The sequence below is a fragment of the Neobacillus citreus genome, from assembly GCF_018343545.2.
Classification (GTDB): Bacteria; Bacillota; Bacilli; order Bacillales; family Cytobacillaceae; genus Neobacillus; species Neobacillus citreus.
In genome coordinates, this window is record NZ_JAGYPE020000027.1 from 1 (window position 1) to 57,671 (window position 57,671).

The window sequence follows — 57,671 nt, forward strand, 5'->3', positions numbered from 1 at the left end:
GCGGAAGTAGTTCAGTGGTAGAACACCACCTTGCCAAGGTGGGGGTCGCGGGTTCGAATCCCGTCTTCCGCTCCAAACGTGCCGGGGTGGCGGAACTGGCAGACGCACAGGACTTAAAATCCTGCGGTAGGTGACTACCGTACCGGTTCGATTCCGGTCCTCGGCACCATTATTTCTCTCACGGGAAATAGCTTTAGCTTGATTGAGTACTACGTTCGGGACGAAGGGTCGCTCACTTAAGATTCTGTTTTCCTGATTATTATATGTATGGGGCCTTAGCTCAGCTGGGAGAGCGCCTGCTTTGCACGCAGGAGGTCAGCGGTTCGATCCCGCTAGGCTCCACCATTTTTATATTATACTTTTGGCGGTGTAGCTCAGCTGGCTAGAGCGTACGGTTCATACCCGTAAGGTCGGGGGTTCGATCCCCTCCGCCGCTATTATTTTTTTGCAATTTTATAATGGAGGGGTAGCGAAGTGGCTAAACGCGGCGGACTGTAAATCCGCTCCCTCAGGGTTCGGCGGTTCGAATCCGTCCCCCTCCACCATTTATAGGGGCATAGTTTAAAGGTAGAACTAAGGTCTCCAAAACCTTCAGTGTGGGTTCGATTCCTACTGCCCCTGTTTCAATTACATCATGGGCCTATAGCTCAGCTGGTTAGAGCGCACGCCTGATAAGCGTGAGGTCGATGGTTCAAGTCCATTTAGGCCCACTTCAATAGAGTAACTGTTTAAAACCGAGTCGATATGATTCGGTTTTTTTATTTGATTTTACCCGTTTTGGAAAGCATAAAGGAAAAGAGTTTTGGAGGAAGACATTATGCCTGAACTGCCGGAAATGGAAAACTATAAGATTCATTTAAGTCAAATGATTGCAGGTAAAACCATTACCGATGTCCAAGTTAACCGTGAAAAATCAATAAATGTGAATCCCGAACTTTTTAAAAGGACCGTACTTAATCAAAAAATAACCACCATCAATCGAAGGGGTAAACACCTTCTTTTTCACCTCCAAAATGGGCAGGTTCTGTTATTGCATCTAATGCTCGGGGGATGGATGTTTTATGGACAGGAAGCAGATAAACCTAAACGAACCATACAGGTTCAGCTTTCTTTCGGAAATGAACATTTATACTTTATTGGTCTGCGTCTGGGGTATCTTCATTTATATTCCCAACAGGAAGCAGAAGAAAAACTATCCCATCTAGGGCCGGAACCACTGAACAGCAGTTTTACATTGGAGGAATTTATTAAACGAATTGGCAGCAAGCATGGGCGTTTGAAGACCACACTTTTGGATCAGGAGTTTATTTCAGGAATTGGCAATTGCTATTCTGCTGAAATCTGCTTTGATGCAGAAATTTTACCAACGAAAGACATTGATGACATTAATCCACCTAGCCGTTCTCAATTGTTTCAATCGATGAAAAAAATTCTCCAAGTGGCCATTCAAAATGGAGGTTACATGGAAAATCCGATTTTCAAGGGTGATAAAAAAACGGGCGGTTTTAATCCACTATGCCAAGTATACGATCGCGAGGGAGAGAAATGCCGACGTTGCGGGGCAACAATCAAAATGGAAACAATCTCTTCCCGAAAAACTTTTTATTGTCCAGTATGTCAAAAGTAGAACTGTATCCTGCCGATTTCCGGCGGGTTTTTTTATTAAAAGAAAAAATTAGCCAATTTGTCAAAATTATTGTTTCCGAATTCGTTTAAATGTACTATACTATATACAAATAAGTATAGCACATTTGAATATATATAACATATTTATTGTGAATAAGGTGGTGCTAATGATTAAACTCACCAAGCGTCAGGATGAAATTCTGCAGATTGTAAAGGAAAATGGCCCGATAACCGGTAAAGAAATTGCAGAGAAACTTTCTGTTACTAGAGCGGCATTAAGACCAGACCTTGCAATCTTGACCATGTCCGGCAGTCTGGATGCCAGACCGCGTGTAGGCTATTTTTTTAATGACAAATTAGAAGTAAAACGGCAGGCGAAGAAGTTTATTCAGCAAAAGGTATCCGATTTTAAGGCTCATCCAATCGTGGTTGAAAAATCAACTTCTGTTTATAATGCGATTGTCCAGTTGTTTCTCGAGGATGTTGGAACACTTTATGCGGTGGATACAGAAGGAAATTTGGCAGGAGTGATTTCCCGAAAGGATTTGCTCAGGGCTGCACTTGGGAACAAAAATCTGCAGGAATTGCCCGTAAGTGTCATTATGACAAGAATGCCTAATATTATCACGATTAATTCAGAGGAAACCTTGCTCGAAGCGGCCAAAAAAATGATTAATTTTCATATTGACTCCTTACCGGTAGTAAAGGAAGTCAATCATAAAAATAATACATATTTGTTGTTAGGGAGAATTACCAAAACGACAATAACAAAGTCCTATTTAGAATTTATGGAAGAAAAATAGATTAAGGGGAGTTGCTGCGATTTTGGTACAAAAGGAAGTTGTCTACGTAGTATCTGACTCGGTTGGTGAAACGGCTGAGTTTGTTGTTAAAGCGGTGGCAACACAGTTTAATGGTGGACAGGTAGAAATTCGCCGAAACTCATATGTAGACGACATTGAAGACATTGAAGATGTGATTATTTTGGCAAGAAAGGACCATTCCATCATTGCCTATACCATCGTCATTCCAGAATTAAAAGATTATTTAGATAAGCGTGCCAAGGAAGAGGGGATAATGGCAGTTGACCTCCTCAACCCATTAATGAATGCATTTACAACAAGGTTTAATAAACAGCCCCACCACCAGCCTGGCCTAATGAGAAAATTAGACGAAGAATATTTCCGCAAAATCGAGGCGATTGAATTTGCCGTGAAATATGATGATGGACGTGACCCAAGAGGCATTATGAAGGCCGATATTGTTTTAATCGGTGTGTCCCGGACTTCAAAAACGCCGCTGTCTATGTACCTTGCCCATAAGCGTTTTAAAGTGGCCAATGTGCCGTTAGTTCCAGAAGTGCCTCCACCAGATGAACTTTTTAAAATACCGAGAAAAAATTGTATTGGTTTAATTATTTCACCAGATAAATTGAACGAAATTCGCACTGAGCGCCTAAAAGCACTTGGACTGGGCTCAAAGGCGAATTATGCAAGCTTCCAGAGAATTCTCGACGAACTAGATTATGCCGAAAAAATTATGAAACGTGTAGGCTGTCCAATCATAAATGTTTCGAATAAAGCGATTGAAGAAACTGCAGGATTAATTTTAGACGTTTTGAAAAAAGAGAGGAGCTTTTAAATCATGGGAAAATTCGTTTATTTATTTAATGAAGGCCATGGCAACATGCGAGATTTACTTGGGGGAAAGGGAGCGAATCTAGCAGAAATGACAAGAATCGGCCTGCCGGTTCCTTATGGTTTTACCATTACAACGCAAGCTTGTAATGCTTACTATGAATCTGATAAAACCATTCCAGCTTTAGTAGAATCACAGACATTAGAGGCGTTAAGACTTTTGGAAGAAAAAATGGACAAAAAACTCGGTGACCCGCAGAATCCTTTACTTGTTTCTGTTCGATCCGGTTCCGTTTTTTCTATGCCTGGGATGATGGATACCATTTTAAATCTAGGGATGAATGACGAAACTGTTGTGGGTTTGGCAGCATTAACGAATAATCCACGATTTGCTTACGACTCTTATCGCCGTTTCATTCAAATGTTCAGCAACGTGGTCCTTGAGATTGATACGTATTATTTTGAACAATATTTAGAAGAGACTCGCGAACACAAGGGGTATACCTCTGACCCTGATATGACTGCTGAAGACTGGAAGGAAGTCATTGTTGGCTATAAGGAAATTGTCAAAAAGCATACGCGTAAGGACTTCCCGCAAAATCCGAAAGAGCAGCTTTTCCTTGCCATCAATGCGGTATTCAATTCTTGGAATAATCAACGGGCGATTGTTTACCGCCGCTTAAATAAGATTCCCGATCATCTGGGTACAGCTGTAAATATTCAAAGCATGGTGTTTGGTAATATGGGGAACGACTCAGGTACAGGTGTTGCATTTACAAGAAATCCTTCCACCGGTGAGCATGTTCTTTATGGGGAATACTTAATAAACGCTCAAGGTGAAGATGTTGTTGCCGGTATCCGTACCCCACAGCCAATTGCCACCCTTAAGGACGAAATGCCAGGCGTTTACCAGCAGTTTTCGGACACATGCCATAGCCTTGAGCAGCATTACAAGGAAATGCAGGACATTGAATTCACAGTGGAACGCGGGAAGCTGTTCATCCTTCAAACACGGAACGGAAAACGTACCGCCCAAGCAGCTATCCGCATAGCGGTTGAGATGGTGGAGGAAGGAATTATCGATAAAAAGACAGCGCTGCTTCGTGTTGATCCTGACCAATTAAACCAACTGCTGCACCGCCGAATCGATGACAAAGCTGAAAGAAGAATATTAGCTAAAGGCTTGCCGGCATCACCAGGCGCTGCTACCGGCCGGGTTGTTTTTGATGCCGATGAAGCGGAGCAATTAGGAAATGAAGGTAAAAAAGTTATCCTTGTTTCTCCTGAAACCACTCCAGATGACATCCATGGTATGGTTGCAGCACAAGCTATTTTAACTAGCCGCGGTGGAATGACAAGCCACGCTGCCGTGGTTGCCCGCGGTATGGGGAAAGCTTGTATTTGCGGCTGTGAAGCCTTAAAGATTGACATGAAAGCAAAACAATTCAGTGTGGGTGACACGGTTGTTAAACATGGCGATATTATCACGGTTGATGGTTCAACAGGTGAAATTATGCTTGGTGAAATCCCAATGATCGACCCTGAATTATCTGAAGAGTTCCAGCAGCTTCTTGCTTGGGCAGATCAAGAACGCAAAATAGGTGTTCGTGCCAATGCCGATAATCCAGAGGATGCCAAGAAATCATTTGAATTCGGTGCAGGCGGAATTGGATTATGCCGGACAGAGCATATGTTTATGGATTTAAAGAGGATTCCAATCGTTCAAAAAATGATTTTAGCAGAAACCTATAGTGAGAGAATGGAAGCACTTGAAGAACTTTTACCGATGCAGCAAGGTGACTTTGAGGGGATTTTCGAAGCAATGCAAGGACTACCTGTAACGATTCGTTTATTGGATCCACCGCTTCATGAATTCTTACCAAATAAAGAAGAACTTTTAGTAGAAGTAACAAAGCTGCAAATTCTCAATCCGGATTCTGAAGAGTTAAAGCAAAAAGAACTGCTGCTGAAAAAGGTTCGCCAGTTGGATGAGTTCAATCCAATGTTGGGCCACCGCGGCTGCCGTCTTGGCATGATACATCCGGAAATTTATGATATGCAGGCAAAGGCGATTTTCTACGCTGCTGCTAGAGTAGCGGAAAAGGGCTTGGTAGTCCAGCCTGAAATCATGATTCCACTTGTTGGCCACGTCAATGAATTGAAGCAAATGCGCCAGTTGGTTGTCGATGCTGCTGTACGTGTCCAGGAAGAAACGGGCAAGGTCATTAACTACACGATTGGTACGATGATTGAGATTCCACGGGCTGCGCTTACTGCAGACCAAATAGCCGAGGAGGCTGATTTCTTCTCCTTCGGAACCAATGACTTAACGCAAACAACATTCGGCTACAGCCGTGATGATGCAGAAGGGAAATTCCTGCAGGCATACATTGAAAACAAGGTACTGCCAGAGAATCCGTTTGCTGTTCTTGACCAGGATGGTGTTGGTAAGCTTGTGGAAACCGGCGTTAAGCTTGGCCGAGCAACAAAACCTTCTTTAAAAACAGGCATTTGTGGGGAACATGGCGGAGAGAAAAGCTCAATAGATTTCTGTTACCGGACTGGTTTGGATTATGTCAGCTGCTCGCCATACCGGGTACCGCTAGCACGTTTGGCTGCTGCACAGGCCACCATTCGCCATGAGGCAAATCGGGAGGAAGTTTATACAACTGCATAGGTTGAGTGAGAGGGCGGCACTGTTTAAGGTGCCGTTCTTTTTTGTCCCTTATCCGTTTTGTTTTGATTCGCTGATATAACGCTTAAATTCGCCGATAGAAGTCCAGAATTCGCCGATAGAACCTTGAAATTCGCTGATAGACCTGTAATATTCGCCGATAGCAGGTTTGCGCGTAGACAAAAATTCTTTAAACCAAAAAATTTATCCAAAGAACACAATCTTTTTAAACGAAACTTGGTTTTTATAAGGGTTTACCGTTATATTTTTTGCAAATACTATGAAAAAACTTTAAAGGGGCCATAAAAATGGGGGCAATTGAACGCAGCGGCTTTCGGTTTGTGCCGGAATACAGTGTAATCCAGCAAAATGGAGCGATTCACGTCTACAGTAAGGATGAGTTTATTGAGGAAATCCAATTTCAGTTTGCTGGGAAGTTTCCGGAATTGGACCAAATTGAAGAATTAGTGGATAAGTATTGCGAGTTACATAATATTTAGGGAACGCTTGTTCGTTTTGGTTTTTAATGGTATAATCTAAATTGCAATAGAATAGGACTTCTCAAGGGTGGACGGCACATCTCCGAATGAAAGGGGGTGATGCTGTTTGACAGTATTTCAGGCCTTGATGTTAGCTGTCTCGTTTGCCAGCCTGATTATTACAATTCTGTCTTTTCACCAAAAAAAATAATCCACCCTTGAGCCGGCAAGCATAAGCGGTGGATTTTTGCCCTTCTTTTGCCGAATCCCGATGGGAACCAGCTATTGCATGGCCGAGCGAGTACCTGTCGTCATGCTCGGTCTTTTTTACTATATGCACTTCTTACTGAACATTATACATAACATTTTTGCAAAAAGAAAGAAAATATCTATATTAAAGAAGGGATTTATATGAGCAAGCTCGAAGCTATTTACCCTCAAGCAATTGAACATACGAAACAAAAAGTATTGCAGGATATGGAACGTTATTTTGAATACAGTGAAACGCTGCCTTCTTTTGAGCAATACCTGGCAGACAGAGGCCAGTACATTGGACAAATTTGGATCAATGTGTGGCTAAACAAAGTAACGAATGATGTCTCGAAAAATGAAAAGAAGCAATTTTTGAGTGAAAAAGAATATGAGGTCCAGGGTGTTGACCGAAAGCTGATTAACAAGCTTTTTCGTGATGAAATGAGGTTGTATCAGCCTTTCGATACGCTTACCTGGGTTATTGAAAACTTTAAAGGACATGAGGAAGATTGGCAAACACGCTTTGAGCAGGCAAAAGAAAACTTCCTTATTAGGGAGCAAGAAAGGCTGCTTGAAGAAGAAAAAGCAGAATTTCGTGAAGCAATAGAAGACGAAGCAGCTGCCATAGTCGAAGAACAATATACTCGTTTTTACTTATATGTACGCCAATTCACAGCAAAGCAATTGGCAGCCGATTTTGAATCGAGTGCAAAATTTCAGTCTATAGATCGTGCAGCTCTGGAGGAGAAATTAGTCTCAGAAGGTTCGTTTAATTCGTTTTCATATCAAACGGTTGCTGATTTTTTCGAGGAATTGACCGGTGATATCCATAAACCTCCTCACGAGTGGGGGCGAAGCTATTTTGAATATGAGACCTACTACTATGTATATGAAAGCTTGATTTCGGATTATCTTTCAGAATTACTGCCTAATAAAGTATTACAGGCATTGCCTGCGGATTTGAAAGATAGGTATCATGAGACTTTTACTAAGCCGCTCACGGCAGCATTTGTTAAAGAATGTATGATTAATGTGATTTATGATGTAATTGGTTATTATTTAGAGGACATCCAAGAAGAATACGTTGCCGACTTATTGAAGCTTGTCGATATCCCATTTGATGAGGAAGTTCACCAGAAGCTGCTTGATCAAGATTTAGAGGAAAGAGAAAGAAAACGGGCAGAAGAGCTGGCAGAGCTGGACAGGAAAAGGGCCGAGGAAGAACGGATCATGAGGGATATTTTCGGTACGGAATATGACCCTTCCCTTAACTTACGTCACATCCGCTATGTCCTGCATATTGGCGAAACAAACACAGGCAAAACACATCATGCCTTAGAGCGGATGAAACAGGCCGAGAGTGGCCTCTATTTAGCTCCACTAAGACTTCTGGCACTTGAGGTATTTGATAAATTGAATGCTGAAGGCACACCGTGTAACCTGAAAACAGGAGAAGAAGAGAAGGTTGTCCTTGGTGCTGGCCATATTTCCTGTACGGTTGAAATGTTTCATGAAAAGGAATATTACGAAGTCGTCGTGATTGATGAGGCTCAGATGATAACCGATAAGGACCGCGGCTTTTCTTGGTATAAGGCCATCACCAAAGCAAATGCGGAGGAAGTCCATATCATTGGCAGCCGCAATTCGAAGGAAATGCTGCTTGAGCTTTTAGGTGATTCCGATATCACGATTAATGAATATAGCCGAGATACCCCTCTTGAGGTGGAATCGAAGGAATTTCATATTAAACATATTAAAAAAGGGGACGCTCTTATTTGTTTTTCAAGAAGACGGGTATTGGAAATGGCATCTCGGCTGCAAAATGACGGCCATTCGGTCAGCATGATATATGGCAGCATGCCCCCGGAAACAAGGAAAAAACAAATTCACCTTTTTAATGAAGGAAAAACAAAGGTGATTGTCGCGACGGATGCCATCGGGATGGGCTTGAACCTGCCGATTCGACGGATTGTTTTTCTCGAAAATGAAAAATTTGATGGAACGAGAAGGCGGCTTTTAAATTCTCAGGAAGTGAAACAAATAGCTGGCCGTGCCGGACGGAAGGGGATTTATGATGTCGGTAAGGTGGCCTTTACTAATGATATTAAAAAAATGAAGAATTTACTCTTGCAGGAGGATCGTCCGGTCCAGACGTTTGCTATCGCTCCCACGTCGTCCGTCTTTGAACGTTTCCAACGCTATTATCATGATTTGGATACATTCTTTGTACTGTGGGAAAAATTTGAAAGCCCAAAAGGGACGAAGAAGGCTTCCTTGTCAGAGGAAAGGTCACTATACAGAAAAATTGCTGGGAGTGAAATCGAAGCGCGATTGACACTGACAGACTTGTACGGCTTTTTGCATCTGCCGTTTTCCAAAAATGAACAAGCTCTTGTGAAGCAGTGGGAAGATACCATGTATGCAATTGTTCAGGGGAAGGAGCTTCCGGAACCAATTGTAAAGGAAGGCAGTCTAGAGGAACTGGAATTAAGCTATAAAGCAATCGGTCTCCATTTATTATTTTTATACCGGTTGGGTGAGCGGACCGAAGCTAGCTATTGGGAACGTCTGCGTGAGGAAATCAGTGACAAGGTCCAGGAAAGGTTGAAAACCGACATCAAGAAATTTGTTAAAAAGTGCAAGAACTGCGGCAAAAAGCTTGCCTGGGACCATCCATTTCCAACCTGTGATGCTTGTTACCGTGCTCGGTTTAAAAAATATTGGCATGATGAGGATGAGTTTTAATTTTAAAAGGCCTGTTTTGGGGGCCTTTTTTATTTTGCCCGAGGAGGAAGAGGCAAGGATGTTAGCAGTAAAAATAGGGCGTTTATTTTGCCGATATTAGTATTTTAAGCTAAATTGCCCATATGATGTTAAAAAGGAGGGGGATTTATGACTGTTCATGTGGTTCAAACCGGAGAAGATTTATGGGCTATTTCAAACAAGTATAGTGTTCCAATTGAATCCATTCTCAATCTTAATGGGCTGGTAGCCGCATCTGTCGTTGTTCCAGGCCTTGCCCTCTACCTTCCAGATAACCTTCCTCATATTAGATTCTATCGAATTAAAGCGGGTGACCAAATTGGGAATTTGGCTTTTCAATTTCATACGGTTCCCTCCTCTATTTTAGCTGCAAACCCAGGTATTCAACCAGATCAACTTCATATTGGTCAAATCGTTAATATTCCATCTCCACTTAAATTACAAATGGCTGCCCTCGGATTTATTTTGCCATCTTCTGAAAGCGCTAATATAATTACCTTGAATTCGATTGCCGGTCAGCTAAGCTATCTTGCTGTTGTAGCATATTCTTTTACTGACGATGGATTTGCCTATAGGGAAATAGAGGATGCAGTACTTGTCGCAAGATGTAAACAATTAAAAATAAAACCGCTATTAATGATCCGAAATTTTACAGGTGCCGGCTTTAGTGCGGATTTAGCAGGCAGGGTCCTTGAAAACATCACATTTCGGCGAAATTTAGTAGCTAGCATTCTAAACCTTGTTAAGCAGCGGGGATATGAAGGGGTGAGTATTGATTTTGAATTTATTCCTCCGGCAAGAAGGAGGGATTTTATTTCTTTTTTAACAGAATTAAAAAGGGGTTTAGATGGCCTTTTTCTCCACGTGAATGTTCATGCAAAAACAGAGGATATCCCAACTAATCGAATTATTGGGGCTTATGACTATGCGGCAATCGGACAGGTGGCCGATATGGTTGCAGTTATGACAATTGATTATGGATATCCCGGCGGCCCGCCGGCTCCTATTGCCCCTATAACATGGATGGAGCAGGTCATTCAGTATTCCATCACTCAAATACCCCCAAAGAAACTGCAAGTGGCCATGGCCTTGTATGGATATGATAAAGCAATCAGGACGAATGCCACAAAAGCTATGTCCGTTCTTTCCGCCCAGAATCAGGCAATCTCAACTGGTTCTTCTATTCAAATTGACCTTTCTGCCAAATCGCCATGGTACCGCTATTGGCATGGAGTGGAAGAACGGATTGTCTGGTTTGAAGATATCAGGAGCTTGATTGAAAAGTATCGATTGCTTGATATTTATCAATTAGCTGGAACGACATTTTGGCAAATCACCCTCCCATTTCCACAAAATTGGGCTTATATAAGGGACCATATAGCTGTTATAAAAACTTAATAGATTTGTCCAGTTTACCTATGTACAATTATTTTTAAGAGGTTTTGGACAAACTCTAAGGAAAAAAGAAAGGATGGAAATTTATTGCTCATAAGATTTCATTTTTCCTTCTTGATATTATTTTCCGCTATTAATTACATAGATCAAGACAGGGTTATTGCGGAAAGTAAGTCTGTAGTAATAGAAAGTCAGATTAAGGAGCTAATGAGTAATTCCCTTACAATGCAAGGGGCAATTGCTGGAATTAGTATCAGGTCAGCAGCAGATGGGAAAATGATTTATGAATATAATGGAGATGTGCGTCTCCGCCCTGCCTCCAATATGAAGCTGCTAACAGCCGCTGCTGCACTGAAAGTTTTAGGAGAGGACTATACCTTTCCAACCGAAATACATATCGATGGTCCCGTTAAAAAGAAGACACTTGCTGGGAATCTTTATATAAAGGGAAAAGGTGACCCCACCTTGACGAAAGAGGATTTTGACAACCTGGCTAAAGAAATTCGGAAGCATGGCATTACAAAGATAAAAGGAAACCTGATAGGTGATGATTCCCACTTCGATGATGTCCGGTACCCCCTTGACCTGCCATGGAGTGATGAAACGACTTATTACGGGGCACAGATTTCAGCACTGACAGCATCACCAACTACAGACTACGATTCAGGGTCAGTAGAAGTGATCGTGACACCAAGCTCCAAAGAAGGAGAAAAGCCGAAGGTAAAAATTACTCCGGAAACCAGCTATGTAAAAATAGTCAATCATGCTGTAACAGTTGGAGAAAATGAGAAAAAAGAAATTACCATCAAACGGAAACATGCAAAAAATACGATAACCATTGAAGGCACCGTCCCCATAAAAACAAAAGCAGTCAAAGAATGGGTGGGCGTTTGGGAACCTACGAGGTATGCATTGACGCTTTTTAAACAATCATTGGCAGAACAAGGTATTAAGGTTTACGGGAAAATCAAAACAGGTACGGTGCCTGATACTGCCATACTCATGACAACTCACAAGTCGATGCCATTGTCAGAACTTCTTGTCCCATTTATGAAGCTTAGCAACAATGTTCATGCTGAGGTGTTGGTAAAGGAAATGGGAAAGGTTGTTCTCGGTGAAGGCTCTTGGGAAAAGGGGCTTGAGGTTTTGGAGTCGGAAATGGTGAAGTTCGGGTTAAATCCGAAAACGATGGTCATCCGTGACGGTTCAGGCGTCTCTCATGTTGATTTAATTCCAGCAAACGAAATTTCCAAACTGCTATTTGCCGTCCAAAAGGAAACGTGGTTCTCTTCTTATTTAATTTCATTACCGGTAAGTGGTGTTCCTGAAAAAATGGCTGGCGGGTCGCTTCGCTATCGGTTGAAAACCGCAGATGTTCGAGGAAGGGTAATAGCAAAGACTGGGACTCTTTCCACTGTCAGTTCTTTATCCGGCTATGTAACAACAAAAAACGGTCAAATATTGATTTTTTCAATCATTTTAAACAACCTGATGGATGAAGATAAAGGGAAGAAGCTGGAAGATGAGTTTGTTAAAATATTGGCGAATCAGTAATGAACAGGCAGTGAAACTGTGGATTCACTGCCTTTTTATATCACTTCTTAATCGTAGTTTTGCTTAAATGCTCTTCCCGAAATTTATCTAAACACTTTTTGCAGATGCAATCTTTTCTTATACTTTCGGCAGGAACTAATTCAAGAATTTCGTTGGGAAATACCTCGGCATCACACCAGCAATTGCCATGTTCTCCCGCACCCGACATACATCCGTTAGCTTCACCGCAAATTGGGCAATATTTATTAGCCAATTTTAAACTCTCCTCTCTATATGTCTTTTATTTAATTTATATCATTTTGGTTTATGAAAATGTTATTTTAATTCTTTTTTTAATGCTTCAATCGCCGTTAATACCTTTCGCTTGTTCTCTTCGTCATTCATATTGTTCCGGGCATGAAGCAGCACCGGTCTCACGGACTCGACCGAACGGCCAAAATCATACATCCACTCATAGCGGGGTACTAGCCAGGTATGGAAATGGTGGGTAGTGTCCTCGTTGTAAAAGTAATAAACATACTCAATACCAAGCGTAGCTCTTTGGGCTTTTCTGATTTTTGTTAGTAGATTAATATAATCGAGTTTTTCTGCATCTGTCAGTTCATCAAAGCATTTAATATGTCGCTTCGAAGCCAAGATAACCAAGCCTTCAATGGGATAGGCGACATCCTGATGGGCATGAAAATGTTCGGTTTCAATAATGACCCCGCCATCCGGATGGATCAGCCCGCTCGTTAAGGCACAGCTTAAGCATTCTACTTCTACTGTTTGACCATTTGAAAGAGTAATAGTTCGCATATCGGCTCCTTAGAAAAGTAGTATCCAACCAATATTACACTAAACATGGAAAAAAGAATAGATTTTTCCAACTGTGTGCCATCTAACATAAAGCGTGGGGGAGTTACTAACAAGTATTTTCTATTGATTTCCCACCTGCGAAAGAATGTATAATAGAGAAAAAAGCATTCACACGGGAGAGAACAATGAAACCGGCAAATAAACAGGATCAGCTTCTTTCCGAGCGCTTCGAGGTTGCCTTTAATCAGGTTCATAATGCGCTTCGGGATATTGTCCAGATTAATGATGAAAGATTTGTTGTTTTAGTGAAGGTAGGAGCAAAAAAGTATCAAGTCATAGAAACTTTTAAAAAGGATTTGGAGCAATATGCCAGACTTCGGAATGCGATTGTTCACGAAAAGATGGAGGTTGGCTTCTATATTGCAGAACCCAATGCTAAAGTGGTCCATCATATTGAAAAAATTGCTAATATCTTAAGCAGGCCGAATTACGCCCTTACGATTGCAACCAAGAACGTTGTTTTCTTTGATGAAAACGATAGTATTTTAAAGGTAACGGCTGCCATTAAACAGTATGGATATTCGAAGTTTCCGATTTATAAAAATCAAAAATGCATAGGCCTTTTGACCGCTGGTTCGATTATGAAATGGATGGCACAGCGTATGGAAAGCGGCATCGTCAATCTGGCGGATGTTCGGATTGCAGATATTATGATGGTTGAAAAGAAACAGTCAATAGAGTTCATTTCAAAAGAAATTAATTTATTCCAGGTGGAAAACATTTTTGAAAAGGCTCATAAAAAGAAGAATAAATTAGAAGCAGTCGTGATCACGGAAAATGGAAATGCGGGTGAAAAGCCGCTTGGCATTATTACACCATGGGATTTAATTCAGATTGATTATACGGTTGATTAATAAAGGGTGCTCTAAAAAAGCACCCTTTTCCGATATTTTAAAAATCAAATTCGCTTAACTGGTCCATATGACTGGCAATCATCGCAATGATGGTGCTCGCCTCTTCTTTGCTAAAAATAAAATGCGATTCATCCTTGATTAACTCGTCCTCGGTTGTCCAAATTCGGTTTACCCGCTTCAGTACACCGTCACCGGTTTCCTGAACCACGCCAAACTGATAAGTTACTTCCACTTCATCCTCATGTTTGAAGGCTGTTACCTCTGGGGTGGACCATTCGACGTCAATTTCTTCAAAAATTTCATCCCGGTTTATTTGTGCGCCTTCAAAATACTCCTCGTCATCATCCGCCATTTCAAATTCATCTTCTTCACAATATTCATCATCTGATTGAAGATAAACCCCATCATCGGTAAAATGGTCCTCGCCGTTTATGTAATCATGGAGACTTTCATGTACCTCATCGACAATCTCCTCAATGTCTGAAAGAATGATTTTTGCAGTATGACCACTGTCAACATCGAAACTGTCAATATAAAATTCTTCGTTTTGCGGGTCAAAAAACAGCGTACAAAAGTAATCTCGGTCCAGTTCCTCAGTATCAACATCTGCGGTCTCCACAAAAAACTCAACCCTAGGATGCTTGGCAGCTCTCTCAATCTTCATGTGGCCAGCTTGATCGTATTCTTCACAAATCGATTCAAGATGATCCTGTAATTCACTGCAAACTCGGTCAAACCATTCTAACGACATCAAACATCCCATCCCTTCAAGTTTAATCGAGGTTATTATGTCCGAGTTTCCAAAATATATTTCATGAAGGTAAAATGAGTACTAACGTAGAATTCTGGTAGAAGGAATTTTTTAATAGAAAGGTGATCTAGATGGCTAAGCCTCCAAGCGGAGAGCGTCTGCTTAAGTTGCGGGAAATTTTATTTAATGAAACAGATGAAACGAATGAGCTTTCAATGGGAGAAATCATTGAAAGACTTCGTCAGGAGTTTGGGACGGGTTTTGAATTTGAACAGCGTGCCATTCTTCGTGACGTCGAGGATTTAACTAACCAGCGTTTCGAAATATTTGTTACCAGGGGTGCTGCTGGGAAGAAATATTACAGTCATAAAAATAAGCGTTTCGAGCAGTACGAATTGAGACTTTTAATTAACGCTATCCTTTCAGCACGTTTTATTACAAAAAAAGAGGCAGAACAGTTGATTGAGAAGGTGAAGGGTCTGACCAGCAAGCATCTTGCAGCCAAGCTTCCGAATCCGACACATTATGAAAGTTCGATTCGCAGTACCTACCAGCAGCTGCGGTACGAAATTGACCAAATTCAAATTGCAATTAATGAAAATTTAAAAATTAAGTTTCAATATGGCAAATACGATATTGATAAAAATTTTGTCCTCCAGCGCAATGGTGAATTTTATGAGGTCAGTCCGCACGCACTCATTTGGAAAAATGATTATTACTATTTGATAGGGATCTTAAACGGTGAGGAGAAGTTCCGCCATTTCCGGGTAGACCGAATGCGGAATGTCCAATGCACGGAGGATTTTTTCCTTAAGGCTGATATCAATATCTCTGATTACATTAACAAATCCTTTAATATGTACGCTGGCAAAGAACAGTGGATTACACTGAAGTTTAAACAGTCCTTGGTGAATGTCATGATCGATTACTTTGGGCTTGGTGCCGATATGAAAAAAATTGATGAAGAATTTGGCTGGCTTAGGGTAAAAGCAAACAGAAGCGAGGGTCTTGTCCGCTGGCTCCTTAACTGGGGAAGTGATGTAAAGGTGCTTGAGCCTCAGGATTTAGTGGAAGAAATAAAAGCGGAAATTCAAAAAATGAATCAAACCTATGAATAGAGGATGGTCTTAAAGCCCGCCTCTTTTTTAGGTTCACCAAAAATGGTAAACCATTTGGAAGGAAATGTGAGATAATAAAATGTAACTAATTGTAAATTGATACAAGGAGATTTTTTTATGGAATCTTTAGTAAAAGAACTTAATGAAATTTGTATGAGAGATCCCTTTCGCGAGAAAATTGTCATTGTCGATTCTCATACAATTGGCGAACAAATAAACGAAGCCTTCATAAAAAAAGACTTCCAGGCGGTTAATCTTAAATATCGGACGGTTTTGGATCTGGCCAGGAGCCTAGTGGAACTGAATGCAGACCAGCCTGCGGAAATGCTTGACCAGACGGTGGGGGTACATTTTACGTATACACTGCTCAAAAGATTAAAGGAACAGGGGGCTCTCCATTATTTTTCAGGAATGGAGATTACCCCGTCCTTCAGCCATGCCATTTTCTCGGCAATTCAAACATTGCGGCTCTCGGGTTATACCAAAGAGACTTTGAATTTGAACGCATTTGTGGCACCAGCCAAAGCCGAGGACATGGCTGAAATTCTTGCCGGATATGAAGAGCTTTTGCAAGCCAGTACATTCATCGACAGAGCTGCCCTGTTAACTAAAGCAATGGAATATGCCCTAATTGATGAAAAGAAATTGTTTATTCTGCAGTCTAATTTACAGTTGTCACAACTCGAAGAACATTTTCTTGAAAAAATTCTGCCAGAAAACACCGCTAAACTGCCACTGGCACCCGTTTTCGGGCTCGATTTACCTGAGCGGACAAGCTTGAGTTCTGTTCGCTGGGGTGAGCCCTCACCACTTAGCTATCTTTATCAACAGGATAAGGCAGGCGGTAAGCCCGATTTGCATATTTTCACTGCCAAAACGGAAGAACTGGAATTGAAACAAATTCTGGAGCAGATCAAAAAGTCCAAATCTTCGCTTGATGAAAATGTCATCTACTATACGAGCGCTGATTCCTATGTTACCCTTTTTTATCATTTGTCCCAGCGAATAGACCTTCCGGTTACTTACGGGGAAGGGCTGCCGATTTCCTTCAGCCGTCCCGGCCGTCTGGTTTCAGGCCTGCTTGGGTGGATTCAGTCGAACTATAGTGTAAAAGCATTTCTTGATTTATTAAATGAAGGGCTCCTCGAATTGGATGATGAGGCCCCGTCAAAAACAAGAATGGCCAGGATTTTAAGGGATTTACAGATTGGTTGGTCAGAGGAGAGGTATGGGGCATGTCTAGCTGCGGAAATCGAAAATTTAAACTCTGAAAGCCCATACTATGAAACTCGATTAAAGGAATTTTCATGGTTAAAGCAGTGGTTCTCTTCCATTTTCAGAAAGCTGCCGGCCTTTGATTTAACAATCAACTATAAAAAATGCTTAACAGGTATTGCTCATATTTTAAAAAATTTCAGCAAAACCAGCTCAGGTTTAGATGAGATTAGTAAAACTGCATTGCTGGAGGAGATTGAAAAAATTATTCCATACGCAGACGAAGCCTTGCCTAAATATGACGTAATTGAAAAAGTGAAGGATTTGCTGCTGTCGATACGTGTTCAGCAATCAAGACCGAAACCGGGGCATCTACATGTAACCTCCTATAAAAATGGAACTTACAATAATCGCGCTAACGTGTTTTTTGTGGGTCTCGATAATAAAAAGTTTCCAGGTAATGCCGGTGAGGACCCGCTGCTCTTAGATTTGGAACGGAGAAAACTTAGCAGGAGCCTGCCACTGCGGAGCGAAAAGGGCCAGGTCAATTTATATACCTTATTGCAGGTAATGGCACAATCTGCTGGAACCGTAACAGTCAGCTATTGTCATTTTAATATCAATGATAACCGTGTCACGAATCCGGCATTTGTGGTGCTGCAATGTTACCGCCTTATGACTGGAGATCAAAATACAGACTTTAAAGCATTAAAATTACTTCCAACCTCCATCATTGCAGGCGATATTTTGGATGATAAAGATTACTGGAATGAAAAATTAGCCAGCAATCAGCCTGTCCGATTAACAGGTGGAATTCTTGGGTGTTTTTCCAATGTTGAGCAGGGGATAGCGGCGGAAATCAAGCGGAATTCAAGTGGATATTCGGAATTTGACGGCCTTGTACAGCTTGACGCGAATGAGGATGACCCGCTCCTTAATCAGAAGAAAACGATGAGCGCCGGAAAACTTGAAACGCTTGCCAAGTGTCCATATTCTTATTTCTTAAAAGAAGTGCTGCGCGTCAAACCAATTGAGGAAATTTCGTTTAATGCCAACAAATGGCTGGATCCTGCCTCAAGGGGAAGTCTCCTGCACAGCATCTTTGAAAATTTTTATAAGCAGTTAAAAAAGGAAAATGTGAAGCCTTCATATGCGCTTCATTTAGACAAGCTTATAGCGTTAGCAACTAGTTTAATTGAGCAGCAAAAGGAAATGCTGACGCCGCCGAATGAACGCATTTTTTTAAGGGAAATGAATGATATTCTGGAATGCTGCAAAATTTTTCTTAAGGAAGAGGAGCGCCATAGCGAAGACTATGAGGCGATTGACTTTGAATATTCCTTTGGAATAGGCGGGAAAGAACCTGCAGTCATCAAGCTTCCTTCAGGAAAATTGAGGATTTCCGGTATCATTGACCGTGTGGATAAGTCAAGTGACGGAACCTACCACATTATTGACTACAAAACAGGAAGCACCTACGGATATAAGAAAAATGGCGCATTTAAAGGCGGCCGTCAGCTTCAGCATATGATTTATGCTTTGGCGATTGAGCAGCATCTTCAGCTTGGTGAGGGGGCCGTCGAAGAAAGCTCCTATTATTTCCCAACCGTAAAGGGGATGGCCGAGCGATTTACCAGGAAACAGGATGCCACCCTCAGAACCAATGGGTTAGATATTTTGGAAAAATTAATTGATGTAATTAAACATGGACATTTTGAAATGACGGATGACGTAGAGGATTGCAAGTACTGTGAATTTAAGCTTGTCTGCCGCCGCCATTTTTACAATCAAGATACCCTTGAAATGAAACAATCTAACCAGAAGCTAAAGGGGGTGCGGGCCTATGACTAAGGTGGTATTTGACCAAGCTGCCCGCGAAAAAATTAAGCATGAACTTGGAACGAATTTTTTGGTGGAAGCAGGCGCCGGTTCAGGGAAAACGACAAGCCTTGTGGACCGGATGGTCAACCTTATCTATACCGGAAGTGCTGCGATTCACCAGATTGTCGCCATTACCTTTACCAGGAAAGCTGCAGATGAGCTGAAGGTCCGCTTTCAAGCTAAATTAGAAGAGACTTGGAATAAGGAAACGGACCTTGATGCGGAATTCCGTTTGGGAGAGGCCTTGAAAAATATCGAACGCTGCTTTCTTGGCACTGTTCATTCCTTTTGCGCCAAGCTGCTAAGGGAGCGGCCAATTGAGGCAAAATTGGACTTAACCTTTAAGGAACTTGAGGAGTCGGATGATGCCGATGTTTTGGAGGAAGCATGGCAAAAGCATCTCCAAGATTTGATGGATTACGACTCCGGTCCGCTTGAAGAAATGGAACGATTAGGTATCTCAACGGATAACCTGTTTCCGTGGCTAAAGGATGTAAAGGAATATTCTGATGTAGAGTGGGTCTCAGAATCTGTACCGAAACCAGAGATGCTCGCGGACTACCAATCTTTTATGAATATCATTAGAGAAGCACGGAAAAGCGTACCGGAACAGGAGCCGGAAAAGGGCTATGATACCCTGCAAAAGACGATTTTGCTAGCCGTGCAAAGGGAAAGGTTTTTGGATTCTCCGAAGGAACCGGACATCATTGGTATTTTTAGCTTATTCGATAAGAATTTAAAGCCAACCTATAACCGCTGGCCGTCCAAGGAAGATGCCAAATTTTACGAAGAGAAAATTTCATCCGAATTCGCGGTGAAAATCAAGCCTCTAATTCAAGCCTGGAAGGAATATTGCCATCCTAAGATTATTGCCTTTCTCAAGGGTGCGGTTCAGACATACGAACAGCTAAAAAAAGAACGCTCCTTGTTAAATTTTCAGGACCTAATGATGCATACATCCAGGCTGCTGAAGGAAAACACTGAGGTCCGCAGTTATTTTCAAGGAAAGTACCGTTACCTGCTCGTCGATGAATTTCAGGATACCGATCCCCTGCAGGCAGAGATTATGTTCTATCTAACCGGTGAGGACCCGCATGAGAAAAACTGGACAAGCTGCAAACCAAAACCGGGCTCGCTTTTTGTCGTCGGGGACCCAAAGCAGGCCATCTATCGTTTCCGCCGGGCCGATATTGACACGTATAATCGAGTCAAACAATTAATTGAGGAGCATGGCGGGGAAGTGCTGCAGCTGACGACGAACTTTCGTACCTTAGATTCGGTGACAACCGAATTAAATACGGTTTTTGAACGTCATCTGCCAGAAGTGGAAACCAATTACCAAGCGGCATACCGTCCATTGATCTCTTATCACGTAGATTCGGGAAACGAATTTTCAGGCGTAAAGCGGTTGACCGTTCCGGCAGATTTTTCTAAGAAAGAGGAAGTCATCCATAAGGATGCCGAAAATATTGCGCTTTCGATTCGGAATCTTATCGAGCAAGGACATCGGGCACGGGATTTTATGGTGCTGACCAGATACAATGACGGGGTTGCTGTTTATGCGAAAGTTTTAGAGGAGTCCGGCATTCCTGTCAGTATCAGCGGCGAGGTTATTCTTGGTGAAACGAGAGAGTTTCAGGATCTATGGATTCTCTTAAAATCCTTCCTCGACCCAACGGATGAGGTAAGCTTTGTTGCCGTCCTCCGGGGGATTTTCTTTGGAATCAGTGATGATGAATTGTATCAATGGAAGCGGGCCAAAGGGCGGTTTTCACTGTATACGGATATTCCAGCAGATTTGTCTCCAGATGTTAAGGATAAATTTGAAACTGCCATTATGAAGCTGCTATCTTATCAAAAGATGATTCGCAATCTGCCGCCAACAGCTGCGATTGAAATAATTATCGAGGATGTCGGTTTCTACCCCTTGCTATTAATGAATGAACGTGACAAACGAACCTATAAAAGCCTGCTGCAAATGCTTGAGGCCTTGAGAAAACAGGAGGCGGGAGGAAAGACAACCTATAAGCAGGTGATAGAAACCCTTACTGAAATGATTTTTGAAAAATCGGTTGTCGCCAATTTGGAAGAAGAAGCAGATGCCGTGCGCATCATGAATGTCCATAAGGCAAAGGGACTTGAGGCACCGATTGTCTTTTTAGCCCATCCTGCCAAGTCGGTTAGCCCAGAATCGTTTTTATCAAAGCACATTAAACGCGAGGACCTGATTTCAAAAGGGTACTTCATGTTTAATGTGGATAACGGCTACCAGTCCCGGGAGGCGGCGATTCCCAAGGAGTGGGAGATTCATAAAGCGGAGGAGCTAAAATACCTTACGGAGGAAGAGCTTCGGATCATTTATGTGGCCGCCACCCGTGCGGAGAAAGCTCTGATTATCAGCTCAAACGGGAATAACAAGAAAAACCCATGGAATATTCTGTTTGCGATGGAAGCGATCGAGGAACTCGAGGTTCCTGAAATAGATGTCTGGGACAATAGGACTGTACCAAAGGAAATCACCCTCAGTGAATTCCAAGCAAAAACTTCAAGTAAGCTTGCTTGGCTTGAACCAAGCAAAATGAAGTCCTACGATCATTGGACGCCAACAAAGGACAAGGATTATTCAGAACTGACGATTAAGCGAGAATCCGGCGGCGGCAAGGAATGGGGCACGGTTGTTCATGATGTTTTTGAAAAAGCGGTCCAGGGCCATGATGGTACGGATTATATTAAAATTGCGTTAACCAAACATGGATTGGCTGAAGAAAAAGAGACGGAAGTCACGGCCTATTTAGACCAATTTAAAAATTCCTCCCTTTGGGACGAGCTGCGGACGGCAGATGAGGTTCTTACGGAAGTGCCATTTACCTTTAAAGTGGTTAAAGGCCACCCGCTTTATTCACAGATTACCGAGGGTCCCAAGGACGAGCATCCTTTCTATGTAAAAGGGGTCATTGACCTAATTTATAAAAAGAATGACAAATGGACCATTGTCGATTATAAGACGGACCGGGCTGTCCGTGAGGAGGATTATGAGAAGCTTCGTGACTTTTATAGCAGCCAGCTCGCCTTTTATAAGGGAGCATGGGAGGAACTGACTAGAGAAGCGGTTGGCCAGCAATGTCTTTATTTCCTTGCACCGAATCGGATATTTTTCAAAAAATAGTATGATTCAAAGTAAAAAGCGGCCGCTTAAAAGACGGCCGCCTTTTTTGTGTATACTAGTTATTTAACTCAATCATTACTGGGTCAATAAGCCGTTCTCGAATTCTTCAATTCGGCTGCGGACTAGAGCCGGCACTGGCCGGGTTGTTTTTGTTTTAGCATCATAGCTGACGTAAATAATTTCGGCTAAAAGAATTGGGTCTGTTTCACCATCTCTAGTAATCATGCAGTTTAAGGTCAAACTTGTGTTACCGATCTTGGACATTTTACACCAAATGTTCAGCCAGTCATTCAATTCTGCTGACTTTTTAAACTCCAAAGTAGATTTTGCCAGAACAAAATCAAAATCGGCCTCTTCAAAGTCTAACTTCAATCCCTCATGGAAATATTCAGTAACAGCAACATCTATATAAGTCATATAGTGAGCGTTAAAAACAATCTTCTGACCGTCAATTTCAGAATAGCGGACCTTCAGGCGATGTGAAAAACGAAAATCATTAACCATTGTAAACCACCTTTTTTAAATTTTGATAAGGATGATTCCCTCAAATCTATTTATTCTGTTAATTCCTTTCATTTCCTTTTTTTGAAGGTCTTTTTATATATCAAATGATCGAGGAAATTCTAAATTAGGAATTTTTGCATAAATTGAAATAAGAATAATAGGATGTAGTAACCTAGCAAAATTGAATAGAGATTGGCATCGGTGCCTTAGATGAAGTGTCATACTGCCATCAGGGCACCCTTTTTGCTAATAGGGAGTGGAACTCATGAGGCTACAACGATTACCTGCCCAAGCCTTGGCAAGTCAGCTGATACCAAATGTTGATGAAGGGTTAAGAGAGGCATTGAAGGTTCCGGACCACGTCAAAAGCTTGGGGCTGGTTACCAGCACAAGTGATGATGTCGGCTATACTGCGATTGATGAGGCCACCAAAATGGCCGCGGTGGAAGTCGTCTATGCAAAGTCTTTTTATGCCGGGGCCGCACATGCTTCCGGTCCATTATCGGGAGAGTTTATTGGGATTTTAGGCGGGGCTACACCGTCTGAAGTAAAGAGCGGCTTGGAGGTCGCTGTAAGGATGATCAATGAGGGTCCGGCTTTTTATGCGGTGGACGAGGCTGGGAATCACGCTTACTATGCCCATACAATTTCTCGAACTGGTTCGTTTTTATCGAGTTTAGCCGGGATTGAAACGGGGGAGCCGCTCGCATATTTAATTGCTCCTCCTCTTGAGGCGATGGTGGGGCTGGACGCAGCGTTAAAGGCGGCAGACGTAAGGCTTTGTGTTTTTTATGGACCGCCGACAGAAACCAACTTTGGCGGGGGGCTTCTGACAGGAAGCCAATCCTCCTGTAAAGCAGCAGCGGAGGCCTTTGCGGACACGATTCAAAAAATAGCTCAGTCTCCCCATAAGATGTTTTAGGATAGATGGTAAAAAAAATGAAGGAGGTTCCAAAAATGGGACGAGAAACGTCGGCATTAGGAATGATTGAAACAAAGGGATTAGTGGGAGCAGTTGAGGCTGCGGATGCGATGGTGAAAGCCGCGGATGTTAGTCTGGTAGGGAAGGTTCAGGTAGGGGGCGGGCTTGTAACGGTATTGGTCCGCGGTGATGTTGGTGCTGTCAAGGCTGCTACAGATGCAGGGGCAGCCGCAGCGTCGAAGGTGGGAGAACTCATTTCCGTCCATGTAATACCAAGGCCGCACTCCGATATTGAACTGATCCTCCCGAAGCTGGAAGGGCAAAGCATAACGTAAATGGCGGTTGGGAGTGTTAAAAATGGATAAAGGGCAGCTGCAGAAATTGGTAGAACGGATTGCCCGTGAACTTATCGAACAAGAGACTCCTAGAATAAAAGTCCTGTTTGTATTTTGTGACAGCTCAGCGCACGAGCCCTTTGTTGACCAATTGATGGTTCTAAAAAAACATCCAATAGATTATGATTTCCTGTCGCTTGACGGTGAGACGTCAGGATGGCTTGGGGGCAGCTATATCCAAGCTACCGGGGCAGGGCAAGTAATAGCAGCGGACGAGTATGCCAAAGCACCGATTGAGCTGCCGAAGGATTATGATGCCATTGTCATCCCGGAAATCGACTTGGATAACGCCGCCCGTGTCTGCCAAGGATTAAAGGGTTCTGTGAAATCGGAAATCATCTTTGCGGCCCTCGTTCTTCAGAAACCGGTCATGGTTGGCGGTGATTCTTCTGGTATCAAGCGGGCCGATCGCCGGACCTTAAAAACACTGGATTTACCGCTCCCACTAAAGAAACGATTTGAGTCCTATAAACAGGAGCTCACCAACCTTGGTATTCGTTTTTTCAAGCAATCCTATATGCATAAAGAAATTATTAGTTTGTTTTTCCAAGAAAAAAAGGACCAACAATCCGGGGAGACCTTTATAGGAAAGGTGTTAACAGTGGAATGGCTTACTGGGAATCTGGGAATCTCGAAGACTTTGATGATCAGGCAAGGGACGATCCTGACGCCGCTGGCAAAGGATTTTCTGAAGGAAAAAGGGGTAAAAGTCATTGAAGAGGGGGCGGATGGATGATTCTTGGGAAGGTCATGGGCAGCATTTGGGCTACTCAAAAGGAGGATGGCATGAGCCAACTGAAGCTGCTGATCATTGAGCCCATCAACTGGAAAGGGGAGCCGGCAGGGGCTCCAATTATTGCTGCTGATCGAATTGGGGCCGGCCGCGGTGAGCGTGTAATTGTTTCACGTGGCAGTCCGGCAAGGACTATTTTTTCAAAAAATGCCCCGATCGATGCAGTGGTGGTTGGAATTGTCGATTCCCTCGAGGTAGGCGAAGGGGAAGAATAGCGTTTAAAGGTGTGAAGAATGGATGGAGAAAAAGCAGCGCGTCATTCAGGAATATGTACCGGGGAAGCAGCTGACATTGGCACACATTATAGCCAATCCTGATGAAGCCTTATATACGAAGCTTGGAATTGGTCAAGCGGGGGCGATTGGAATTTTGACATTGACACCAACAGAGACCGCCATAATTGCAGCTGATATTGCTACCAAAGCAGCAGATGTCGATATTGGGTATTTGGACCGCTTTACCGGATCGCTTGTCATCTGCGGAACGGTCTCTAATGTAGAAATGGCCATCCAAGCCATCAATCAATTCCTGAGCAGGCATTTGAAATTTGAACCAGCGGAGATCACTAAGTCATGAAAAAAGGGAAAGTGATGTTAATTGGTCCAGTTGGGTCAGGAAAATCTACGTTAACCAAACGACTGCTTGAGGACCCGACACCCGCTGTCAAAACACAGGCACTAAACTATATGGATTGGATCATTGACACACCTGGGGAGTATAGTGAAAATCCATTGTTTTACCGTTCTTTAATCGCGACAGCATTGGAAGCGCGGATTCTCCTAATCATTCAAGACGCAACTCGCCATGAGCAGTTCCTGCCGCCGAATTTTGCACAGGGATTTCCGTTGATTCCTATTGGTGTCATCACCAAAATAGACCATCCAAATGCGGATTTGGAAAAGGCTGAAAAACTGCTGAGGCAAGTTTTGTCAAATCATTCAATATATAAAATTTCGTCCATCACTCTTGAAGGAATACCGGATTTGAAGGCGGCCCTATTGAATCTTATTTGAATTTTTAGGAGCGGTACAGATAGCGGTCTGGAGGGGCTTTAGATTGAGCTTGGAAGCAATAAAGAGTGTCGGCATTGATATTGGCACAAGTACAACGAAATTGATTTTAAGCGAACTGACGTTAGGCAGGGTGTCGAGTCATTTTGCCCTGCCACACTTTGATATTATTGATCGAAAGGTCACCTATGTGAGTGAGATTATTTCCACTCCTTTGAAAAATGTAGATGAAATTGACTTGCTGACATTGGCGGGCTGGCTTGAACAGGAATATCGACGAATTGGACTGTCACTATCGGAGATCAAGTCGGGTGCGGTAATCATAACGGGGGAAACGGCGATTAAGAAAAATGCTGATGCTCTGCTGCATTATATGGCGGAACGATCCGGGGACTTTGTGGTAGCGATAGCCGGAGCCAGCTTGGAAGGCGTATTGGCTGGACGGGGATCGGGTGCCTCTGAGTACTCAAAAAAGGTGAAGGGTATTGTCGCCAATATCGATATCGGCGGCGGTACTGCCAACGTTGCCCTTTTTAAGCAAGGAAAAGTGCTGGATACGATTACCTTTCATGTTGGCGGCCGGCTGGTCGAAATCGATTCTGCCGGTGAAGTCTTGGCGGTATCCCAGTCTTTACAGCCTTGGCTTTTTTCTAAAAACTACTTGCTGGAAAAGGGGATGCGGCTTACATTAAAGCAGATTTCTGACCTTTCTTCTGGTTTGTGCAAAGACATGCTGGACTGTTTAGTGGGGAAGATGCCTATAGGTACCGTTAAGGCGTTGGTTCACAGTGCTTCGTCGGAAACACTTCCGATGATTAATGATGTTATGATTTCTGGGGGGGTTGGGAGGCTGGCACTGGAAGGGCCTCCTCCGACATTGGGTGAGGCAGCGAAATATAACGACATCGGCCCGATTTTGGCTGCAGAACTGATGAAAGCTTTAAAAAACTATCCTTTTTCCGTAGTGGAGTCTTCGCAAACTTCGAGGGCAACGGTCATCGGGGCAGGCATGCAGACAACGAAAATCAGCGGGGCGACGATATCGATTGCTCCTGAGCATCTGCCGCTAAGAAACATCCCAGTAGTTAAAATGAGCTATTCAGAAACGGCTCTGGAGCAGTATATTGAACGGCTTTTTTTTCAAGGAAAGGAATTGTTCCATGAAAATTCTAAAGTGCCGTTTGCGATTAGTTTAGCGGAAATGCCCTATTTGCCTTATTTAAAGCTAAAGGGGCTGGCGGAAGTACTCGGAAAGGTCTACGCACGGCTTTTTCCTAGGGCAACAGCTCTTGTTGTAGTCTGTGAAAATGATATGGCTAAAGCCCTGGGGCAGGCGCTGCGACTGCAGTTAGCGGCTGATATGGACGTGATTTGTATTGACCAGGTGGTGGTTGAGTACGGCGACTATATTGATATTGGCGAGCCGTTGAATGATACAATGGTGCCCGTTGTTGTGAAGACGCTGGCGTTTTAGCTGGATGGCGAGTAAAATCTGGAAATCGACGAGTAAAATACCAAAGTTGACGAGTAAAATGGGGAAAGCAGCGAGTAAATTGGCCGAACTGACGAGTAAAATCGGAAAACAGGCGAGTAAATCCTCGTTAACCCCTTAAAAGAAAAAGAAACTGGGAGGTGAAGTGAAATTTGAAAACCAAAATTACTTTACTTAATAAAACATATCAATTTAATAGCTTAAAAGAAATTCTAGCGAAGGCGAATGAGGAAAAGTCGGGGGACCAATTGGCGGGTATCGCCGCCAACGACGCTCAGGAGCGGCTTGCAGCACGTCACCTCCTGGCTGATTTGACCCTGAGCGACATCCGCAATAACCCAGTGCTCCCACCTGAAGAGGACGAGGTTTCCCGCGTCATTGAAGAATCTATTAATGAAAAAATCTATCAATCTATTGCCAATTGGACTGTCAGCGACCTGCGTGAGATCCTGCTGGCTGAATCTACAACAAATCGGGAAATCAGCCGGATCCGCCGGGGACTGACGAGTGAGATGGTCGCTGCCGCAGCTAAAATCATGTCCAACCTGGATTTGATTCAGGCAGCATCTAAAATCGAGGTCGTGACCCAGTGTAATTATCCGGTCGGCCATAAAGGCACGCTTGCTGGCAGGGCCCAGCCGAATCATCCCACTGACAGCATTCAAGGAATCAGGGCCTCCTTATATGAAGCGCTCAGTTATGGAATCGGTGATGCAGTTATCGGGATTAACCCAGTTATTGATTCAGCCGAAAGTGTAAAACAAATTTTACAAATGACTAAAGAGGAAATCGACCGCTTTCAAATCCCTACGCAAAATTGTGTGCTTGCACATGTCACGACCCAGATGCGCGCCATCAGAAATGGTGCGCCGTCTGATTTGCTTTTTCAAAGCCTGGCGGGAACGGAAGCAGGGAACACAGCGTTTGGCATCAGCGTCGGACTGTTGGATGAGGCGAATGATTTGATCCAAAAAGAGGGAACGGCAGCAGGGCCGAATTTGTGGTATTTTGAGACGGGACAGGGGTCGGAGCTTTCATCAGATGCACATCATGGCATTGACCAGGTAACGCTCGAAGCCCGCTGCTATGGGCTTGCAAAAAAATATAAGCCGTTTATCGTCAACACCGTAGTCGGTTTTATTGGGCCGGAATATCTCTACAACAGCAAACAGGTTATCAGGGCCGGGCTTGAGGATCATTTTATGGGGAAGCTGCAAGGAATTCCCATGGGTGTCGACGTTTGTTATACAAACCATATGAAAGCCGACCAGAATGATATGGAGAATCTCGCCGTCCTCCTTGGTTCGGCCGGTGTCAATTTCCTCATCGGCGTTCCGATGGCGGATGATTGCATGCTGAATTATCAATCGACCAGCTTCCATGACATTGCTTCTGTCAGAAGGGTGCTGGGCCTAAGACCTTCGCCATTTTTTGAAAAATGGCTTGAGAAGATGGGAATTATGGAGAGCGGAATATTAACCGAGCGAGCCGGTGATCCGACATTGTTTATGTAAAGAAAGGAGGGGGAGAGAGTGCAGGAGAATGAGATTGAATTTATTGTTCAAAAAGTAATGGAGGAACTTCACAGGAACTTTCCCGATGAAACTAAAGCAGAAGAAATTGCGAAAACCAATGAAGAAGGACTGATATTTACTGAGAACGACTGGAAGACCTCTATTCCGGCAGCTGTATATCAGGAGGGGGTATCTGATTTAATTGCCTCTACACCGGCTAGGATTGGCGTTTGGCGGACTGGAACCCGGCCGCTCACGAAAACGATGTTAAAGCTGCAGTTTGACCATGCGGCGGCAATTGATGCGGTCGGGGGCGAGGTCCTTGAAAAAACCCTGGCGGAATTTGATTTATTTACCGTTGAAACATGCTATGAAAACAAGGAAACGTATCTAAAAAGGCCTGATAAAGGGCGCATCTTAACCGATAATGCGGTTAGGGCCATTAAGGAAAAATGCAGCCATCACCCGCAGGTGCAAATTGTCGTCTCAGACGGACTAAGCGCTAGTGCTGTGGAAACCAATTTAATGGATGTTTACCCGGCCTTACTGGATTCTTTGAAAATCAATAACCTTTCCGCTGGAACCCCGTTTTTTGTCAAAGGGGGCAGGGTAGCTTGCATGGATCATATTGGCGAGATTCTTGAGCCGGAGGTGTTGGTCCTGTTAATCGGCGAACGGCCTGGGCTGGTCTCGGCTAGTTCGATGAGTGCCTATATGTGCTACCGGCCGCGAAAAGGAGTGGTTGAATCCGACCGCAATGTCATTTCGAATATTCACCCGCTTGGAACTCCGCCTGTCGAGGCTGGTGCTCATATTGGTACTGTCCTTAAGAAGATGCTTGAGCAAAAGGTGAGCGGAGTAAAGCTGGAATTATAGTGTTATTCTATCTTTCTATTGGGATTTTATAATGAAAGGAGGGTGGGGGGATGGAGGTTGTAATCGGCTTTGCACTTGTAGTCATCACTTTAGTGGTCGGTACGGCCATTGGCATGCATGCGAATAAAAATGTAAGGGCCTTTAAAGAAGAAGAGCATGAAATCTTTGTTGGAAAGGATGACTAATAATCAGTCAGAAAGGGGTAGAACAAATGAAAAACAAAGACCAACAATTGTTGGAGGATAGGAAGCAGCTGAACCGCTATGGCTATGCCCAGGAATTACTGCGGGATATGGGCGGATTTTCCAACTTTGCGATTTCCTTTTCGATTATTTCCATCTTAACAGGGGCTGTTTCTCTCTATGGACATGGGTTAACGTACGGCGGCCCGGGTATGATGGGTTTTGGCTGGACGATTGTGGCCTTTTTCGTGATGCTGGTGGCCGCATCACTTGCCGAGCTGGCTTCTGCTATTCCCACTGCAGGTGCCCTGTATCACTGGGCCGCCGCCTTAAAGGGGGTTCGGATTGGCTGGTACACAGCCTGGATTAATTTAATCGGCCAAATTGGGATTGTGGCCGGAATCGACTACTCTTGCGCCTTATTTGCAGACCCGCTCCTAGCAACCGTTTTTGGATATACCTCTACCGATACCACCACTTTAATTGTCTTTGGCGTTATTCTCCTATTACACGGAATCCTCAATCACGTTGGGATTAAAATCGTCGCAAAATTAAACGACTTTTCAGCCTGGTACCATATGGTCGTTGTTGCTATTCTGGTTGTCAGCTTAGCATTTTTTACAAGAAACGGCCTACAGCCGGTTGATTACTTATTCCAGGTAGGGCAAACCTTCTCCGATAAGCCTTATGTTCTGGCCTTTTTAATCGGATTGTTACAGGCACAGTGGACCTTTACTGGTTATGATGCGTCTGCCCATACGATTGAAGAAACAGTCCACCCACGTGTTCGCGCTCCATGGGGCATTTACAACTCCGTTGCGTTTTCATTTGTGTTTGGATTTATCATGCTGGCATTTGTCACGCTTTCGATTCATGATGCGGCCGGTGCGGTGAAATCAGATAATGCTTTTATCTTTGTTATTAGTGAAGCTCTGGGCGGCACCTTTGGAGCAGTCGTGTTATGGCTAGTGACATTTGCAATGTTCTTCTGCGGCCTTTCGTCGATTACTTCCTTTTCGCGGATGATGTATGCTTTCTCAAGGGACAAAGGAATGCCGTTCAGCCGCCATTGGGCGGAAATCAGCCGGAAGTTCCGGACACCGGCAAAGGCGATTTGGCTGTCTGTGATTCTTTCGTTTGTGCTGGCGTTGATTGATTACATTACGAAGCTGGTGAATCCGGATGCAGGTTACTCCACCATCGCCTTCCTGACGGCAGTAAGTGTGGTTGGTTTGTATGTTGCCTATGGGATTCCCATCTATCTCAAGCTGCAGGCAGAGGCTAAGGGGATCTTTCAGCCAAAGCATTACGGCCCTTGGAGTCTTGGAAAGTGGAGCAAGCCGATCAATATTCTCAGCATCCTTTGGATTATCTTCATTTCTATCATGATGATCATTCCCCCTAACCAAATGGCTGCCTATGCCTTGGCGGGAATGTTTATCTTGTTAATTATTATGGATTTGACTTATTATAAAAAGCATTTCAAAGGCCCTCAGTCAGCACTCGAAAAATCAATTGATGAAATTAGAAGACTGGAAGACGAGTTTGAACATGGGAAACATTAATTAAAAAGAGGTCAGGACCTTTCAGACGTTGTGCCGGGGTCCTGACCTTCAGAGTTTTCCTGATTAGAAAAAAAAGAAAAGGCGGACCAGCCGCCTTTTGATTCTTTAACCTCTTTTACGGGATTTAAACACCCACATGTTGCCGTCTTTCCAGCAGCTTTTCGTTTGATGTCTGCCGTGGCCTGTATTACGCCAGTTTGTGCATTCCAGATTATGCGTTAAGCGTCTTGAAGTTCTTTTTCTGGACGTGCGGCGTCGAGTTGTATTTCTGCTGGATGTCATCTTTCGACGACTAGAGGTTCGTCTAGAAGTCCGACTAGAAGTCCGACTAGAAGTCCGACTAGAAGTTCTTCTGTGGCTAGATGTCCCGCGATGACGGCCTGGATCCATAAACATGAAATCCCCGAATCCGCCGCGTCCTACGTCATCAGCAGCTCTTTGAATATCCTCTGGAGAAAATTCTCTTTCTTCCATTTGAAGCACCTCCTTTTTTACAGAAAAGGGAGTACGAAATGAATTGTGCATTATCTATTACACCCACTCCTCTTTTAACAATTTACGAATGGACGCTTGTCTTGGTCTCGGACAATAGCCTATTCAATGAAAAAATCAATAAACCGTGACATCCCTTTTACTCCATCATAGGTATAAAAGGAGGGGAGGATAGGGAATGGACGAAGCCGTAAAACTGCCAAACTATAAAATTTTTATAAAACCGAGCGACTTAAAGGAGCTTAAAAGGGATATATGGGTGGATATGCCAATCCCCGCACAGCTAAATATCGATGGCAAGAGATTAGAGGTAGATATCAGCTACCGCGGCTCCCATATTCGTGATTTTTTGAAAAAATCGTATTACATTTCTTTTTATAAGCCTAAAAAATTCAAAGGCTCCAGTGAAATTCATATAAATGCTGAGTATAAGGATCCTTCGTTCATACGGAATAAATTATCCTTCGATTTCTTTTCTGAGATTGGTGTCCTGGCACCATATTCCCGGCATGTCTTTTTGACCCTTAACGGCAAACCGGAAGGAATATATTTGGAAATCGAATCGGTGGATGAAAATTTTTTAAGAAGAAGAAACCTTCCCGCTGGCAGCATTTATTACGCCATTGATGGCGATGCGAATTTTTCATTGATGAGTGATTTGGATAAAGCCGTGAAAAAGTCATTGAAATCAGGCTATGAAAAGAAGTGTGGGAAGTCGTCCGAGGATAAGTTTTTAGAAAGGTTTATTTATAACATTAATACGATTCCTAGAAGTGAATTTGAGAGGGAAATTATTAAATATATTGATGTTGAAAAATACTTGCGGTGGATTGCGGGCATCATCTTCACGTCCAACTATGATGGTTTTGTCCATAATTATTCGCTTTACCGAAATGGTGAAACAGGGCTATTCGAGGTGATGCCATGGGATTACGATGCCACCTGGGGGAGGGATGTTAACGGGAAGGTGATGGGGGCGGATTATGTTCCGCTTAAGGGCTATAATACGTTAACGGCAAGAATTTTGGATGTGGATTCGTTTCGAAAGCAGTATCAAAAGCTGCTGGTTGAAATTATGAATCAGCAGTTTACATTGGGATTTATGTTGCCTAGAGTTGAAAAGGTGCTTGGGATAATCCGGCCCTATGTCCTGCAGGACCCCTACAAAAAGGACTCGATCACACAATTTGACCAGGAGCTTCGGGTAATCACGGAATACATCCTTGAAAGAAGAAAATATATCGAACGCGAAATAGTAAAGCTTAACTAAATTAGGCCGCAGCCTTTATGACTGCGGTGTTTTTAAAAGAACCATCCAATTTCGGATGGTTCTTTTATGAATTTAAAGGGAAACTTTCCGTCCTTCCCTCGAGGAAAGCCGAATCGCATCAAGCACCCTTTGTGTTTCATGGCCGTTCTCAAAATTAGCTAGATTAGGGTGTTTAACACCTGTCACTAGAGTTTCGTACAGGGCATCTAGAGAGCGGTTAAAGCCGTTATAGTAACGGGCTGCGACCGCCGGCATTTCTGCAGGGGCTGTTATATCAGGTACTAGCTCAACTGCTTCAAGAGGAGCATCACCTGAAGAAAGCAGAACCTGGCTATCGTCTAACATAACCATTGTTCCTTCTGTACCAAAGACCTCTAAACGCCATGAATTGGCGGTTTGGCGGACTCCCGACACAAATTCCAACGTTACTGTAACCCCGTTATCAAGCTTGCCAATAACCTGAAATGCATCATCGGCTGTACGGATTTCGACTGTTCCATCCCCAGAAGTATAGGTTGGTACATGGATAGGAAGATTAGCAAACACTTCATGAAAATGACTGTCAAGCCACCACTGAAGAGAGTCGGACATATGCGAACCAATTGCCCCAAGCATCCCTCCGCCAGTCTCCGCTTTGGCCAGCCAGCCACGTGGGTTGGATGAAAGATAGGCATAATTCGGAAAAGCAGCCAAATAACGAACGTGTAAAACTTTACCCAAGCTGCCGCTGTCCAAAATTTCCTTCACCTTTGTCCGGGCAGGTAGGAAGCGGAATTCATGATTAATGATCCCTAGTTTGTTTGCTTGGTTTTTGGCTGAAATCATTTCCTCTGTCTCCGACACATCTAAGCCCATTGGCTTTTCACAGACCACATGCAGACCTTTTTCATAAGCAGCCAGTACCATTTCTTTATGTAAATGAACAGCTGAAGCTACAACAACAAGGTCGAGTTCTTCCTTCTCGAGCATTAATCGCCAGTCAGTATAAACATTATCTATACCGCTCGTGTTTCGGACATTCTCCACATTTCCTCGTGAAACACTTGCTATTGCGGTTACCTTAAATCCGTCATGAAAGTTCATCATCGGTGCATGCACTTTAGCGCCGAAACCGGTTCCGATAATTCCTGCCTTAAATTTCTTCATGTGTAAAACCCCCTCAAATTTAGGATAATTTAAGTGTAATAGGAACTGGTAGTTTGTGCTAGATAGAAGAAAAAATTTTCCTATATGAACTTATACCAATTAGCGGAACCTTTTAGGATAAAAAACGTAATACATGTGGAAATGAAAAAAATGGAGGATTAAAATGGAAGTTTGGATAAAAGATTTTATTGAAAGCTATGGTTACATAGGGGTATTTTTGCTGATCGCTCTTGAAAATATTTTCCCGCCCATTCCTTCGGAGGTCATCCTGACCTTTGGCGGTTATATGACCTTGGATACCAGTTTGAACGTTACGGGAGTCATTATTGCCTCAACTTTAGGTTCTGTATTTGGTGCGGTAATTTTATATCGTCTCGGAAATTTTTTGGATGTGGAACGGTTTGACAGAATCATTAAGCGGTATGGAAAATTGTTACGACTAAAAAAGGAAGATTTATACCGCGCCAATGCCTGGTTTAATAAATATGGTATTTGGACGGTTTTCCTGTGTAGGTTTATTCCGCTAATTCGCAGTTTAATTTCAATCCCCGCTGGAATGGCCAACATGAATTTTTCTCTTTTCCTAATTTTCACAACGATTGGAACACTGATTTGGAATACTGTCCTGATTCATCTAGGTGCAAGCTTGGGAGAGAATTGGGAACTTATTACGGAAAAAATGGATAATTTCTCTAACGTAATTTACGGGATTCTTTTCGGCCTATTAATGGTGGGAGTCATCACATTAATAAGGAAAGGCTTACTTTTTTCGAAATGAAGAAAGAAACAATTTCTTAAACTGCCTCGCCTGCTGGGGATAATTATTTATATTTTTGGAGGAAAAAATTAACTTTTCTCGAACAATATAATCGTATGAAACTATGATTCTGAAGGTGGGCGAAAAAATGACTCTTGAACTGCAAACAAAGTTTTTATTAGACCAGTTAAAAGCTCTAGGCGCACCGCCGCTCGAAACTTTAACCCCGCAAATGGCAAGAATGGGTTCCAAGTTTCCCCAAGGGGAAGTTGAGGAAGTAGGCAAGGTGGAAAACCGGACTATTCCTGGCCCTGCGTCAGATATTCCTGTAAGGGTCTACTATCCGAAGGAAGAACAGTCAAGCTATCCAGCGTTAGTTTTTTATCACGGCGGAGGTTGGGTGATCTGCGATCTTGATACCCATGATAATATTTGCCGGGCCCTTACCAATAGCGCTGGCTGCGTTACGATTTCCGTTGACTATCGGCTTGCACCTGAACACAAGTTTCCGGCTGCAGTGGAAGACTCCTACGCAGCAGTACAATATGTATACGACCATGCCGAAGACTTTAAGGTGGACCGCACGCGGATTGCTGTTGGCGGCGACAGTGCTGGTGGTAACCTTGCTGCTGTTATCAGTCATCTTGCAAAAGAGAAAAACACCCCGCCAATTTGTTTCCAGCTTTTGATGTATCCAAGTACCAACACTGGCGGAGTGCCGACCGTTTCGATGGTGGAGAATGCTCACGGCTATTTTCTAGAAAAGGGAACAATGGAATGGTTCCGCGATTGTTATTTGAACAGTGAGGAAGATAAGAAAAGCCCACTCGTATCGCCTGCCTTAAATGAGGACTTTACAGGCCTGCCGCCGGCACTAGTTATTACCGCAGAATATGACCCGTTACGCGACGAAGGGGAAGAGTATGGTAAAAAATTAGCTGATTCAGGTGTGGAAGTAGAAACAATCCGTTACGACGGCACCATCCACGGCTTTATCAGCATGGCGGCAGTACTAAACGTAGGAAAAGCGGCCTTGGAAAAATCAGGGGAAGCTTTAAAAAAAGCATTCAGTAAATAAAATACCTAAAAGTGTCTGGGCCATTATACAATCCAGGCACTTTTTTAAAATTAAAAATAGCAAAATGGAAAAAGAGCATTTATAATATATTTTGCGGAATTTTGTGTAAATTTTTATAGCTTACCGTGGATCAAAATGAGGCACGAGAACCGTACCCATGCATCAATAGAGAGGAAGAATCTATGAATCTTAAACGTATTGCGAAAAAAGTGGTTATTTTAGTTTTGCAGTGCTTGTTAGCAGTGGAAGTGTTGATTTGCATTGGTGCATTACCGGTTTTATTAAAGGATTTGACGTTTCATTTTTCAGATTACTTTATTGCGATTAAAGCCATGAACCTTGGTTTAATCTCCTATGATCAATTGACTTTGGACGGAAAAAATCCATTATTTCCAGTTATTTTTGATAGATACATAGAGTCTATGAAAATTCTCGGATTAAGCATCCTTACAGCTTGTTTCATCGCCTTTGTCATTACATATCTTTCGTTTATATTTTTTCGAAAAAAAATCAACGTCCTTAAAAACTTGATTGAATTGGCAGAGGCTGTTCCTGATTTGATGTTCATTCTCTTATTGCAGCTGGCTGTTATTATGATTTACAAGAAAACAGGAATAAAAATAGCAACAGTGGTCAGTATACGTGAAAAGGCCTTCCTTTTGCCAGTGATCAGCTTAAGCGTTCCCATTAGCTTCTATATCACGAAGGTGTTCATTCACCACATTGAGGAAGAGTTGGAGAAACAATATATCCATTTAGCCAAAGCAAAGGGATTATCTTTTTCTTATATTTTGAATATCCACGTGCTCCGGAATATTGCCGAAGGGATGTTTGGCTCCTCGAAGACCATTTTCTGGACGATGCTGTCCACTTTATTGGTAGTAGATTATTTGTTTAATATGAACGGCTTGTTAAGGGCAATGGTCACTGGACCGGATCCTTTTGTTGTCGGCTGTATTCTCATTTTTATCCCTTTTTATCTACTTTACCGCACGTACGAATGGATCAGCTTTGATTACAGAAAGGATTCCAAGTAGCATGATTCTATTTTTATTAAAAAGAAAAAGATTTGTTTTTGGCGTCTTATTCCTTGTTACGCTGCTTACCTGGAGCATAGTAAATACGGTACTTCATGATGGGGAAATCAGACAGGTGCGTTTTTTTTATGATGATAAGGGGAATCTCATCGATGCACCGCCCTACCCGCCATTTACGGTGTTTTTGCTCGGTTCGGATAAGTTCGGGTATGATTTGGGGCAAATGATGATTGAAGGGGCAAAGTACACCATCGGAATCACCTTGATTGTTGCCATTTTAAGGCTGCTGTTGTCCTTAGTGGCAAGCTCCTTGATCTACTCTGTGAGACCAAGACTGTTTGGTTTTCTAAAAAGTCTTTTTGAACCATTTTCCGTCGTTCCGCAAACCATCATCGTTTATTTCATTTTGTTTAGTGTTTTGTGGATGCCAATTGACGGATTTCAAACCCCATTTTGGAAACGGGCTTTATTTGAAACGGTTATTTTAATTATCATTGCGATTCCGAATTTAACCATCCATCTAGCGAATGAAATGAGGATTGTGGAAAAGGAAGATTTTATTGTGGCCTCCAAAACGCTTGGTGCAAGTAAACGCTACATTTATTTTAAACACATCGTTCCCCATGTTTACGAAAAATGGATTTTATTATTCGGTCAGCAATTTACCCAGGTCCTGCAGCTCCTTGCCCACCTTGGGTTTATGAAGCTATTCTTTGGCGGTACCTTCGTTTCTTACGGGATGATTGTAGACGATCCGCGCTCTGTTTCTTATGAGTGGTCCGGCGTTATTGGCGGAAGTCTTCCTTACCTTTATTCCAGCCAATGGATTATCATTGTGCCAGTTCTCTTCTTTATATTTACAGCAATCAGCGTCGCCTTCATCAATGATTCGATAAAGTCGTATTTTCAAAGAAAAGAGTATACATTTAAAAGGGAAAAGGTCTAAATATATTTTATATCCATATAAAAGAGGCAATCCGGTTAAAAGGATGCCTCTTTTTTAGTACTACATATCTTTTAATCTGCAAAAAAATGATGGGAATAACAAGTTAAAGAATAGGGAATTCAATTTGTTCAGTCAATTTAGGAAAGTCAATGAATGGGTTCCGATTTCCTTGGATTTGGTAAATGGTTTGATTGCGATGCATTTCATAAAGTCCTACTGGAAAAGTCTTGTGCCACTTGATTAAAGTGGAGAGGTCTATCTCAATTCGAAAAGCTTTTTTGATTGCCTTCGGATAGCGGAGCAAGAAATACAGCATTGCCCTTGCTGCTGTCCCTTTGCCATGCTCAGGCTCAAATCTTCCCCCGACTGCGAGTCCGCAATTATTTTGAACCGGTTCTTCCGGTGATTCGGGATGGAAATTGGGTAAATCTGAGTAAGGGAAATTGGAGCGGGTAATATTACATTCCGGGTCGCAAACAAACAAATGATGCAAATCGCCCTTCATAGGTTCGAGGGCTCCGAACCATGATTGGGGGACAATATGTTCCGTGTTAACTTTTAATTTTCGTTCATAGGCTTTCAATTGGTGAAGCGTTTCGAATTCCTTTTGCTTAATTTTTTGAAGAAATTCCTGAAATTCTTCATATTTTTCTGTGATGATTTGATAATCCTGAATAATGATGGTTTCAGGATTCTTTTTTTCACTGGAGTAAATACTTTTTACGCTGCCGTCTGGGTGCAGGTCTACCCAGGTATATAGATATAAATCTTTACTGATAAAATAGGGGATTCGATTTTTATGGGTTTTTGTTAGTAATTCATTGTATTTATAAAATAAAGTGGCGCCATCAAGGTTATGTTGCGCGATTGTTTGATAGTATTTTTCAATATCGAGTGAATCTTCTGTTTCATCGTAATAAAGGTCTTTGTCTTCCTGTATTTTTCGCTTGTTATCTCGCAAAAAAGCCAATTGTTTATGCAAATCAATAAATTCCGAAGTGCTATCCTTAATGACTTTTTTCTTTTTTGACATCTAAATCTCACTCCAGAGAAAAGAATTTATCTTTCAAATTCATTATATAATGATATCTCCGGCAAAACGGCTATAATTTGAAATTTTGTGTTAACAGGCGTAGGTTATGGCTCGGGTGGCTGAATTTCCCTATGGTAAAATGTTATTTTAGAAAAATTACTTTTGTTTTGTGAATTGAGTGTTATAAAAGTAGCTTCAAAAAGAAATTACTGTAAATAATGATTAATTCTGTATTTCCAGTATTTAAATGTATTTTAAAATTATCAAAATAATCACGGAAATGGATTGCATTTTAATTTTGAGAATAGTAAAATTAGTATCCGTGAATAAGAAATGAAGGGGTTTAACCTTAATGGAAAATAGATTGCCATTTTCGAAGTATTTTGTAATAGGGGTCATGTTATTTGCCTTGTTTTTTGGAGCGGGAAATCTAATATTTCCGGCATCACTCGGGCAAAACGCAGGGACAAACGTTTGGGAGGCGGCAGCTGGGTTTCTTATAACGGGGATTGGTTTGCCGTTTCTTGGAATATTAGCGATGGGCGTTTCTGGAAGCAGAAATCTGCAGGAACTGTCAAGCAGGGTTCATCCGCTTTATGGAATCATCTTTACCTCGCTGCTTTATTTAACAATTGGACCGCTGTTTGCAGCACCAAGAACAGGTGCTGTAGCCTATGATATTGGTATTGCGCCGTTTGTCGGCGGGGGCTCGGACCGCATTGGATTGTTCATATTTTCACTAATATTTTTTGGAATAACCTTGTGGTTTTCATTAAATCCGGCTAAGCTGGTTGACCGGATCGGGAAAATCCTCTCGCCTGCCATCATTATTCTCATTTTTGTGTTATTGGTCATGGTGATTGTTAAACCAATGGGGTCGATTGGAGCACCACAAGAAGCATATGCCAACGGTGCGTTTGTAAAGGGCTTTATGGAAGGATACAACACGATGGATGCACTGGCATCGCTTGTGTTTGGCATCATTGTTATCAATGCTGTTCGTGCCATGGGAGTTAAATCAACAAGCGGTATTCTGTCGGCTTCAGCCAAATCCGGATTGGTTGCGGTAGTTTTCCTAGGAATCATTTATGTTGGTGTTGCTTACTTAGGTGCGACTAGCACAGGGCGATTCGGACTTTTAGAAACAGGAGGTCCTGTTCTCGGAAAAACAGCAACCTATTATTTTGGGATTGTCGGAACAGTCATGCTTTCGATTATTATCATTCTCGCTTGCTTGACTACGAGTATCGGATTGGTAACAGCCTGCGGTGAGTATTTTCATGGCCAAATGCCGAAAATCAGCTATAAAATTTGGGTTGTTTTCTTTTCGTTAGTATCTCTTATCATTGGTAATTTCGGATTAGCAAACATCATCAACTTTTCAATTCCAGTGTTAATGTTTCTTTATCCGCTGGCTGTTGTCCTAATGCTGCTGACATTTTTATCAAAGTTTTTTAGACATTCGCAGATCGTCTATGTTTCAGCAACTGTTGTAACCTTTATGGTCAGCATTATCGATGGTATCAAAACTTTCTGTCAGCTTGTAGGAATCGAAAATTTCAGGTGGATGGATCCGATTGTATCCTTTTATGAACAAGTACTGCCGTTATATAATGAAGGACTGGGCTGGCTTTTGCCAGCAATCATTGCCATTGCGATCAGCACTGGAATCGTGAAGCTGCAAAAATATTTTCGAATTTCTCTTAGGGAAAATAATGTTTAAGGCATAATTTTATAAGATGCACTGCACATTGGCAGTGCGTTTTTTTGTTGAAAAAAACCTATTGGTGAAGGGATTAATTTTCCGGATAGGCGGAATTTCCGGAAGAACGGAAAAACAGCTTCCGTAGAATCGGAAATTTCACTCACCAATTATCGATATTTCCTAAGTGAATATGTTGATTATGCCTTTATATTAGGAATTTTTAATTTTCAGAATAGTTGGCATAAAACTTGCAAATAAATTTAATGTAACGGCCTTTTTTTAAAACGAGGATGAAAGCGTTTTCCGAAAAAGACCTTTACGAATTTTACGCAAGGGGGATTTATATGGATTTATTGGTAATTTTATTGGCACTTGGATTATTGATGTTTGTGGCCTACCGAGGTTACTCTGTTATCCTGTTTGCTCCAATCTGTGCCCTCCTGGCTGTGGTCTTAATTGCACCAAGCCATGTATTGCCATTCTTTTCGGGCGTATTTATGGAAAAAATGGTCGGATTTATTAAATCTTATTTTGCTGTTTTCTTATTGGGAGCTATTTTTGGTAAGGTTGTTGAAATGTCCGGGATTGCTGAATCTATTGCGAAGACAATTGTCGGCTGGCTTGGGGCGAAACGGGCGATGCTGTCGATTGTGCTGCTTGGGGCAATATTAACCTACAGCGGGGTTAGTTTATTCGTAGCCGTGTTTGCAATTTACCCGTTTGCTGCACAAATGTTCAAGCAGGCAGATATTCCGAAAAGGCTTATTCCAGGTACGATTGCGCTAGGTGCGTTTACATTTACAATGGATGCGCTGCCTGGAACACCGCAAATTCAAAACGTTATTCCGATTGCTTTTTTTAAAACCGACATCTACGCCGCACCTATCCTTGGAATCATTGGTGCCATCATCGTTTTGGCAGCCGGCTTATTCTATCTGGAATCCAGACGGAAAAAAGCTGAAAAAGCAGGTGAAGGTTATTATGGGTTAGGAGCGGAAATGGCAGCTGCTATTGAAAAGGAAAAGCTTGGTGCCAATGAGCCTGCTCTACCTGATTTAACAATCGAACAGTCATTATCAAGAAAAATTCTTGCCTTTGTTCCGCTCATTTTGGTCGGAGTAACGAATAAACTTTTTGTAACGAATATTCCAAAGTGGTATCCGAATGGCTTTGATTTTGCAGCACTGGGCTTAGATGCCTATAAGGTGGATGTGGCAGTATCTGCTCCAATTTGGGCGATAATTATGGCACTCCTTGTCGGGATTATTACATCTATTGCCTATGATTGGAAACGGGTTACGAAGGGCTTTAAGGATGGCGTAAACACTGCGATAGGCGGGTCACTTTTGGCAACCATGAATACAGGGGCTGAATACGGATTTGGCGGAGTGATTGCTGCACTTCCGGGATTTGCAAAAATAAGTGATGGCATATCGACTACTTTTACCAATCCGCTTGTGAATGGTGCCGTTACGACAACTACGCTTGCAGGGATGACTGGCTCAGCATCTGGAGGTATGGGGATTGCCTTAGGCGCGATGGCTGAAAAGTATAATCAAGCGATTGCCGCAGCGAATATTCCTCCTGAAGTTATGCACCGAGTTGTGGCGATGGCATCAGGAGGAATGGACACGCTGCCGCATAACGGAGCAGTCATCACCTTGCTGGCAGTAACAGGTTTAACCCATAAGCAATCCTATCGTGATATTTTTGCCATCACGGTCATTAAAACATTGGCGGTATTTGCGGTTATTGCTATCTATTCACTCTTTGGAATCGCTTAACAGTTTAGGGGGTCTTGAATATGAGTCAAGCATTAGCTGGAAAAACAGCATTTGTAACCGGGTCGGCAAGCGGTATCGGCTTAGAAATTGCTAGGACTTTTGCTGAAGAAGGTGCAAATATTGTTATTTCCGATTTAAATGAAGAAAAAAGTAAACTAGTGGCGCTGGAGTTAAAGGAACAAGGTTTTGAAGCAACTGCCGCTCCCTGTGATGTCACCGATGAGGAGGCATATAAGAATAGTCTGGAATTGGCAAGAAGTACTTTTGGAAAAATTGATATTCTCATAAATAATGCCGGGCTGCAATATGTTTCCCCAATTGAGGATTTTCCGACAGAAAAATTTGAACTAATGATTAAAGTTATGTTAACGGCGCCGTTTATTGGCATTAAAAATGTATTGCCGTATATGAAAGAGCAGGGCTTTGGCCGAATTATCAATATGGCTTCCATTAATGGCTTGGTTGGCTTTGCCGGGAAAGCGGCCTACAACAGCGCGAAACATGGGGTGATTGGCTTAACGAAAGTAGCCGCATTGGAAGGAGCCCAGTACGGAATTACGGTCAATGCCTTATGTCCGGGTTATGTTGATACACCGCTTGTAAGGGGACAGTTGGTTGATTTGGCCAAGACGAGAAATGTCGGATTAGAACGTGTCCTCGAGGAAGTCATTTATCCGCTTGTCCCCCAAAAAAGGCTCTTATCCGTATCCGAGATTGCGGATTATGCAGTATTTCTAGCAAGCGACAAAGGCAGGGGGATAACAGGTCAGGCGGTTGTTCTCGATGGAGGGTATACAGCGCAGTAGACGGTATCAGTGTAATTGTTAACATAGTACAAGAGAATCCGTGTCAGCGGGATTCTCTTTTTTTTACAAATCTTCCAATTTTCAAAAAACTCATTAAGATTTTGCTATAATAAATTTATCGAGTTTTTATAAGGGAGGCAATCGATGCGGGCATTTGACAAAGTACCAAACAGCTGGCATGAGCAAATTATCAATCTATTAGCAGAACGTGTGGTTATTGTCGATGATAACGGGATTATTTTATATATTAACGAGGGATATTGCGAGTTTATCGGCACCACGATGGAAGAGGCGATTGGCCGGCAGGTACAGGATGTGATTGAAAACTCACGGATGCATATTGTTGCCCAAACAGGTGTGAAGGAACTGGCCTCAGTCCAACAAATAAATGGCAGTGAAATGATTGCTAATCGATTTCCAATTGTTGAAGAGGAACAGATTGTTGGTGCCGTAGGAAATGTCATGTTCCGTAATCCTGAAGAATGGCGTATGTATAAAAGTAAGATCCAAAGCCTTGTTGATGAATTAAACTATTATCAAGCAAAAGTTCAAAGGGATTTGCAAAGTAAATATAGTTTTCAGGACTTAATTGGGGACAGCCCTAATTTTCTTGCAGCAAAAACATTGGCTCAAAGAGTTTCCAGGAGCGATTCATCGGTGTTATTGATCGGTGAATCAGGCACCGGAAAGGAGTTATTTGCACATGCGATTCATCATGACAGTAACCGGACGGCCGCTCCCTTTGTGGCCATTAATTGTTCCTCCATCCCGGAGCACCTGCTTGAATCGGAATTGTTTGGCTATGAGGATGGTGCGTTTACAGGCGCGAAAAAAGGCGGCAAGAAGGGACAGTTTGAATTAGCAAGCGACGGGACGTTGTTTTTGGATGAAATTGGGGACATGCCGCTCACGATGCAAAGTAAACTATTAAGAGTGCTGCAGGAAAAAGAAGTGGTCCGAGTCGGAGGTCATAAATCTATCCCTGTGGATGTGCGGATTATTGCTGCCACCCATCGGAATTTAGAAAGAATGGTAGAAAAAGGGGATTTCCGTCAAGATTTATATTACCGATTAAATGTTATTAAAATTGATATTCCTCCGCTTAGGATGAGAAAGGAAGATATCCCTGCGGTTGCGAAGCGGTTATTGAAGAAATTAGAAGCAAGATTTTTCCGAAATGGTATTGAGCTGTCTATTGAAGTAACAGAAAGATTGATGCAGCATTCTTGGCCGGGGAACATTCGCGAATTGGAGAATGTATTAGAACGTTCGATCAATGTGCTTGATGGAAAAACCATTCTATTAATGCACCTGCCCCTATATTTGCGCGATCGAGAAACCGAGGGGGGAAACGCAGGTAACTTACATAATGAACAAACTGTTTCATTAAGCAATATCTTGTCAACGGAACCGAAGAATATTCTCCCATTGAAGGAGACACTCGTCCAAGCAGAAAAACAAGCAATTGAACAAGCTTTAGTGGTAACGAAGGGTAATAAACTAGAAGCGGCTAAACTACTGGAAATCGGTAAAACCAGTTTTTATGATAAATGTAAATTATATGATATAAATTAACAAGATTTAACCAATACAGGAACTAAAGAAATCCATCATATTATCAAGGACTTCACTCGAAATTTTAATGAGTAAGTCTTTTTTTGTGAATTTTATTTTAATAGAAAGAACAAAATTTATTTGTTGACAAAAAAATATATTGTAACTATTATGATTACAGGTAATTAAATTTGTTACAAATGGACTCTTAAATAAAACTATATCGGAGGAATCAAAATGAAATTATTAGTCACAGGAGCTACAGGAAAGTTTGGCTCAAAAGTCGTTGAGAATTTATTAAAAACTGTAACCGCAAACCAACTTGCTGTCAGTGTTCGCAATCCGGAGAAAGCAGAAGGTCTGCGCGCTCGTGGAGTGGAAGTCCGCCACGGAGATTTTGACCTTCCAGAAACATTGGATACTGCTTTTGCAGGAATCGACCGCTTGTTAATTATTTCTGCAGATGGAGACAATGAAACAAGAATACGCCAGCATGCCAATGCAGTAGCTGCGGCAGAACGTGCGGGAGTTAAATTCATTGCCTATACTAGTTTAGCGAACGCCATGGAAAGTAATAACCTATTCGCTCCGACACATCAGGCAACAGAAAAGGCAATCGTGAAAACAGGCATCCCATACTCCTTCTTACGCAACAACTGGTATCTAGAAAACGAAATCCCAAGTATTCAAGGCGTCATCGCAGGTGCTCCATGGGTAACATCTGCGGAATCAGGTAAAGTCGGCTGGGCGTTGCAGCAGGATTATGCTGAGGCTGCAGCTGCGGTACTGACGGGTGAAGGACACGATAACACAATCTACGAACTTTCCGGTAAGCTATTAACTCAGCAAGAATTGACTTCTGCTCTTGGCAATGTCTTGGGTAAAGAAGTAAGTGTGCAACAGGTAGATGACGCTGCTTATGCTGAAATTATGAAAGGTGCTGGCCTGCCAGATTTTCTAATTCCGATGCTTGTTGACATCCAAAGAAGCATTCGCGAAGGTACACTTGCAGTTGAGAGCAACGACTTCGAAAAGCTTATCGGCCGACCTGCTACTTCAATAAACGAAGCATTATCACAAATCGTTAATGGTATCACCCTAACAAAATAATAAAACTCAAATTTCAATGATTTGTGGAGATAAAAGTTGCGTTTCTGTTTCGAACAGGAACGCTTTTCTATGTTATCAAGCAGGAAATAAAGTGGGCATGGGAGTATTATAGTAAGGGCAACTAAGCTGAAAATGGGGGACAGATTTTAATGAAAGTGAATCCAAAGGAATTTGAAATAAATAATTTAATTTATATCATTAGGTCTGCAAAGGAAGAGGATGCCAGAAACTTATCTGAAGTTAGATTGCAGATTGATGGTGAAACAGAAAATATGGATAGAGAAAAAGGAGAAGCATACATAGATGAATCTGGCTTCAAACAGATTATTAGATCGGATACCGAACGGAAAAATAATCTTTTTTTAGTGGCAGAAGCAAATGATAGAATTGTAGGTTTCTCTAGATGTGAAGGGACTCAACTGAAAAGAATGTCACATAAAGTGGAATTTGGAATCTGTGTTTTAAAAGAATTTTGGGGACATAGCATTGGGAAAAAACTATTGGAAGAATCCATTCATTGGGCAGATTCAAACGGTATTAAGAAAATATCATTAAGTGTTCTTGAAACAAATCGTAAGGCTGTTAAGCTTTATCAAAGATATGGGTTTGAAGTGGAAGGCATTTTAAAAAAGGACAAAATTCTTTCCGATGGGAATTACTATAATACTTTTTTGATGGGAAGGTTTAATGTGTAATCAAAAGGCTATTTGGTGTTTTTTTTATGAAAGTAACAAAGTGAAACTTGTCTTCATATGATAAATTAAATTTCGTGGAAAAGAGGTGTGAAGATTGACACAACATATTACAACTGGTCCATATCCTGGACAAACTGGAGGTTGTATTGCCGAATATAATCACTCAACGCTTAGCCATGTTCCACATCACTACTCGCCTTCTCACAATCCTAATCACAATCCATATTATCAACAGCCAATGACAGGTCCGGGGTTTCAAGGAATCCCATCTTGGAGACCGCCGGGAGGTTCTTATCCGTTTCTATATTAATTTTACGGGACAGTTACAGGAAAAGTTTATACCTTTTTAGCTTATGGCTTTAATGCATTTGTATACGGTTGGGAAGAGAATAATATTGCTAATTGGTACATTTCCTTTTTAAGGGAAAGTACCTTTTTTATTTGTTTAAAGGAGAAAAGTGTTATCATAGTACAGTGAATACTATTAATATTGTGAAATTTTTGATTTGGCGGAAATTGGGGACAAAACTAAATTACTTTATAAATGAGGTGAATTCTATGAAAGCAAAATTCCATTATGCTTGGATAATCATTTTTATTACATTTTTAGCTTTATTGGCTGTTCAAGGAGTTCGCCTTGCGTTTGGAGCATTTGTGCAGCCTTGGGAAAAAGATTTTTCCATGGATAGGGGGACTATTTCCCTTATATCTACATTAAGCTTTGTTGTTTATGGTCTTTCGCAGCCAGTGATTGGGAGACTCGTAGATAAGCTGGGGCCACGGTTGATTTTATCGGTGAGTACCTTATTGGTTGGAGTGAGTATCTTCTTAACCTCCTTTATCAATAAGCCATGGCAGTTGTTTGTTCTTTACGGCATCTTCGTTTCCATCGGAGTGGGGGGAGCATCCAATGTTGCGGCAACGGTACTTGTGACAAAGTGGTTCAATGAAAAACGCGGCCTTGCCTTAGGGATTATCGAAGCAGGATTTGGAGCAGGGCAAATGCTGCTTGTACCAGGATCTTTACTGTTAATAAACTGGTTGAATTGGAAAGTAACAGTTGTTATTTTAGGTATTTTTCTGGCAGTTATTGTTTTTCCTGTTGTCCTTTTATTATTACGCAATGACCCTAAAGAGAAAGGTATACTGCCAATTGGCGGAAAAGCGAAAGAAGAAAAACAGATAATTGGTGATGCGAATCAAAATAGTAATTTTTCTATTTGGGAAGCCTTCCGCCAAAGACAGTTTTGGTTTTTAATTTTACCGTTTGGAGTTTGTGGATTTACCACGACAGGATTAATGGATACACATTTAATTCCTATTTCTAATTTATGTGGGTTTTCACCAGGTGTAACAGGTGCTGCAGTGAGCATTCTGGCTGCTTTTAACATTATTGGTATTTTACTTTCAGGTATCGTTGCGGATCGATGGAGCTGCAAAAAAATACTGTTCGGGTTGTATGCGGTAAGAGCTTTATCCATTGTTATTCTTTTAAATACTTATAACCCGGCAATGCTGCTGGCTTTTGCCGTTGTGTTTGGATTGGTCGACTTTGCAACGGTAGCGCCAACTCAATTACTGGCAACTCAATTTTTTAAAAATCATTCTGTAGGGTTTATCCTGGGCATGTTGTCACTAAGCCATCAAATAGGTTCGGCATTAGGTTCGTACTTACCAGGTTTATGGTATAGCCTCTCAGGAAATTATAATCTTTCTTTCTACTTTTCGATTATCATTCTCGCACTGGCTGCCATTTTTAGCGGGTTGCTTCCGAAGCAAATCGTTAGTAAGGAAGAGAAAGAATTAAAAACATTGCATGCATAAATATTGGAAAAACCTAGCATTTCATGATAATGCTAGGTTCTTTCATTAGAAGAGGGGGGAAGTCAAATACTTGACTCATCTTGGCCCTCCTTTTCAAAGCTTTGAGTAAACGAGTCATCAGGGCATTGACCTGGAATTGGAATACGTGGGTCAAATTCAGGATTTTGGAGTACTTCATACGGCCGCATCATTTCATGGTCCTCATGTTCAAGGTTATGACAATGCCAAGGGTAAATTCCCGTAAAAGGTCCGAAGCGGGCAATAATGCGAGTAACTTCTTTGGGATTCACCCCAACGGTATCCTTCCAGCCTTTTTCATTCGCGGATGGTTCCCGTGGTGGGCCGACGTGTGTGATATGTTTATTTTTATCAATTGTAATGGGAGCATGATTGAGAACCTGAAAATGCACAAGATGTAAGTGCATTGGATGATTGTCTCCTGTTAAATTGTAGAGCTCCCAAATTTCCACTGTGCCATTATACGGAGTTTCTGTAATGGGTAATTCACTCCAGGTCATGTCATTGAGCAATGGTTTCAAACGACCTGGAAATTCTGGGTCATCTATTTCAGTCAAAATGTTCTGCCGTACAGGTACACCTTTTGGATTAAGTCTCTCCAAACAAGATAATGTTGCTGGAATGACACTTTTGTCAGGTTCAGTAAGGTTTTTACTAACACGGAACTCCATAATTTGCGGAAGTGCTGGATTAGGCGGATTGCCGCTTGGGAATGGTGATGGCGCATCATTTGTTAGGGTGATTTTCTGACCTGCATGTTTGGAAAAGTCGACAATCACATCTGCACGTTCCGCTGGACCAAGCAGCAGCCCTTGCCTATGTGGTACAATAACTGGTTTCTCAAGAAATCCGCCATCTGTCCCAATTTGAATAAACTCTTGGCCAGAGCTTAATCGTAGTCGATAAAATCGGGCATTGGAGCCATTCAAGATACGGAAGCGGTATTTGCGCGGTTCCACTTCGAGAAAGGGCCAGACTTTTCCATTCACAAGAGCGGTATTCCCGAAAAATTCTGGGACGACAGATGGTCTGGGTAAGCTTGAATCAATTGGCGGTGAAGGATTCGGCGGCGCTGCCTGGTTTGGCTGGGAAGGATAGAATAATTCACCAAACCGCTCACCGCTAAGATAGAACGATCGATCTTGAATCAATAACGGGATTTCATATTTTCCTCGTGGAAGATTCAGCATTTCCTCTTCGTCATCTCTAATAAGGTAAAACCCGGCTAGCCCTGCATAAACATTCAGACGGGTGATTCCAATCGCATGATCATGATACCAGAGTGTAGCAGGACGTTGGCCATTTGGGTAATAATAAACTTCATGCAAGAATTTAGGGCCAACGTTTTTGAAGTTTCGGGTAAACCAGGCTTCCGGATACCCGTCATTTTCCGGACGATTACGACCACCGTGTAAGTGTACAACTGTCCGGACAGATGGTCGGTCCAGTTCTGCGCCATGCACGGTTCTATCTACCGGAAGCAGGTGTTCATACGGCAGCTTGTTTTCCCACTTAACATAAATAGGTTGGTTCCTGCGAACCTCAAATGTAGGTCCTGGATACATGCTGTTATAACCCCAAACAGTCGTCGGTTTTAGGTCACGGTGTAATTTTTGCTGAACCTGCTTCATTTCTACCTCGTAGTACGGTTTTCCATCTTTGTTCCCGACGGGGGTTATGACTGACGGTATTGGCAATGCATCTACAAACTTGTCTAAAGGCAAATATAATTCCTCCTTATTTTAAAACCTCTTTTTTAGATTATGAATATAGGAAGTTTTCAGTTTTCTTTTTTTGAAAAAATGGTAAACTAGTTAAAAAAACAAAAAGTGAGGCGCCAGCATGATTAAAGCAGTTTTTTTTGATTTGGATGATACGTTGCTGTGGGATCAGAAGAGTGTAAAGGAAGCCTTTGTGGCTACATGTAAGGTTGCAGAAGACCGATATGGACTAGATTCGGACCAGTTGGAGGAGGCTGTCAGAGAGGCTGCTAGAAACCTCTACTCTTCCTATGAATTTTATCCTTTTACACAAATGATAGGAATCAATCCCTTTGAAGGTCTATGGGGTAATTTCCTAGATGATCACGATGATTTTAGAAAAATGAAGGATACGGTTCCTGGTTACCGGAAAGACGCTTGGACGGCGGGTCTTAAGGCTTTAGGGGTTGACGACCCAGAATTTGGACAAGAATTGGCGGAGCGTTTCCCAGCCGAGCGCCGAAAGCTGCCGTTTTTATATGAGGAAACGTTTAAAACACTAGATTCGTTAAAAGGGAAATACCAGCTTCTACTATTAACGAATGGATCACCAGACTTGCAAAATACGAAACTAACCATTACTCCAGAATTGGTTCCATACTTCGACCAAATCGTCATCTCAGGTGATTTTGGTAGAGGAAAACCAGATCCAACGATTTTTGAACATGCCTTGTCACGCCTGTCTATGCAAAAGGAAGAAGTCATCATGGTGGGGGATAACCTAATGACCGATATTCTTGGGGCAAACCGTGCCGGGATCAAATCCGTTTGGATTAACCGCCACAATAAAGAGCGGAATGAAGTCATACCTACGTTCGAGATTCACCATTTAGAAGAGCTTTTTACGATATTGGAGAAGTTATAAAAAAAGATCAGCTGCCTAATCGGGCGGCTTTCTTTATGTTAAAAGACCAATTTCTTTAATACGGTGTAACCTCCCCTCTTCTTTAAGCGACTATTATGCTGAAACCAAATAATTACAAAAAGGGGATCGTGAAAATGAGAAATAAAAGTGTGATTTTCATATTAACCTCTGCCTTAGCTATTGGTCTTTTAGCAGTCTGCGGTTCAGGTGTGGGGGATAAGACGAATGGCAGTTCAGGAGCTCCAAAAGCCGCAGCCCCTAAACAAAATGAGATTGCAGCAAGTTTCCTTCCAAGGATTGAAATTATTGAGCAAGGGCCGGGAATTAACGTGAATTACAGAGTAAAGAATATTTCCGGTAAAGCCCAGAAATTAACGTTTTCAAATGGCTTACAAGTGGATTATATCGTATATGATGAGTCTGGAAAAAAGGTGAAACAATATTCAGAAGAGGTTATGTCAACTCAAGCCATGGAGGAAGTAAATCTCGAAAACAATGAAGAAATCGCCAAGGAATTTACCATCACCGACTTGAAAAATGGCAAGTATAAGCTGGAGGTTTTCTTAACAGCAAAAGAGGAGCAGGCGAGGGTTGTTATGGATTTACTTGTGGAAAAAGCCGCTCTCGACGGTTCTGGCAAATATGTTGGACAAATCGACCCACATACCATTGAGATTGATATGAATGGCACGAAAACTGCGTTCCAATTATCTGATGAAGCCCAAAAACAAATATTAGCCCTTAAAGAGGGAAGTAACGTAACATTTCTATATAAAGAAAATGAAAATGGCCAAAAGGTAATTGAAAAATTTTTATAAAAAATATATTAATAAAAGGGACAGCGATTTTAGATATCACTGCCCCTTAGTTTTTAACCAATCAGCCTTTCAGCTTTTTAAGCACCCGTTCTTCGAAATCTGCCCGGTCAATATCTAAATCATGTGTTTCATTACGAAATGACTTGAACCTTCCGCCCTTCACTTCAAGGGTAAAATAGCCTCTTTCACTTGCAATATTTATATCGCCGATAATATTTTTCCTTCGGATTGGATCGAACAAATTTATCATATTTGGATTGCTGGGATGCGGTCTGAATTGGCAGCCTTGCTCCACGCATATTTTAACAATGTTACGGACCTTCTGATTGGCGATACTATCAATTTTCTTGGTTGTTTCTTTACTTATGGTCATTCTTTAGTCTCCTTTCCGTCATAACAACGATATGCCGTGGCGGCGTTGAATATTCAATAATTATAAAACCTAACACAGTTGTGAATGGGGATTGAGTATTGCACGGATGGATGAGTATCTGTTACCCTTAAATTATAAAAAATATTCATAATATTTTTTCAATAGGAGATGAAATAGATGAATATAGCGATTGATGAGTTATTTATCGGACAAATCGCTCGCTTAAAACGAGTATTTACAGATGATGATGTCAAATTATGCAATGAGTTGACACGGGATTTTAGCCCAGTTTATCAAGTAAATGAAAATGTCTGGAAAAATTTTTACGACCAACCAATTGTTCCAGGGTTATTGACCGAGGGCTTAATCACCCAGGTCATTAGCCAAAAGCTGCCGGGAGACGCCTGCATTTTGTTGCAAAAGGAACTGGTTTTTTATTACCCAGTCCATGTGGGAGATGAGATTACAGCGGAGCTCGAAATTATTGATATTAACGAAACAAGGAATTGGGTAACACAAAGGGTCAGCTGTTACAACCAGCAGGGAAACGAAGTGGTTAAAGGACAGGTGGTCATACTTGTACTGCCGAAACAAAGTTCATAGGTGATGTGAATGGAGCTAACCCAAAAAGTTGATAACCGCGCTGGGTATTGGGGATCACTGGAAGTGGATGAAAAGGGGATTCTTGTAGATGTCAGCCCTGAATTTTGCAGCTGTTTTGCTTTTGAAAAGCCTGATATAATTGGGCTTTCAATTGCGCATATCGTGGAAGGAGCCACAAAAAAACGGCCAAACTCTGCTGTTGGAAATACAGTTATTTCTGGTTTAATTAAAGGTCGTCCCTGTTTAATTCGAATCGAAAAAAAGGACAAACACCTCATTTATTCGGTCATTTTAAGAAAAGAAGAAATCGATCATGCTGAATTTTATTCCTTTCTGCAGATGGTGGATAAGCCAAAAATAAGATCAAAGACAGCCAACAGGAATCGCTATAGCTTTGAGGAGATTATTGGCGACAGCCCATTGATGGCGCAAATTAAGGAACTGGCTGCCAGGATTGCAGCCAGCAGTTCAACTGTGCTGCTTACGGGCGAAAGCGGTACAGGGAAGGAATTGTTTGCCCAGGCCATTCATGGACTTAGCTCGAGAAAAAACCATCCGTTTGTAGCGGTTAACTGTGCGGCCATTCCTGATGAATTATTTGAATCTGAAGTATTTGGCTATGAAGGTGGGGCATTTAGCGGGGCGAAGAAAGAAGGAAAGCCTGGAAAAATTGAATTGGCGCAGAACGGGACACTATTTTTAGATGAGATATCCGAGTTGCCGTATCAAGCCCAGGGGAAACTGCTCCGGGTGCTTCAAGAGCGAGAGGTGGAGCGGCTTGGGGGAACTGGAAGCAAGAATGTTGATATCCGGATTGTTGCCGCTACGAACCGAGATCTAAAAACTTTGGTTCAGGAAGGCAAGTTCCGGCAGGATTTGTTTTATCGTTTGTATGTATTTGAATTAAAAATACCGTCATTAAGGCAGAGAAAAGAGGACATTTTACCGTTAGCCTATTATTTCATCGAATATTTCAATGAAAAATTAGTCCAAGAGGTAAAATACTTAGCACCCAATCTCCAGGAATGGCTTTTGAATTACGAGTGGCCTGGGAATGTTCGCGAACTAAAAGCGGTTATTGAACGGGGGATGAACATTGTTCAGGGGGAAACCCTGACAATGGAAAGCTTGTTTTTTTCCCCATCTCTTGAACGTTCAGTTGAAAAAATGGAGGCGGAAGAAACACCTAAACTCTTAAGTTTAGAGGAAGCTGTATCAAATGCAGAAATTTCTGCTATCCAGCGTGCACTAAAGGAAGCAGACGGCGACCGGACAAAAGCAGCCCAATTGCTGAATATTCACCTAGCCAGTCTATATAGAAAAATAGCGAAATATAAACTAAATAAATGATGATTTTATCTATTCACACACACTTTTCCTAGTGTGTGTTTTTTTGTTTCGCAAATTAGATTCGCAGATTTGCAAAAGAATAGTGATTTTGCAAAAATGCAAAACTCGGGAAACAGCAATAGTAGTGAATTCTATGTTGGCACGGAATTTGCAATATAGAAAGGTAAAGGAGGGAATCATCTTGTTGAATTTTACCTTTAGTAATGAACAAGAATATTTTCGCGAAATGCTAAGAGAATTTTCCTTAAATGAATTGCTGCCCCAATATACAAAATGGGACCGGGAAAAAACACATCCCCGCCATTTGTGGAAAAAGCTTGGAGAACTGGGAGTGAATGGACTGCGAATTCCCGAAGAGTATGGCGGCAGCGGGGCGGATTGCGTGACGACTGGAATTGCTGCAGAAGAAATAGGGCGCGGGGATTTTAACTTAACCTATGCCGTTATGCTGAATGCGCTTGCATCGGAAATTATTAGCAATCATGCGACAGACCAATTGAAAAAAACTTGGCTTCCGCAAATTGCTAGCGGTGACAAAATTGTTGGAGTAGCAATTACCGAGCCAGCGGCCGGGACCGATGCAGCTGGAATCCGCTCGACAGCAGTACATAAAGGGGACCGCTACATTTTAAATGGAGAAAAGTCAGGTATTAGTGCGGCAACCATTGGCGATGCTTTCATAGTTTTTGCAAAAACAGACCCCAGCTCCGGCAGCAAAGGCATCAGTGCCTTCGTTGTGCCTGCCGATGCTCCGGGCGTGGAGTGTAAAGGTTATGACGACATGGGTAATGTACCGATTGGAAGAGGGTCGATTTATTTAACGGACGTCGAAGTTCCGGAAGAAAATTTAATCGGACTTGAAAACAATGGTTTTTTCCAGGTCATGAATGGGTTTGACCTTAGCCGCCTATTAATTGGCCTTCAGTGTGCAGGGGCAGCCTTCCAAAGTATCGATGAGACCATTGAGCACGTAAAAACGAGGCAGGCTTTTGGCAGACCGCTTGCAAAATTTCAGGGTGTTTCTTTTCCAATCGTTACCCACTATACGCAGTTGGAGTTAATTAAGTGGCAGGCATATCGCGGCCTATGGCTTCGTGACAATGGGAAAAAACATACAAAAGAGGCATCCTCGGTAAAATGGCTAGGTCCAAAATATGCTCAGGAGGCAATCCATGAATGTATGCTTCTTAATGGCCACTACGCCTATACGAAGGAAATGCCGCTCGAACAAAGGCTTAGGGATGTAATTGGGCTGGAAATTGGTGATGGCACAGCACAGGCTAACCAAATGGTTATTGCTCGAGAATTGATTGGAAAACAATTTCGTCCCTATTAAAATAGGAGACTACTTCCCAAATGGATGATGCTGATAAATTTTTTATCGGACAAATAGCGAGAATCCAAAGGACCATTGTTAGTAAAGATGTTGAAAAGTGGAAATTTTTAACCCGGGATTTTAATGTGGTGTATCAAAGTGAGACGCGGTTTGAACAGCCTCTTGTTCCGGGAATTGTTTGTGAGGGATTGATTGCGGAGGCGATGGGTAAAGAATTGACCTGTCACCCTGCTGTGATATTGAAGAAAGAATTCGTCTTTTTAAATCCAGTCCATATCGGAGATTTGTTGACAGTTGAGATAGAAACCATAGACGTCAATCAAGAGATGGATTGGGTGACTGAAAAGGTAACATGCACCAATCAATCTGGTCTTGAAGTGGTCAGAGGGCAAGTTATTTTGAAAATTTTATCAAAAGAAAATGGAGGAATGAAAAATGGAAATGACAGATGTACTTTATGAGAAAAAGGATGGAATTGCCAAGATAACAATTAATCGCCCAGAGGTTTATAATGCCTTTCGTGCTCAAACTGTCCAAGAATTGATTTGGGCGTTCCGGGATGCCTGGGATGATAACAGAATTGGTGCGGTTATTTTGACCGGAGCAGGAGAAAAAGCCTTCTGTACTGGCGGTGACCAAAAGAATAAAGGTGACAGTGGCTATGATAGCTCAGGCGGACTTGGCGGCGGTATCGGCTTGGAAATTGAAGCTCTGCATCGGACAATCCGCGCGATTCCAAAGCCGGTTATTGCAGCCGTAAACGGTTATGCGATTGGCGGCGGCCACGTTCTACATGTGGTTTGCGATTTAACCATCGCCGCTGAAAATGCCATTTTTGGCCAAAGCGGTCCGAAAGTGGGCAGCTATGATGCAGGGTTGGGATCTGCCTATCTTGCAAGGATTGTCGGTGAGAAAAATGCCAGGGAAATTTGGTACTTGTGCGAAAAGTATTCGGCGCAAGAGGCAAAGGAAATGGGACTTGTCAATAAAATCGTCCCTCAAGGCGATCTGATGGCGGCTGCAGAGGAGTGGGCGGGAAAAATTCTAGAAAAGAGTCCAACAGCTATTAAAATGCTGAAATATTCCTTTAACGCAGATTCTGCCAATATTGAAGGGATTTCGCAAATTTCAATGGCGAGCTTAGCGATGTTCTACAAAACGGATGAGTCGGCAGAGGGAAGAAATGCGTTTGTCGAGAAACGTCCGGTTGATTTTAAGAAATTCAGACAGTAAACCAATATTACCTTTAGTAGGGGGAGAACAGGCTGATGGGTTTCGAAACGATTTTAACGGATGAGGATATCAAAAAATATGAATCGAATTGGTCAAATAAGACGATTCTTGATTATTTAAAGGAAGCAATTGAAAAGTATCCTGAAAAAACAGCCATTATTGATAAGAAAAGCAGATACACCTATAAGGAACTCGGAAAACTCGTTGACCGAGTAGCCCTTGGTCTGCTTGAAATAGGCTTGAGAAAAGGGGATGTCATCTCCATCCAGCTTCCAAACTGGAATGAGTTTGTGATTTTGCACTTTGCAGCCACTAGAATTGGCGCCATAAGCAATCCATTAATCCATATTTATCGTGATCGGGAAATTGGCTTTATGGTCAAACTCGCCGAATCCAAGATGATTGTCGTACCCGAAGAGTTCCGCGGTTTCAATTATCCGGAAATGATTGAGAGGCTTAAGCCGCAATGGCCCTCACTGGAACATATTTTTGTCATTGGAGAAAAAGTGCCGGAGGGCATGAAATCTTTCTCCTATTTAATGGATGTTCCTTGGGAAGAGCAAAGGGATCCTTCTGTTTTGGACCAGATTGCCCTAAATCCT

The 57,671-nt window shown here is 42.2% G+C and carries 54 protein-coding genes and 7 tRNA genes (1 of these 61 running past the window's edge); 52 read left to right on the forward strand and 9 right to left on the reverse strand.

Annotated elements, in window-relative coordinates; all coding sequences use genetic code 11:
- The 16 genes from KHB02_RS15340 (at position 1) to dacB (ending at position 12,380) form a co-directional block, all read left to right on the forward strand.
- Positions 1-75 (forward strand) — tRNA-Gly (locus KHB02_RS15340).
- 5 nt (positions 76-80) lie between these two features.
- Positions 81-169 (forward strand) — tRNA-Leu (locus KHB02_RS15345).
- A 100-nt stretch (positions 170-269) separates the two neighbouring features.
- A tRNA-Ala gene (locus KHB02_RS15350) sits at positions 270-345 on the forward strand.
- Between the two features lie 18 nt (positions 346-363).
- Positions 364-437: transfer RNA gene (locus KHB02_RS15355), tRNA-Met, on the forward strand.
- A 23-nt stretch (positions 438-460) separates the two neighbouring features.
- A tRNA-Tyr gene (locus KHB02_RS15360) sits at positions 461-545 on the forward strand.
- Between the two features lie 5 nt (positions 546-550).
- A tRNA-Trp gene (locus KHB02_RS15365) sits at positions 551-621 on the forward strand.
- A 15-nt stretch (positions 622-636) separates the two neighbouring features.
- Positions 637-710, forward strand: a tRNA-Ile gene (locus tag KHB02_RS15370).
- A 107-nt stretch (positions 711-817) separates the two neighbouring features.
- Positions 818-1,627 (forward strand): bifunctional DNA-formamidopyrimidine glycosylase/DNA-(apurinic or apyrimidinic site) lyase, encoded by an 810-nt coding sequence (gene mutM, locus KHB02_RS15375; RefSeq protein WP_213148189.1) that lies wholly within the window; start codon positions 818-820, stop codon positions 1,625-1,627.
- A gap of 166 nt (positions 1,628-1,793) precedes the next feature.
- Positions 1,794-2,429, forward strand: a complete 636-nt coding sequence (gene ccpN, locus KHB02_RS15380) for a transcriptional regulator CcpN (RefSeq protein WP_213148190.1) — start codon at positions 1,794-1,796, stop codon at positions 2,427-2,429.
- A gap of 22 nt (positions 2,430-2,451) precedes the next feature.
- The gene (locus tag KHB02_RS15385) at positions 2,452-3,267 is read left to right on the forward strand and encodes a pyruvate, water dikinase regulatory protein (RefSeq protein WP_213148191.1); all 816 of its coding nucleotides are present in this window, start codon (positions 2,452-2,454) and stop codon (positions 3,265-3,267) included.
- Positions 3,268-3,270: 3 nt separating this feature from the next.
- Positions 3,271-5,940, forward strand: coding sequence for a pyruvate, phosphate dikinase (gene ppdK / locus KHB02_RS15390; protein ID WP_213148192.1), 2,670 nt, complete (start codon positions 3,271-3,273; stop codon positions 5,938-5,940).
- Between the two features lie 305 nt (positions 5,941-6,245).
- Complete coding sequence (locus KHB02_RS15395; protein WP_213148193.1) at positions 6,246-6,437, forward strand: YbxH family protein; 192 nt, start codon at positions 6,246-6,248, stop codon at positions 6,435-6,437.
- A gap of 106 nt (positions 6,438-6,543) precedes the next feature.
- On the forward strand, positions 6,544-6,627 hold the full coding sequence (locus KHB02_RS30045) for a putative holin-like toxin (RefSeq protein ID WP_372447649.1): 84 nt from the start codon (positions 6,544-6,546) through the stop codon (positions 6,625-6,627).
- A 200-nt stretch (positions 6,628-6,827) separates the two neighbouring features.
- Positions 6,828-9,413 carry a DEAD/DEAH box helicase gene (locus KHB02_RS15400; protein WP_213148194.1) on the forward strand — a complete coding sequence of 862 codons (2,586 nt, stop codon included), beginning with the start codon at positions 6,828-6,830 and terminating at the stop codon, positions 9,411-9,413.
- A 147-nt stretch (positions 9,414-9,560) separates the two neighbouring features.
- Positions 9,561-10,829, forward strand: a complete 1,269-nt coding sequence (locus KHB02_RS15405; RefSeq protein ID WP_213148195.1) for a glycosyl hydrolase family 18 protein — start codon at positions 9,561-9,563, stop codon at positions 10,827-10,829.
- An 84-nt stretch (positions 10,830-10,913) separates the two neighbouring features.
- Positions 10,914-12,380, forward strand: coding sequence for a D-alanyl-D-alanine carboxypeptidase/D-alanyl-D-alanine endopeptidase (gene dacB, locus KHB02_RS15410; protein ID WP_213148196.1), 1,467 nt, complete (start codon positions 10,914-10,916; stop codon positions 12,378-12,380).
- A 40-nt stretch (positions 12,381-12,420) separates the two neighbouring features.
- On the opposite strand, the gene KHB02_RS15415 is transcribed toward dacB, so the two are convergent.
- A complete protein-coding gene (locus tag KHB02_RS15415; RefSeq protein ID WP_213148197.1) occupies positions 12,421-12,633 on the reverse strand; it encodes a cysteine-rich CWC family protein in 213 nt (70 codons plus the stop codon).
- A gap of 62 nt (positions 12,634-12,695) precedes the next feature.
- The gene (locus KHB02_RS15420; RefSeq protein ID WP_213148198.1) at positions 12,696-13,178 is read right to left on the reverse strand and encodes an HIT family protein; all 483 of its coding nucleotides are present in this window, start codon (positions 13,176-13,178) and stop codon (positions 12,696-12,698) included.
- 185 nt (positions 13,179-13,363) lie between these two features.
- Between KHB02_RS15420 and KHB02_RS15425 the strand changes: the two genes are divergently transcribed.
- A complete protein-coding gene (locus KHB02_RS15425; protein WP_213148199.1) occupies positions 13,364-14,092 on the forward strand; it encodes a CBS domain-containing protein in 729 nt (242 codons plus the stop codon).
- Positions 14,093-14,129: 37 nt separating this feature from the next.
- On the opposite strand, the gene KHB02_RS15430 is transcribed toward KHB02_RS15425, so the two are convergent.
- Positions 14,130-14,843, reverse strand: a complete 714-nt coding sequence (locus KHB02_RS15430; protein WP_213148200.1) for a hypothetical protein — start codon at positions 14,841-14,843, stop codon at positions 14,130-14,132.
- A gap of 131 nt (positions 14,844-14,974) precedes the next feature.
- Between KHB02_RS15430 and KHB02_RS15435 the strand changes: the two genes are divergently transcribed.
- The 3 genes from KHB02_RS15435 to KHB02_RS15445 all read left to right on the forward strand — a co-directional run bounded on the left by KHB02_RS15435 (position 14,975) and on the right by KHB02_RS15445 (position 22,223).
- Positions 14,975-15,961, forward strand: coding sequence for a helix-turn-helix transcriptional regulator (locus KHB02_RS15435; RefSeq protein ID WP_213148201.1), 987 nt, complete (start codon positions 14,975-14,977; stop codon positions 15,959-15,961).
- 117 nt (positions 15,962-16,078) lie between these two features.
- Positions 16,079-19,027, forward strand: coding sequence for a PD-(D/E)XK nuclease family protein (locus KHB02_RS15440; RefSeq protein WP_213148202.1), 2,949 nt, complete (start codon positions 16,079-16,081; stop codon positions 19,025-19,027).
- Positions 19,020-22,223, forward strand: a complete 3,204-nt coding sequence (locus tag KHB02_RS15445) for a UvrD-helicase domain-containing protein (protein ID WP_213148203.1) — start codon at positions 19,020-19,022, stop codon at positions 22,221-22,223. Before KHB02_RS15440 ends, KHB02_RS15445 begins: the two co-directional genes overlap by 8 nt.
- A 75-nt stretch (positions 22,224-22,298) precedes the next feature.
- Here KHB02_RS15445 and KHB02_RS15450 read toward each other — a convergent pair whose 3' ends face one another.
- Positions 22,299-22,727 carry an acyl-CoA thioesterase gene (locus KHB02_RS15450; protein WP_213148204.1) on the reverse strand — a complete coding sequence of 143 codons (429 nt, stop codon included), beginning with the start codon at positions 22,725-22,727 and terminating at the stop codon, positions 22,299-22,301.
- A gap of 265 nt (positions 22,728-22,992) precedes the next feature.
- On the opposite strand from KHB02_RS15450, the gene eutL reads away from it, so the two are divergent.
- The 11 genes from eutL to KHB02_RS15500 all read left to right on the forward strand — a co-directional run bounded on the left by eutL (position 22,993) and on the right by KHB02_RS15500 (position 31,476).
- Positions 22,993-23,649: an ethanolamine utilization microcompartment protein EutL gene (gene eutL / locus KHB02_RS15455; protein ID WP_213148205.1), complete on the forward strand. Its 657-nt coding sequence runs from the start codon at positions 22,993-22,995 to the stop codon at positions 23,647-23,649.
- Positions 23,650-23,684: 35 nt separating this feature from the next.
- Positions 23,685-23,984 carry a BMC domain-containing protein gene (locus KHB02_RS15460; protein WP_213148206.1) on the forward strand — a complete coding sequence of 100 codons (300 nt, stop codon included), beginning with the start codon at positions 23,685-23,687 and terminating at the stop codon, positions 23,982-23,984.
- Positions 23,985-24,006: 22 nt separating this feature from the next.
- The gene (locus KHB02_RS15465; RefSeq protein ID WP_213148207.1) at positions 24,007-24,780 is read left to right on the forward strand and encodes a hypothetical protein; all 774 of its coding nucleotides are present in this window, start codon (positions 24,007-24,009) and stop codon (positions 24,778-24,780) included.
- A complete protein-coding gene (locus KHB02_RS15470) occupies positions 24,777-25,052 on the forward strand; it encodes a EutN/CcmL family microcompartment protein (protein ID WP_213148208.1) in 276 nt (91 codons plus the stop codon). Before KHB02_RS15465 ends, KHB02_RS15470 begins: the two co-directional genes overlap by 4 nt.
- Positions 25,053-25,074: 22 nt before the next feature.
- The gene (eutS, locus tag KHB02_RS15475; RefSeq protein WP_213148209.1) at positions 25,075-25,413 is read left to right on the forward strand and encodes an ethanolamine utilization microcompartment protein EutS; all 339 of its coding nucleotides are present in this window, start codon (positions 25,075-25,077) and stop codon (positions 25,411-25,413) included.
- Positions 25,410-25,850 (forward strand): EutP/PduV family microcompartment system protein, encoded by a 441-nt coding sequence (locus KHB02_RS15480; RefSeq protein ID WP_213148210.1) that lies wholly within the window; start codon positions 25,410-25,412, stop codon positions 25,848-25,850. The genes eutS and KHB02_RS15480 overlap by 4 nt, the downstream gene beginning before the upstream one ends.
- A 43-nt stretch (positions 25,851-25,893) precedes the next feature.
- The gene (locus KHB02_RS15485; RefSeq protein ID WP_213148211.1) at positions 25,894-27,321 is read left to right on the forward strand and encodes an ethanolamine ammonia-lyase reactivating factor EutA; all 1,428 of its coding nucleotides are present in this window, start codon (positions 25,894-25,896) and stop codon (positions 27,319-27,321) included.
- A 170-nt stretch (positions 27,322-27,491) separates the two neighbouring features.
- Entirely contained in the window at positions 27,492-28,853 is a 1,362-nt protein-coding gene (locus KHB02_RS15490; protein ID WP_213148212.1) for an ethanolamine ammonia-lyase subunit EutB, read from the forward strand.
- A 57-nt stretch (positions 28,854-28,910) separates the two neighbouring features.
- Positions 28,911-29,729, forward strand: a complete 819-nt coding sequence (gene eutC / locus KHB02_RS15495) for an ethanolamine ammonia-lyase subunit EutC (RefSeq protein ID WP_213148240.1) — start codon at positions 28,911-28,913, stop codon at positions 29,727-29,729.
- Between the two features lie 50 nt (positions 29,730-29,779).
- Entirely contained in the window at positions 29,780-29,914 is a 135-nt protein-coding gene (locus KHB02_RS29795) for a hypothetical protein (RefSeq protein WP_277398268.1), read from the forward strand.
- Positions 29,915-29,940: 26 nt separating this feature from the next.
- Positions 29,941-31,476: an amino acid permease gene (locus KHB02_RS15500; protein WP_213148213.1), complete on the forward strand. Its 1,536-nt coding sequence runs from the start codon at positions 29,941-29,943 to the stop codon at positions 31,474-31,476.
- A 105-nt stretch (positions 31,477-31,581) separates the two neighbouring features.
- On the opposite strand, the gene KHB02_RS30050 is transcribed toward KHB02_RS15500, so the two are convergent.
- Positions 31,582-32,001 carry a CotG/ExsB N-terminal domain-containing protein gene (locus KHB02_RS30050; RefSeq protein ID WP_420848087.1) on the reverse strand — a complete coding sequence of 140 codons (420 nt, stop codon included), beginning with the start codon at positions 31,999-32,001 and terminating at the stop codon, positions 31,582-31,584.
- Between the two features lie 145 nt (positions 32,002-32,146).
- Here KHB02_RS30050 and KHB02_RS15505 point away from each other — a divergent pair, with 145 nt between their 5' ends.
- The gene (locus KHB02_RS15505; RefSeq protein WP_213148214.1) at positions 32,147-33,238 is read left to right on the forward strand and encodes a CotH kinase family protein; all 1,092 of its coding nucleotides are present in this window, start codon (positions 32,147-32,149) and stop codon (positions 33,236-33,238) included.
- A 72-nt stretch (positions 33,239-33,310) separates the two neighbouring features.
- On the opposite strand, the gene KHB02_RS15510 is transcribed toward KHB02_RS15505, so the two are convergent.
- The gene (locus KHB02_RS15510; RefSeq protein ID WP_213148215.1) at positions 33,311-34,384 is read right to left on the reverse strand and encodes a Gfo/Idh/MocA family protein; all 1,074 of its coding nucleotides are present in this window, start codon (positions 34,382-34,384) and stop codon (positions 33,311-33,313) included.
- Positions 34,385-34,547: 163 nt separating this feature from the next.
- Between KHB02_RS15510 and KHB02_RS15515 the strand changes: the two genes are divergently transcribed.
- The 4 genes from KHB02_RS15515 to KHB02_RS15530 all read left to right on the forward strand — a co-directional run bounded on the left by KHB02_RS15515 (position 34,548) and on the right by KHB02_RS15530 (position 38,202).
- Entirely contained in the window at positions 34,548-35,162 is a 615-nt protein-coding gene (locus tag KHB02_RS15515) for a DedA family protein (protein ID WP_213148216.1), read from the forward strand.
- A gap of 127 nt (positions 35,163-35,289) precedes the next feature.
- A complete protein-coding gene (locus KHB02_RS15520; RefSeq protein WP_213148217.1) occupies positions 35,290-36,219 on the forward strand; it encodes an alpha/beta hydrolase in 930 nt (309 codons plus the stop codon).
- A gap of 182 nt (positions 36,220-36,401) precedes the next feature.
- On the forward strand, positions 36,402-37,256 hold the full coding sequence (locus KHB02_RS15525) for an ABC transporter permease subunit (RefSeq protein ID WP_213148218.1): 855 nt from the start codon (positions 36,402-36,404) through the stop codon (positions 37,254-37,256).
- Between the two features lies 1 nt (position 37,257).
- On the forward strand, positions 37,258-38,202 hold the full coding sequence (locus tag KHB02_RS15530) for an ABC transporter permease subunit (RefSeq protein ID WP_213148219.1): 945 nt from the start codon (positions 37,258-37,260) through the stop codon (positions 38,200-38,202).
- Between the two features lie 103 nt (positions 38,203-38,305).
- Here the strand turns inward: KHB02_RS15530 and KHB02_RS15535 are convergent, their stop codons facing one another.
- Positions 38,306-39,235, reverse strand: coding sequence for an endonuclease I family protein (locus KHB02_RS15535; RefSeq protein WP_213148220.1), 930 nt, complete (start codon positions 39,233-39,235; stop codon positions 38,306-38,308).
- A 352-nt stretch (positions 39,236-39,587) separates the two neighbouring features.
- Here KHB02_RS15535 and brnQ point away from each other — a divergent pair, with 352 nt between their 5' ends.
- From brnQ to KHB02_RS15575, 8 genes are all read left to right on the forward strand, one after another.
- Complete coding sequence (brnQ, locus tag KHB02_RS15540) at positions 39,588-40,958, forward strand: branched-chain amino acid transport system II carrier protein (protein WP_213148221.1); 1,371 nt, start codon at positions 39,588-39,590, stop codon at positions 40,956-40,958.
- A gap of 326 nt (positions 40,959-41,284) precedes the next feature.
- Positions 41,285-42,724 carry a GntP family permease gene (locus KHB02_RS15545; protein ID WP_213148241.1) on the forward strand — a complete coding sequence of 480 codons (1,440 nt, stop codon included), beginning with the start codon at positions 41,285-41,287 and terminating at the stop codon, positions 42,722-42,724.
- 20 nt (positions 42,725-42,744) lie between these two features.
- Complete coding sequence (locus tag KHB02_RS15550; RefSeq protein WP_213148222.1) at positions 42,745-43,530, forward strand: 3-hydroxybutyrate dehydrogenase; 786 nt, start codon at positions 42,745-42,747, stop codon at positions 43,528-43,530.
- 144 nt (positions 43,531-43,674) lie between these two features.
- Positions 43,675-45,105, forward strand: coding sequence for a sigma-54 interaction domain-containing protein (locus KHB02_RS15555; protein ID WP_213148223.1), 1,431 nt, complete (start codon positions 43,675-43,677; stop codon positions 45,103-45,105).
- Positions 45,106-45,321: 216 nt separating this feature from the next.
- Positions 45,322-46,194, forward strand: a complete 873-nt coding sequence (locus tag KHB02_RS15560; RefSeq protein ID WP_213148224.1) for an SDR family oxidoreductase — start codon at positions 45,322-45,324, stop codon at positions 46,192-46,194.
- A gap of 149 nt (positions 46,195-46,343) precedes the next feature.
- On the forward strand, positions 46,344-46,889 hold the full coding sequence (locus KHB02_RS15565) for a GNAT family N-acetyltransferase (protein ID WP_213148225.1): 546 nt from the start codon (positions 46,344-46,346) through the stop codon (positions 46,887-46,889).
- Between the two features lie 94 nt (positions 46,890-46,983).
- Positions 46,984-47,199, forward strand: coding sequence for a hypothetical protein (locus KHB02_RS15570; RefSeq protein WP_241113891.1), 216 nt, complete (start codon positions 46,984-46,986; stop codon positions 47,197-47,199).
- Positions 47,200-47,447: 248 nt separating this feature from the next.
- A complete protein-coding gene (locus KHB02_RS15575; RefSeq protein ID WP_213148226.1) occupies positions 47,448-48,713 on the forward strand; it encodes an MFS transporter in 1,266 nt (421 codons plus the stop codon).
- A 62-nt stretch (positions 48,714-48,775) separates the two neighbouring features.
- Here the strand turns inward: KHB02_RS15575 and KHB02_RS15580 are convergent, their stop codons facing one another.
- Positions 48,776-50,455 (reverse strand): multicopper oxidase family protein, encoded by a 1,680-nt coding sequence (locus KHB02_RS15580; protein ID WP_213148227.1) that lies wholly within the window; start codon positions 50,453-50,455, stop codon positions 48,776-48,778.
- Between the two features lie 118 nt (positions 50,456-50,573).
- On the opposite strand from KHB02_RS15580, the gene KHB02_RS15585 reads away from it, so the two are divergent.
- Entirely contained in the window at positions 50,574-51,356 is a 783-nt protein-coding gene (locus tag KHB02_RS15585) for an HAD family hydrolase (RefSeq protein WP_213148228.1), read from the forward strand.
- Positions 51,357-51,490: 134 nt separating this feature from the next.
- A complete protein-coding gene (locus KHB02_RS15590; protein WP_213148229.1) occupies positions 51,491-52,174 on the forward strand; it encodes a BsuPI-related putative proteinase inhibitor in 684 nt (227 codons plus the stop codon).
- 61 nt (positions 52,175-52,235) lie between these two features.
- On the opposite strand, the gene KHB02_RS15595 is transcribed toward KHB02_RS15590, so the two are convergent.
- A complete protein-coding gene (locus tag KHB02_RS15595) occupies positions 52,236-52,547 on the reverse strand; it encodes a hypothetical protein (protein WP_213148230.1) in 312 nt (103 codons plus the stop codon).
- A gap of 177 nt (positions 52,548-52,724) precedes the next feature.
- Here KHB02_RS15595 and KHB02_RS15600 point away from each other — a divergent pair, with 177 nt between their 5' ends.
- From KHB02_RS15600 to KHB02_RS15625, 6 genes are all read left to right on the forward strand, one after another.
- The gene (locus tag KHB02_RS15600) at positions 52,725-53,150 is read left to right on the forward strand and encodes a hotdog family protein (RefSeq protein WP_213148231.1); all 426 of its coding nucleotides are present in this window, start codon (positions 52,725-52,727) and stop codon (positions 53,148-53,150) included.
- Positions 53,151-53,159: 9 nt separating this feature from the next.
- Positions 53,160-54,500, forward strand: coding sequence for a sigma-54 interaction domain-containing protein (locus KHB02_RS15605; protein WP_213148232.1), 1,341 nt, complete (start codon positions 53,160-53,162; stop codon positions 54,498-54,500).
- 181 nt (positions 54,501-54,681) lie between these two features.
- Positions 54,682-55,836 (forward strand): acyl-CoA dehydrogenase family protein, encoded by a 1,155-nt coding sequence (locus KHB02_RS15610; protein WP_241113892.1) that lies wholly within the window; start codon positions 54,682-54,684, stop codon positions 55,834-55,836.
- A 20-nt stretch (positions 55,837-55,856) separates the two neighbouring features.
- Positions 55,857-56,297 carry a hotdog family protein gene (locus tag KHB02_RS15615; RefSeq protein WP_213148233.1) on the forward strand — a complete coding sequence of 147 codons (441 nt, stop codon included), beginning with the start codon at positions 55,857-55,859 and terminating at the stop codon, positions 56,295-56,297.
- Positions 56,272-57,069, forward strand: coding sequence for a 1,4-dihydroxy-2-naphthoyl-CoA synthase (menB, locus tag KHB02_RS15620; RefSeq protein WP_213148234.1), 798 nt, complete (start codon positions 56,272-56,274; stop codon positions 57,067-57,069). The genes KHB02_RS15615 and menB overlap by 26 nt, the downstream gene beginning before the upstream one ends.
- A gap of 35 nt (positions 57,070-57,104) precedes the next feature.
- A protein-coding gene (locus KHB02_RS15625) for an AMP-binding protein (protein WP_213148235.1) crosses the window boundary here: on the forward strand, positions 57,105-57,671 show its 5' end (the start). 1,071 nt of this gene lie beyond the right edge of the window; the window shows 567 of its 1,638 coding nt (coding positions 1-567); its start codon is at positions 57,105-57,107; its stop codon lies off the right edge, out of view.

Bases quoted from the DNA above. Each gene is read 5' to 3' on its own strand.
- KHB02_RS15585 (WP_213148228.1), top strand. From the start codon at position 50,574: ATGATTAAAGCAGTTTTTTTTGATTTGGATGATACGTTGCTGTGGGAT.
- KHB02_RS15420 (WP_213148198.1), bottom strand. From the start codon at position 13,178: ATGCGAACTATTACTCTTTCAAATGGTCAAACAGTAGAAGTAGAATGC.
- KHB02_RS15405 (WP_213148195.1), top strand. From the start codon at position 9,561: ATGACTGTTCATGTGGTTCAAACCGGAGAAGATTTATGGGCTATTTCA.
- eutS (WP_213148209.1), top strand. From the start codon at position 25,075: ATGGAGAAAAAGCAGCGCGTCATTCAGGAATATGTACCGGGGAAGCAG.
- eutC (WP_213148240.1), top strand. From the start codon at position 28,911: ATGGAGGAACTTCACAGGAACTTTCCCGATGAAACTAAAGCAGAAGAA.
- KHB02_RS15560 (WP_213148224.1), top strand. From the start codon at position 45,322: ATGAAATTATTAGTCACAGGAGCTACAGGAAAGTTTGGCTCAAAAGTC.
- KHB02_RS15510 (WP_213148215.1), bottom strand. From the start codon at position 34,384: ATGAAGAAATTTAAGGCAGGAATTATCGGAACCGGTTTCGGCGCTAAA.
- ppdK (WP_213148192.1), top strand. From the start codon at position 3,271: ATGGGAAAATTCGTTTATTTATTTAATGAAGGCCATGGCAACATGCGA.
- KHB02_RS15550 (WP_213148222.1), top strand. From the start codon at position 42,745: ATGAGTCAAGCATTAGCTGGAAAAACAGCATTTGTAACCGGGTCGGCA.
- KHB02_RS15460 (WP_213148206.1), top strand. From the start codon at position 23,685: ATGGGACGAGAAACGTCGGCATTAGGAATGATTGAAACAAAGGGATTA.
- KHB02_RS15500 (WP_213148213.1), top strand. From the start codon at position 29,941: ATGAAAAACAAAGACCAACAATTGTTGGAGGATAGGAAGCAGCTGAAC.
- KHB02_RS30050 (WP_420848087.1), bottom strand. From the start codon at position 32,001: ATGCACAATTCATTTCGTACTCCCTTTTCTGTAAAAAAGGAGGTGCTT.
- brnQ (WP_213148221.1), top strand. From the start codon at position 39,588: ATGGAAAATAGATTGCCATTTTCGAAGTATTTTGTAATAGGGGTCATG.
- KHB02_RS15565 (WP_213148225.1), top strand. From the start codon at position 46,344: ATGAAAGTGAATCCAAAGGAATTTGAAATAAATAATTTAATTTATATC.
- KHB02_RS15505 (WP_213148214.1), top strand. From the start codon at position 32,147: ATGGACGAAGCCGTAAAACTGCCAAACTATAAAATTTTTATAAAACCG.
- KHB02_RS15535 (WP_213148220.1), bottom strand. From the start codon at position 39,235: ATGTCAAAAAAGAAAAAAGTCATTAAGGATAGCACTTCGGAATTTATT.
- menB (WP_213148234.1), top strand. From the start codon at position 56,272: ATGGAAATGACAGATGTACTTTATGAGAAAAAGGATGGAATTGCCAAG.
- KHB02_RS15440 (WP_213148202.1), top strand. From the start codon at position 16,079: ATGGAATCTTTAGTAAAAGAACTTAATGAAATTTGTATGAGAGATCCC.
- KHB02_RS15595 (WP_213148230.1), bottom strand. From the start codon at position 52,547: ATGACCATAAGTAAAGAAACAACCAAGAAAATTGATAGTATCGCCAAT.
- KHB02_RS15575 (WP_213148226.1), top strand. From the start codon at position 47,448: ATGAAAGCAAAATTCCATTATGCTTGGATAATCATTTTTATTACATTT.
- KHB02_RS15590 (WP_213148229.1), top strand. From the start codon at position 51,491: ATGAGAAATAAAAGTGTGATTTTCATATTAACCTCTGCCTTAGCTATT.
- KHB02_RS29795 (WP_277398268.1), top strand. From the start codon at position 29,780: ATGGAGGTTGTAATCGGCTTTGCACTTGTAGTCATCACTTTAGTGGTC.
- KHB02_RS15530 (WP_213148219.1), top strand. From the start codon at position 37,258: ATGATTCTATTTTTATTAAAAAGAAAAAGATTTGTTTTTGGCGTCTTA.
- KHB02_RS15600 (WP_213148231.1), top strand. From the start codon at position 52,725: ATGAATATAGCGATTGATGAGTTATTTATCGGACAAATCGCTCGCTTA.
- KHB02_RS15445 (WP_213148203.1), top strand. From the start codon at position 19,020: ATGACTAAGGTGGTATTTGACCAAGCTGCCCGCGAAAAAATTAAGCAT.
- KHB02_RS15525 (WP_213148218.1), top strand. From the start codon at position 36,402: ATGAATCTTAAACGTATTGCGAAAAAAGTGGTTATTTTAGTTTTGCAG.
- KHB02_RS15605 (WP_213148232.1), top strand. From the start codon at position 53,160: ATGGAGCTAACCCAAAAAGTTGATAACCGCGCTGGGTATTGGGGATCA.
- KHB02_RS15465 (WP_213148207.1), top strand. From the start codon at position 24,007: ATGGATAAAGGGCAGCTGCAGAAATTGGTAGAACGGATTGCCCGTGAA.
- KHB02_RS15435 (WP_213148201.1), top strand. From the start codon at position 14,975: ATGGCTAAGCCTCCAAGCGGAGAGCGTCTGCTTAAGTTGCGGGAAATT.
- KHB02_RS15395 (WP_213148193.1), top strand. From the start codon at position 6,246: ATGGGGGCAATTGAACGCAGCGGCTTTCGGTTTGTGCCGGAATACAGT.
- KHB02_RS15555 (WP_213148223.1), top strand. From the start codon at position 43,675: ATGCGGGCATTTGACAAAGTACCAAACAGCTGGCATGAGCAAATTATC.
- KHB02_RS15425 (WP_213148199.1), top strand. From the start codon at position 13,364: ATGAAACCGGCAAATAAACAGGATCAGCTTCTTTCCGAGCGCTTCGAG.
- KHB02_RS15615 (WP_213148233.1), top strand. From the start codon at position 55,857: ATGGATGATGCTGATAAATTTTTTATCGGACAAATAGCGAGAATCCAA.
- KHB02_RS15430 (WP_213148200.1), bottom strand. From the start codon at position 14,843: ATGTCGTTAGAATGGTTTGACCGAGTTTGCAGTGAATTACAGGATCAT.
- KHB02_RS15515 (WP_213148216.1), top strand. From the start codon at position 34,548: ATGGAAGTTTGGATAAAAGATTTTATTGAAAGCTATGGTTACATAGGG.
- KHB02_RS15545 (WP_213148241.1), top strand. From the start codon at position 41,285: ATGGATTTATTGGTAATTTTATTGGCACTTGGATTATTGATGTTTGTG.
- mutM (WP_213148189.1), top strand. From the start codon at position 818: ATGCCTGAACTGCCGGAAATGGAAAACTATAAGATTCATTTAAGTCAA.
- KHB02_RS15520 (WP_213148217.1), top strand. From the start codon at position 35,290: ATGACTCTTGAACTGCAAACAAAGTTTTTATTAGACCAGTTAAAAGCT.
- KHB02_RS15400 (WP_213148194.1), top strand. From the start codon at position 6,828: ATGAGCAAGCTCGAAGCTATTTACCCTCAAGCAATTGAACATACGAAA.
- KHB02_RS15470 (WP_213148208.1), top strand. From the start codon at position 24,777: ATGATTCTTGGGAAGGTCATGGGCAGCATTTGGGCTACTCAAAAGGAG.
- ccpN (WP_213148190.1), top strand. From the start codon at position 1,794: ATGATTAAACTCACCAAGCGTCAGGATGAAATTCTGCAGATTGTAAAG.
- eutL (WP_213148205.1), top strand. From the start codon at position 22,993: ATGAGGCTACAACGATTACCTGCCCAAGCCTTGGCAAGTCAGCTGATA.
- KHB02_RS15450 (WP_213148204.1), bottom strand. From the start codon at position 22,727: ATGGTTAATGATTTTCGTTTTTCACATCGCCTGAAGGTCCGCTATTCT.
- KHB02_RS15480 (WP_213148210.1), top strand. From the start codon at position 25,410: ATGAAAAAAGGGAAAGTGATGTTAATTGGTCCAGTTGGGTCAGGAAAA.